A 57671-nucleotide genomic window follows, 5' to 3' on the forward strand; every position below is an offset into this window, starting at 1 on the left:
CGACGACGCGGAGACGGGCGGGGTGCCAGGTCGGCGGGCCGGTGCGCACCCGCTCGACGAGCGCCGGGAAGGGGGTCGTCGTCGCCAGGCGCCGTGTGGCCCGCTCGGTCCGGCCGGCGAGGGCGGGCACGACGATGCCGAGCATGTCGAGCGGTCGGGACTCCCGCACGACGAGATGCGCGGCCAGGTGGGCCGCGTCCCAGTCACCGGAGAGTGTCGGTGCGTCGCCCCCCACCCGGTCGAGGGTCTCGCACAGGGCGCGGCGTTCGGCGGCAGCGGTCGTCATGGGTCGAGCATGCCCCTGCGTGCGCGTCGGGGCAAAGTGTGAGACTGCGCGGTGCACGTCCGACCGACCCCATGCCGAGGAGCCCCCGTGGCCGAACGCCCCACCATCGCCGCGGGCGCGCGCATCATCGCCCGTGGTGTGCGGCACCGGCCGTGGCCCTTCGCCGTGTCCGTGCTCGGCAGCGTCGTCTACGGCGTCGCGACGGCGCTCATGGCGTGGGTCATCGGACGGGTCGTCGAGCACGAGGTGCAGCCGGCCGTCTCCGCGGGGTCCATCGGCGCCGCCGGGGTCGCCCGGATCGTCGGGACCGTCCTCGCCGTCGTCGTCGTGACCACCGTCGGCGTCCTCGCCCGGCGGATCGCGGGGTCGATGACGACCTTCGGGGTCGCTGCCGACTACCGACGCAAGGTCACCCGCCAGTACCAGCGGCTGCCGCTGTCATGGCACCACCGCCACCCCTCCGGCCAGCTGCTGTCGAACGCCAATGCCGACGTCGAGTCGACGTGGCAGATCTTCATGCCGCTGCCGATGGCCCTCGGGGTCGTCGTCATGCTCGTCACGGGCGTCGTCCAGATGTTCCTCGTCGACGCGACCATGGCCGCCATCGGGCTGGTCGTCTTCCCGGGGCTGCTCGCCGCGAACGCCGTCTTCCAGCGGTTCATGTCCCCCCGGGCGACCCTCGCCCAGGAGCGGCGCGCCGCCGTGAGCGAGGTGGCCCACGAGTCCTTCGAGGCCGGGATGGTCGTCAAGACGCTCGGGGCCGAGGACGAGGAGGGCGCGCGGTTCGGCCGCTCCGCGGACGCGCTGCGCGAGGCGAACATCGCCGTCGGTCGGACCCGCGGGATCTTCGACCCGGTCATCGAGGCCATCCCGACCGTCGGGACGCTCCTCGTGCTCGCCGTCGGCACCCAGCGCGTCGCGTCCGGGTCGATCGGCCCGGCGGAGGTCGTCCAGGTCGCCTACCTCGTGTCGGTGCTCGCCTTCCCCGTCCGGGCGCTCGGCTGGGTGCTGGGCGAGCTGCCGCGCTCGGTCGTCGGGTGGAACCGGGTCGCCGCCGTGCTCGACGCGACGGGGGAGATGACCTACGGCAGCGCCGTGCTTCCGGGTGAGGGACCGGTCGCGGTCCGCCTGACGGGGGTGAGCTTCCGCCACGTCGACACCGGTCGCGACGACCTCGGGACGGCACCCGAGCACGCCGCCGTGGTGCCGACGTCCGGCGGCACGTCGAGCGTGGGGGAGGACGGTGCGGACGGGGCGTCGGCGCCGACTCGCCGCGAGGCCCTGACCGACGTCACCCTCGACGTGCCGGCCGGGACGACCCTCGCCGTCGTCGGGCCCACCGGCGCGGGGAAGTCGACCCTGGCGACGCTGGTCGTCCGGCTCATGGACCCGACCGCCGGCGAGGTCGCGTGGGACGGCGTCGACGTGCGTGCCCTCGAACGGGGGGTGACCTCGTCGGTGGGTGCCCTCGTGCCGCAGCAGGCGTTCCTCTTCGACGACACCGTCCGCGAGAACGTCACGCTCGGTGAGGACGTGTCCGACGACGCCGTCCTGGCGGCGCTCCGGCTCGCCCGGGCGGACGGCTTCGTCGCCGCCCTGCCCGCCGGCCTCGACACGGTCGTCGGCGAGAAGGGTGCGACCCTCTCCGGGGGCCAGCGGCAGCGCATCGCCCTCGCCCGCGCGCTCGTCCGGAAGCCGCGGCTGCTCGTCCTCGACGACGCGACGAGCGCGATCGACCCCGCCGTCGAGCAGGAGATCCTCCGCGGGCTCGCCGCCGACACCCACCGGTCGACGGTCGTGCTCGTCGCCTACCGGATGGCGACGATCGCGCTCGCCGACGAGATCGTCTACCTCGAGGAGGGTCGGGTGCGCGACCGAGGGACCCACGTCGAGCTCATGGCCCGCTGCGCGGGCTACCGGGACCTCGTCACCGCCTACGCACGAGCAGCGCAGGAGGCCCGATGAGCGCCACGCCCGCCACGCACGACCTCCCCGAGGGGGCGCGCCCCGCGCCGCAGCGGTCGACCCTCGACATCCTCCGCCGGGGTCTGGCGCTCTCGCCCGAGCTGCGCCACGGCCTGCCCGTGACCCTCCTGCTCGCCGCCGTGATGACGGTCGGTCGGGTCGTCATCCCCGTCGCCGTCCAGCAGACGACCGACCGTGGCCTGGCCGGGGCCGGGGGACCCGACCCGGCGTTCGTGTGGCGGATGATCCTCGTCGCCGGGCTCGTCGTCGCCATCACCGGCCTGTGCGCGTACCTCGTCAACGTCCGGCTCTTCACGGCCTCGGAGTCGGGGCTGTCCACGCTGCGCCGGAAGGCCTTCCGGCACGTCCACGACCTCTCGGTCCTCACCCAGGACTCCCAGCGGCGCGGGTCGATGGTCTCCCGGGTGACCTCGGACGTCGACACGATCAGCCAGTTCGTCCAGTTCGGCGGGATCATCCTCATCGTCAGCCTCGGGCAGATCCTCGTCTCGACGGTCCTCATGCTCGTCTACAGCCCCACCCTCACCGCGGTGGTCTGGGTGTGCTTCGTCCCGCTCGCGCTCGTCGTCCGCCGGATGCAGGTCCGGCTGGGGTCGGCCTACACGGCCGTCCGGGAGCGGGTGGGGGACATGCTCGGGGCCATCGGGGAGTCGGTCCTCGGCGCGAGCACGATCCGGGCCCACGGTGTGGAGGAGCGGACGGCCCGGCGCATCGACGCCGCCGTCGAGGAGCACCGCCGCGCCGCGGTCTCCGCGCACGTCCGCTCGTCGGTCGCCTTCAGCTCCGGCCAGCTCGTCACGGGTGCGACGCTCGCGCTCGTGCTCGGCGTCGGCACGTGGCTCGCCGCGAACGGTCGGATGACCCTCGGCGAGCTGCTCGCCTTCCTCTTCCTCGTCAACCTCTTCACGATGCCCGTGCAGCAGGCGACGGAGATCCTCAACGAGCTGCAGAACGCCGTCGCCGGGTGGCGACGGGTGATCGAGATCATCGACACCCCCGCCGACGTCGCCGACCCCGGGCCGGCCGGCCGGGAGCTCGCGCGCGGCCCGGTGGACGTGCGCCTGGAACGGGTCCGCTTCGCCTACCCGGGCGGTCCCGACGTCATCCACGACGTCGACCTGACGATCCCGGCGCGGCACAGCATCGCCATCGTCGGTGAGACGGGCTCGGGCAAGAGCACGATCGCCAAGCTCGTCACCCGGCTCATGGACCCGACGCAGGGGCGGGTGCTGCTCGACGGGGTCGACCTGCGCGACATCCGGTTCTCCTCGCTGCGCGAACGGGTCGTCCTCGTCCCCCAGGAGGGCTTCCTCCTCGACGTAACCCTCGCCGCGAACGTCCGGCTCGGGACACCCGAGGCGTCCGACGCGCAGATCCGCGCGACGGTCGACGACCTGGGCCTGGGGGACTGGCTCGCGAGCCTCCCGGCGGGCCTGGCGACCCGGGTCGGCCCCCGGGGCGAGGCGCTCTCGGCGGGGGAGCGCCAGCTCGTCGCCATCGTCCGCGCCGCCGTCGCGGACCCCGACCTCCTCGTCCTCGACGAGGCGACCTCGGCGGTCGACCCCGGGACCGAGCTGCGGATCGCTCGCGCCCTGCGCTCCCTGACCCGCGGGCGCACCTCGATCGCCATCGCCCACCGGCTGTCGACGGCGGAGGCGGCCGACACCGTCGTCGTCATGGACGGGGGCGTCGTGGTCGAGCAGGGCCCGCACGCCGACCTCGTCGGGCGCGGGGGTCGCTACTCGGCGCTGCACGCGTCGTGGGCGTCCCAGCAGCGCCACACCTGAGCAGGGCACAATGGGCCGGTGCCCGACCGACCCGTTCCCAGCTCCCCCCTCGACCCCGAGATCGCCGCTCGTCTCAAGCGCGACGACGCGGGACTGGTCGCCGCGATCGTCCAGCAGCACGACACCGGTGACGTCCTCATGCTCGGGTGGATGGACGACGAGGCCCTCCACCGCACCCTGACCAGCGGCCGGGTGACGTTCTGGTCCCGCAGCCGCCAGGAGTACTGGCGCAAGGGGGACACCTCGGGCCACGTCCAGCACGTGCGCTCCGTGGCCCTCGACTGCGACGGCGACGCGCTGCTCGTCCGGGTCGAGCAGGTTGGCGCGGCCTGCCACACCGGGGCGCGGACGTGCTTCGACGCCGGTGCGCTGCCGGTGTCGGCGCCCGTGGCCGGGTCGAGCGAGGTCCGCGCATGACCGCCGTCCCCGCCCTGCCGCTCGGCACGACCTGGCCGACGCGGGACACCTTCGAGGTCCTCGCCGCGGGTCGTCGTGTGATCCCCGTCGTCCGCCGTCTCATGGCCGACGGGGAGACCGCGGTGTCCCTGTACCGCAAGCTCGCCCAGGGACGCCCCGGGACGTTCCTGCTCGAGTCCGCCGAGCACGACGGGATGTGGGGCCGGTACTCGATCATCGGCGCCGCGTCGTCCGCGACGCTCACCGAGCGCGACGGCCAGGCGGTGTGGCTCGGCCGCCCGCCGGCCTCGGTGCCGACCGAGGGAGAGCCGACGGAGGTCCTGCGCGGCACGCTCGAGGCGCTCGCGACGGACCGGATCGAGGGACTGCCCCCGTTCACCGCCGGGCTGGTCGGGGCGATCACCTACGACGTGGTCCGGCGCTGGGAGAGCGTGCCGGCCGACCTGCCGCCCGTGCTCGACGTCCCCGAGCTCGGCCTCGTCCTCGCGACCGACGTCGCCGTGCTCGACCACGCGAGCGGCACCGTCCTGCTCGTCGCCAACGCGATCAACACCGACGACGCCCCGACGGGGGTCGAGCGGGCCCACGCCGACGCCTGCCGCCGCCTCGACGCGATGGTCGAGCGGCTCGCGCAGCCCGCGCCGAGCACGGTCGCCGTCGTCGACCCCGACCAGCTCGCGGCCGCGGAGGCGGAGATCGTCGGGGACACGACCCCGGAGGAGTTCCACGCGGTCGTCGAGGCGGCCAAGGAGGACATCCGCGCCGGCGAGGTCTTCCAGGTCGTCCTGTCCCAGCGGTTCTCGCTGCCGTGCCCCGTCGACGGGCTCGAGGTCTACCGGGCGCTGCGGGTGAGCAACCCCAGCCCATACATGTACTTCGTCCGGCTCGAGCACCCCGACGGCTCGACGTACGACGTCGTCGGCTCCTCCCCGGAGGCCTTGGTCACCGTCTCGGAGCGCCGGGCGACGACCCACCCCATCGCCGGGACGCGGCCACGCGGGAAGACCCCCGGGCACGACCAGCAGCTGGCCGACGAGCTCCTCGCCGACCCCAAGGAGCGCAGCGAGCACGTCATGCTCGTCGACCTGGGCCGCAACGACCTGCAACGGGTGTGCGAGGCCGGCACGGTCGAGGTCGTCGAGCTCATGCGGACCCGCTCCTACAGCCACGTCATCCACCTGGAGTCCACCGTCGTCGGCACGATGCGGCCCGAGGTCACTGCCTACGACGTGCTCGCCGCGACCTTCCCCGCAGGCACGCTGTCGGGGGCGCCGAAGCCGCGGGCGCTCGCCCTCATCGAGCGGTACGAGAAGAGCCGCCGCGGGCTGTACGGCGGCGTCGTCGGTTACTTCGACGTCCACGGCGACATGGACGTGGCGATCGCCATCCGGACGGCCCTCGTCGTCGGCGGCGTCGCCCACGTCCAGGCCGGCGCGGGGATCGTCGCCGACTCGGTGCCCGTCCTCGAGGAGCAGGAGTGCCGGAACAAGGCCCGGGCGGCGCTCCGGGCGGTCGCGACGGCCCGGGCGATCGTCCCTGCGCACGGGGCCCCAGGATGAGGCGTCGACTGACCTCCCGCGGCAGCGTCGTCATGGCCGCGGCCGTGTCCGCCTTGGCCGTCCTCGCCCTCGCCCGTCAGCCGTGGGCGACCGGGACCATCGGCGCCACCGCCGGGGTCCCCGGCGGTGGCGCCGTCGAGGTGACGGGGTCCGAGGCTGCGCCGGGCCTCGTCGGTCTCGCGCTGCTCCTCGCGGCCGGGGCGCTCGCCGCCGCGACGACCGGGCGGATCGGCCGGATCCTCGGCGTCCTCGCGATGTGGGCCGGCGCCCTGGGCCTGGTCGCCCTCGTCGCCGACGTCGTCCTCGACCCCGGATCGGCCCTGTCCGTCCGCGCCGCGGCGCTCAGCGGCATCACGGGCGAGGTGGGGACGACCGGCCACCGGCTGACGTGGACCCCGTGGGCCGCGCTCGCCGTCGGCGCGCTCGCTCTCCTCGCGGCTGCGGCTGCCACCCTGGGGCTGCAGTCGTGGTCGGGGCTCTCCTCTCGCTACGACTCCCCGACCACCGTGACCGCAGGCGCGCGCGGCGAGCGGGTGGGCACCGACTGGGACCGGTTGAGCGCCGGTGAGGATCCGACCCTCGGTCCCGACGACGCGCCGCACGAGCCTCGCTCCTAGATGTACCTGGCAGAGACGTTCATGACAGACGGCTGGTCGGTGGGAGGCCTGCGAGGGCTGAGTGGCGTCGGCGAGTGTTGTAGTAGGTCAGCCAGGGGTCAAGGGCGAGGGTTCGGGCGGTGTTGCTGGGGTAGGCCCAGGCCGGTCACCGCGTCGGCGAACGCACGGCTGTGCCGGTAGGCGAACGCGTTGTCGGTGATGACCTGTGGCAGGACCCCGTGGATCGGTCGGGGTCGTGTGAGAGTCCGATCAATGGGTGCAGACCGCAGCGTAGGCCACCGGGCTGAGGTAGCCCAGGGATGAGTGCGGACGGTCGTGGTTGTACTCGGTCTTCCAGTCGCCGATGACGACCTGGGCGTGGGTCATCGACCAGAACAGATTGATGTTCAGGCACTCGTCGCGCAGCCTGCTGTTGAACGATTGGGGCCTGACCCCGGTTCTTGGACACGCTGAATCCAGCACGTGGTGCTGGGGAAGCGAGACGATCCGAGAATCATGGCTAGGAAGAACTATTCCGAGGAGTTCCGTCGCCAGGCCGTCGACTTGTACGAGTCCACCCCGGGTGCCACGGTCCGCGGCATCGCCGAGGACCTCGGCATCGTGCGTGGCACGCTGCGGGGTTGGCTCGAGGTCTATGGGACCGGCAAGAAGACCGCTGCTGACGGGACGTTGACCTCCAGCCCACTGCAGTCCAGGCCGTCGAAGAAGAACTCCTCGGCGCCCGAAGGTGAGACGCCGGAGCAGAAGATCGACCGACTGGAGGCCGAGAACGCGGCGCTGCGGGCCGAGACCACCAAGCTCACCACCGAGCGGGAGATCCTGCAGCGGGCGGCCAAGTATTTCGCCGGGGAGACGCGCTGGTCAGTCGCTTCCAGTTCTTCGCCGACAACTCCGCCACCTTCGAGGTGAAGCGACTGTGCGAGCTCGTCGAGATCGAGCGCTCCTCCTACTACGCCTGGCTCAAGGCAGCCCCGGCACGCGAAGAGCGAGCTCGGGCCGATGCCGAGCTCGCGGAGCGGATCAGGGCCGTCCACGCCGAGGACAACACTTGCGGTGCGCCGCGGATCACCGCCGAGCTCAACGACAACACCCCTGCCGGTGAGCGGGTCAACCACAAGCGCGTCGCGCGGGTGATGCGGGCCGAGGGCATCCGTGGCTATGTGAAGAGGCGGCGGGTGCGGACCACGATCCCCGGAGCCGTCGGGGCAGAAGTACCCCGACCTGCTCCAGCGCGACTTCACCGCCGAGCGCCCCAACCGGCGCTACGTCGGCGACATCACCTACCTCCCGCTCGCGGACGGGACGAACCTGTATCTGGCGACCGTGATCGACTGCTACTCCCGACGGCTCGCCGGCTGGGCGATCGCCGACCACATGCGCACCGAACTCGTCGAGGAAGCGTTGAACGTCGCGGCCGCGACCCGAGACAGCCTCAAGGGCGCGATCTTCCACAGCGACCACGGGTCGGTCTACTGCTCCAAGGCCTACGCCCAGCTCTGCAAGAAGTTGGGCCTTACCCCCGGATCTTGGACACGGGGGTAAGGCCCGTCATTTCCCTCATCGCGATTCCCAAGCCGCCCAAGGCCACATGAACCGGCGGCAGATCCTCACCGATTGATTCATACCCCTAGGGGGTGACGGGAACCGAGGGAGTCTGCGCGGGCGGGGTGTGGCGTTGGGTGGATCGGTGCTGCCCGACCAGCCGACACGCACGCCGTTCGCTGACGTCGAAGACTCGACGCAGGTGAACAACGGCCGCGCGTCGGCGGGCCGGGCTCATAATTCCCCTTGGCGACCTCGCGGAGCATGTCTTTGTCCAGCTCGGCACCAGCAAGCAGACGCTTGAGCCGCTGATTCTCGGCACGCAACTTCTTCAGCTCCTCGGCGTCCTCGGCTTTCAGCCCGCCGAACTGGTTATGCCACCGAAAGTAGGTCTGCTCGGAGACACCGAGCTGCCGGGCAACCTCGGCCGTGTCAGCGCCCCCGGCCAGCAGCCGGTCGGCCTCGACCAACTTGCGCACGACCTACTCAGGCGTGTGTCGCTTCCTCGTTGTCATGGTGATGGAGCCTTCCTGCCCACCCTCGTGGGCCGCAAGGACTCTCACACCACCCGGACCAACCAACGGGGGTCACGCCACCTGCTCGATCCGTGTGATGCCGTGCGCGGCGAAGTACTGGCCGGCGCGGGCCAGGAACGCCGCGCAGGTCGTGCCCTTCTCGTCGGGGTGGATCTCGCTGTAGGCCAGGCGGGAATGGTCATCGACGGCTGAGTGCACGTAGTCGTAACCGATCCGGGCCCGACGGTTCTTGGCGGCNCCGCCGCGGCCGCGCGATCCTCCCCCTCTCTTTGCGTGGGCAGCATCAGATGTGAATAAGAGGCAGCCAGCTCCCCCGCACGGGAGCGCTCGTAGCGCACCGCGGTGCTCTTGGACGAGCGGAACACCTGCCCGGTCACCGGGTCACGGTCACGCAGGTAGGGCACGCGGTGCCGGCGCAGGACCGCGCTGACCGTGCGGGCCGGGATCCCCAGCTCCGCACCGATCCAGTCGGGTCCCGGACGCTGGGCCGCGCGCAGCGCCAGCACCCGTTCCTCCACCACCGCCGGGGTGCGCCGCGGGCACGACCGCGGCCGGGAGGACCGATCCACCAGACCCGCAGGCCCCTGGGACCGGTACCGCGCCACCCACCGGTGAGCGCACTGCCGGGAGATCCCCAGCTCTCTCTGGCCACGTGCGCCACCGGCCGGCCATGGTCGATGACCCGCTCGATCAGCAACCGGTGGCCGTGGACGTTCAGACGAGCATTAGCGTGGGCCACGAGGGCCTCCTTCGGTTTCGTGAAGACGTCAGACATCTCCACCCAACCGGGGAGGCTCCTCCCATTCCCCACCGGGGCCAGTGTCACCAACCTCTCTGCCGGGTACACCTAGACTCCGGACCATGCCCACAGTCCTCGACGACATCATCGTCGGCGTCCGGGAGGACCTCGAGCGGCGCCGTGCCGCCGCCCCCCGAGCCGATCTCGAGGCGCGCTGCGCACAGCAGCCGCCCGCCCGGCCCGTGTTGGACGCCCTCGCGGGCCCCGGGATCGGGTTGATCGCCGAGGTGAAGCGCCGCAGCCCGAGCAAGGGCGACATCGCGGACATCCCCGACCCCGCGGCCCTCGCGGCGACCTATGCGGCAGCGGGCGCGACGGTCGTGAGCGTCCTCACCGAGGAGCGCCGGTTCGGCGGCAGCCTCGCCGATCTCGACGCCGTCCGTGCCGCGGTCGAAACCCCGGTGCTGCGCAAGGACTTCGTCGTCGAGGACGACCAGGTCATCGAGGCGCGCGCCCACGGTGCCGACATCGTCCTGCTCATCGTCGCGGCCCTGGCCGACGTGGACCTCGATCGGCTCCTGCGGCTGACGGAGGAGCTGGGCATGACCGCCCTCGTCGAGGTGCACGACGAGGAGGAGACCCGCCGGGCGGTCGACGCCGGCGCCCGCGCCATCGGCGTCAACGCCCGGGACCTCAAGACCCTCGAGGTCCACCCGGCGACCTTCGCCCGGCTCCGACCCCTCGTGCCGGACGGCATCGTCACCGTCGCCGAGTCGGGCATCCGGGGGGCCGCGGACGCCGCCCGGTTCGCCGCGGAGGGCGCCGATGCGCTGCTCGTCGGTGAGGCCCTCGTCACCGACGGCGACCCGGCGACCGCGGTCCGGGCGATCATGGCGGCGGGTGGGCGCGCGTGAGCGAGCAGATCCCCGGCCGGTTCGGCCGGTTCGGCGGCAGGTACGTGCCCGAGGCACTCATCCCGGCGCTCGAGGAGCTCGACGAGGCCCGCCTCAAGGCCGCGGTCGACCCCGAGTTCACCGCGGAGCTCGCCGAGCTCCAGCGCTCCTACATCGGGCGCCCGAGCATCATCACCGAGGTACCGCGGTTCGCCGCGCACTGCGGCGGCGCCCGCGTCGTCCTCAAGCGCGAGGACCTCAACCACACCGGCTCGCACAAGATCAACAACGTCATCGCCCAGGCCCTCCTCACCCGCCGGATGGGCAAGCGGCGGGTCATCGCGGAGACCGGGGCCGGTCAGCACGGGGTCGCGACCGCGACGGCGGCCGCGCTCTTCGGGCTCGAGTGCACGATCTACATGGGCAAGGTCGACACCGAGCGTCAGGCGCTCAACGTCGCCCGGATGCGGATGCTCGGCGCCGAGGTCGTCGCCGTCGAGCACGGCAGCGCGACCCTCAAGGACGCGATCAACGAGGCCCTCCGGGACTGGGTGACGAACGTCGACCACACCCACTACGTGCTCGGGACGGTGACGGGGCCGCACCCGTTCCCCGAGATGGTGCGCGACTTCCACAAGGTTATCGGCGAGGAAGCAGCCGACCAGGTCCGCGCGCTCGCCGGACGGCTGCCGGACGCCGTCGTCGCGTGCGTCGGCGGGGGCTCGAACGCGATGGGGATCTTCCATCGGTTCGTCCCCGAGGAGTCCGTCCGGCTCATCGGCGTAGAGGCCGGCGGAGCAGGGGTCGGGACCGGACGGCACGCCGCGCGCTTCGCGACGGCGGAGCCGGGCGTCCTCCACGGGGCGATGAGCTACCTCATGCAGGACCGGGACGGCCAGACCCTCGAGACCCACTCGGTGAGCGCCGGCCTGGACTACCCGAGCGTCGGACCCGAGCACAGCCACCTGCGGGACACCGGCCGGGCCGAGTACCGGTACGCGACGGACGAGCAGGCGATGGAGGCCTTCCGCCTGCTGTGCCGCACCGAGGGCATCATCCCGGCGATCGAGTCGGCCCACGCGCTCGTCGGGGCCATGGAGGTCGGTCGCGAGCTCGGGCCCGAGGGGCTCGTCCTGGTCAACCTCTCCGGGCGCGGCGACAAGGACATGCACACGGCCGCGGAGTGGTTCGGGCTCGTCGAGCCGGGGGACCCGGACCGGCCTGCCGCCGGGACGACCGTCGACGGGGGAGCGGAGGACGCCGCCGTCGACGGTCCGGCGGCGGACGAGGGGGTCCAGGCATGACGACGGTCGCGCAGACCCTCCAGCGGTGCCACGAGGAGGACCGCGCCGCGCTCATCGGGTACCTGCCGGTCGGCTATCCCGACGTCGAGACCTCGATCGCGGCGATGGTCGCGCTCGCGGAGGCCGGCTGCGACATCGTCGAGATCGGTGTGCCCTACAGCGACCCCCTCATGGACGGTGCCGTCATCCAGCGCGCCGTCACGGAGGCGCTCGCCCGGGGCGTGCGGGTCGACGACGTCTTCGCCGCGACGCGAGCGGTCCGTGACGCCGGCGCGCCGCCCCTGGTGATGTCCTACTGGAACCTCGTCCTGCGCCGCGGGGTCGACCGCTTCGCGGCGGACCTCTCCGCGCACGGGGGGGCCGGTCTCATCACGCCCGACCTCGTGCCCGACGAGGCGGGGGAGTGGATCGCCGCGTCCGACACCCACGACCTCGAGCGGATCTTCCTCGTCGCCCCGAGCTCCACCCCGGAACGGCTGGCGAAGGTCACCGACGCCTGCCGTGGGTTCGTCTACGTCGCCTCGACGATGGGCGTCACCGGGGCCCGGGCCGAGGTCGGCACCGCGGCTCCCGAGCTCGTCGGGCGGGTGCGCGAGGTCACCGACCTCCCGCTGTGCGTCGGGCTCGGCGTGTCGACCCGGGAGCAGGCGGCGGAGGTCGCCTCCTTCGCGGACGGGGTCATCGTCGGCTCGGCGCTCGTGTCCTGCCTCGTCGACGTGGAACCCCAGGCGGGTCTCGAGGCGTTGAGGGAGCTGACGAGGGAGCTGGCCGCCGGGGTCCGCTCCGGACGAGGCGCAGGAGCGACGTGATGACGACCGAACGCCGGGAGCGGGTGCTCGACCTCGTCGGGCTGCTTGCGCGACTCGTCCTCGGCGGTGTCCTCATCGTCGCCGGGGCGCTCAAGGTCGGCAACCCCCTCGGGTCCGCCCGCGCGGTCCAGGCCTACCGGCTCCTGCCGTTCGAGGTCGCCGAGGTCGTCGGCTACGCGCTGCCGTACGTCGAGATCGTCCTCGGCGTGCTGCTCGTGCTGGGGCTGTTCACCCGGGCGAGCGCGCTCCTCGGCGCGCTGCTCATGATCGCCTTCATCATCGGCATCGGTTCCGCGTGGGCGCGGGGCCTGTCGATCGACTGCGGCTGCTTCGGCGGGGGCGGGGCCGTCGCCGAGGGCGAGACGAAGTACGGCTCCGAGATCGCCCGGGACGTCGTCTTCGCCCTGTGCGGGCTGTGGCTCGTCTGGCGGCCCCGCGCTCTTCTCAGCCTCGAGCGCCGGGTGTTCGGCGCAGCCTGAACCCATCGACCACGACCCGTCACGAGACGCAGGAGAACCACATGTCTTCGACCCCGAACGACCGCAAGGCGAAGGCCCAGGCCGCCGCGAAGGTCGACCACGGCGGCGGCCCGAACAGGATCCTCGTCGCCGGCCTCGTCGCCGTCGTCGCGCTCGCTGCGATCATCGCCGGGACGATCTTCGCCACCCGCTCCGGCAGCGGGGGTGGTGGCGGGGGTGCCCAGGCGCTGCCCACCGGCACCGAGCGCGGCGAGGGCATCGTCGTCAACGCCGACGAGGTCAAGGGCAAGGACGTGCCGACCGTCGACGTGTACGAGGACTTCCGCTGCCCGGTCTGCAAGGTGTACGAGGTGGGCCTGGGCAAGACGACGCAGGAGCTCGCGGAGGAGGGGAAGATCAAGCTCGTCGTCCACCTGAAGACCGTCATCGACTCCAGCCTCGGTGGCGATGCCTCGAAGGTGGCAGCGAGCACGGCGGTCTGCGCGGCCGAGCAGGGCAAGTGGTTCGAGTACCACGAAGCACTCTTCGCCAAGCAGGACCCGCAGGAGGGTCCGTTCGCCGACGGGGCTTTCGGCGAGGCCGCGCAGGAGGCAGGCATCACCGGCGCCGACCGCGTCGCCTTCGACCAGTGCGTGGCGGACCAGCGCTACACCGACTACGTCGAGTCCGTCGACGACGCGTCCTCGAAGCGCGGGATCAACGCCACGCCGGTCATCGTCGTCAACGGCACGCCGTACAACTGGGCGAGCACCGTCAACGGCGGGGACCAGCAGAACCCGCAGTTCGACACCGAGAAGTACGCGAAGGTCCTCACGAGCGGCAAGGTTGCTCCGGAGGAGGTCAACGACCAGATGCAGAAGGACATGGCCGCGGCCCAGGGCTGAGGCCGCCCCACCCGCCGCACGGCGTCACCCGTAGGGTGGCGCCGTGCTGCTGCCCCCGGCCTCCATCCCCAGCCCCACCGCGGGCGTGTACTTCCTCGGACCGGTCCCCCTGCGGGGCTACGCGTTGTGCATCGTCGCCGGGATCGTCCTCGCCGTCTGGATCACCGACCGCCGCCTCGTCGCCCGCGGTGCCCACCCGGGCGGCGCGGTCGATCTTGCGTTCTGGGCCGTCCCCTTCGGCATCCTCGGCGGGCGCCTCTACCACCTCATCACCACACCGGAGCCCTACTTCGGGGCAGGTGGCAATCCGCTCGACGCGGTGAAGCTGTGGAACGGCGGGCTCGGCATCTGGGGCGCGGTGGCGCTCGGTGCGCTCGGGGTCTGGCTCGGGTGCCGGCGCTCGGGCGTCCGGTTCCTCGACGCCGCGGATGCCGCCGCGCCGGGCGTCGCGCTCGCCCAGGGCATCGGCCGGTGGGGCAACTGGTTCAACAACGAGCTCTACGGCGAGCGGACGGACCTGCCGTGGGGGCTCGTCATCCACCAGTGGGACTCGCGACTGGGGCGGGCGGTCATCGACGCGAACGGCGAGCCGGTCGTCCTCGGCACCTTCCACCCGACATTCCTCTACGAGTCGGTGTTCTGCATCCTCCTCGGGCTCGGCCTCCTCCTGCTCGACCGCCGAGCTGCGCTGCCGCGCGGCGCGATGACCGGGCTCTATGTCGCCGGGTACCCCGTCGGCCGGATCGTCGTCGAGGCGATGCGGACCGACGAGGCGAACACGATCCTCGGCCTGCGGGTGAACATCTGGACCTCGGTGATCGTGTTCGCGCTCGGGTGCTGGATCATCTGGTGGGCCCACCGCCGTGCCAGTCGGACCGAGGTCGACCATCGTCCAGATGGTGAGATTTCGACGTTCACATCGTAAAACGGCCCTCTGCTACCCTTCGCTCATCGCGGCCACCGGTGTCCGCGCCTGCCGCTGACCCGCGGCGTCCGCAGTACCCCCACGACCGCAGCACGGACCTCCGTCGACCCCTGACGGCGGTGCGGCACGCACGAGCAAGGACGGTGATCGAGATGACCACCCGGTTCTCCGCACTCCCCGCCGATCACGGCCTCTACCGGCGCGAGAACGAGCACGACGCGTGCGGTGTCGCCATGGTCGCGACGATGCGCGGGCACGCCGGTCACGACATCGTCGACCACGCGCTCACCGCCCTGCTCAACCTCGACCACCGGGGCGCCACCGGCGCAGACCCGCTCGTCGGTGACGGCGCGGGCATCCTCACCCAGGTGCCCGACCGCTTCCTGCGCGAGGTGTTCGCCGAGCTCGGCACGCAGCTGCCGGAGGCCGGTGCGTACGTCGTCGGCAACGGGTACCTGCCCCAGGACGGCGACGAGCGCTGGATCGCCTGCGAGCGGTTCGCCTCCATCGCGCAGGAGGAGGGCCTGAACGTCCTCGCGTGGCGCGACCTGGCGGTGGAGGACGGCATCGTCGGGCAGGCCGCCCGGGACTGCATGCCCCACTTCGCCCAGGTCGTCCTCGTGCCCCGGGACGACGCGGTCCGCGGGCTGGAGCTCGAGCGGCTGGCGTTCGTCACCCGCAAGCGGGCCGAGCGGGAGTGCGAGCTCTACTTCCCCTCGATGTCGAGCCGGACGATCGTCTACAAGGGCATGCTCACCCCGGGCCAGCTCGAGCACTTCTACGCCGACCTGCAGGACGAGCGGTTCGAGACCTCGTTGGCGCTCGTGCACTCGCGCTTCTCGACGAACACCTTCCCGAGCTGGCCGCTGAGCCACCCGTACCGGCTCATCGCGCACAACGGCGAGATCAACACCGTCAAGGGCAACCGGAACTGGATGCACGCCCGCGAGTCCCAGCTCGCCAGCGACGCCATCCCCGGTGACCTCTCGCGGCTCTCGCCGATCTGCACGCCGGGCGCGAGCGACTCGGCCTCCTTCGACGAGGTCCTTGAGCTGCTCCACCTCGGCGGACGGTCGCTGCCGCACTCGGTCCTCATGATGATCCCGGAGGCGTGGGAGAACCACGCCACCATGGACGCCGACCGGCGCGCCTTCTACGAGTTCCACTCGATGTTCATGGAGCCGTGGGACGGACCGGCCTGCGTCACGTTCACCGACGGCTCCCTCGTCGGCGCGGTGCTCGACCGCAACGGCCTCCGTCCCGGCCGGTACTGGGTCACCCAGGACGGTCTCGTGGTCCTCGCCTCCGAGGCCGGGGTCCTCGACCTGGAGCCGACGGACGTCGTCGAGAAGGGTCGGCTCGCGCCCGGCCGGATGTTCCTCGTCGACACCGTCGAGGGGCGGATCGTGCCGGACGAGGAGGTCAAGGGAGAGCTCGCCGAGCAGCAGCCCTACGGGGAGTGGCTCGAGAAGGGCCTCACGCACCTGGACGCCCTGCCGGACCGGGAGCACATCCTCCACACCGCGAAGTCCGTCGCCCGTCGCCAGCAGACCTTCGGCTACACCGAGGAGGAGCTCAAGGTCATCATCGCGCCGATGGCGCAGACCGGGGGAGAGGCCCTCGGGTCGATGGGGACCGACACGCCGCTCGCCGTCCTGTCCGACAAGCCGCGTCTCGTCTTCGACTACTTCACGCAGCTGTTCGCGCAGGTGACCAACCCTCCCCTCGACGCGATCCGCGAGGAGCTCGTCACCTCGCTCGGCACCGTCATCGGCCCGGAGGGCAACCTCCTGGGGGCCGGCCCCGAGCACTGCCGGCAGATCGTCCTGCCCTTCCCGGTCATCGACAACGACGACCTGGCCAAGATCGTCCACATCAACGCAGACGGTGACCAGCCGGGGTACGCGACGACGGTCGTGCGAGGGACCTACCTCGTCGACGGCGGCGAAGCCTCCCTGCGCGCTCGCCTGAACGAGATCTTCGCGGAGGTCGACGCCGCGATCGCCGACGGGACCCGGTTCGTCGTCCTGTCCGACCGGGACTCCGACCGCGAGCACGCGCCGATCCCCTCGCTGCTCCTGACGAGCGCGGTGCACCACCACCTCATCCGGCAGAAGACCCGCACCCAGGTCGGACTCCTCGTGGAGGCCGGCGACGTGCGCGAGGTCCACCACGTCGCCCTCCTCGTCGGCTACGGCGCTGCGGCGGTCAACCCCTACCTGGCGATGGAGTCGGCCGAGGACCTCGTCCGTTCCGGCCTCATCAAGGACATCACGGGCGACCAGGCGGTCCGCAACGTCATCAAGGCCCTCGGCAAGGGCGTGCTCAAGGTCATGTCGAAGATGGGCATCTCCACCGTGGCCTCGTACCGCGGCGCCCAGGTCTTCGAGGCGATCGGCCTCTCCCAGGCGCTCGTCGACGAGTTCTTCACGGGCACGGTCTCGCAGCTGGGCGGTATCGGGCTGGACGTCATCGCGGCCGAGACCGAGGCGCGCCACCGGGCCGCGTACCCCATCGACGGTCAGCAGCTCTCGCACCGAAAGCTCGCGATCGGCGGCGAGTACAAGTGGCGCCGCGAGGGCGAGCCGCACCTGTTCGACCCGGAGACGGTCTTCCGGCTCCAGCACAGCACGCGCAACCGTCGCTACGACATCTTCAAGCAGTACACCCGCCGGGTCGACGAGCAGTCCGAGCGCCTGATGACGCTGCGGGGTCTCTTCGAGCTCGTCGGCGACGGTCGCGAGCCGATCAGCGTCGACGAGGTCGAGCCCGTCTCCGAGATCGTCAAGCGGTTCAACACCGGTGCGATGAGCTACGGCTCGATCAGCCGCGAGGCCCACGAGACGCTCGCCGTCGCGATGAACCGGCTCGGTGGCCGGTCGAACACCGGCGAGGGCGGCGAGGACCTCGAGCGGCTCATGGACCCGACCCGCCGCAGCGCGATCAAGCAGGTCGCCTCGGGCCGCTTCGGCGTGACCTCGGTGTACCTGACGAACGCCGACGACATCCAGATCAAGATGGCCCAGGGCGCCAAGCCCGGCGAGGGCGGCCAGCTGCCCGGGCACAAGGTGTACCCGTGGGTGGCGCGCACCCGGCACAGCACGCCGGGCGTGGGGCTCATCTCGCCCCCGCCGCACCACGACATCTACTCGATCGAGGACCTCGCCCAGCTCATCCACGACCTGAAGAACGCCAACCCCTCGGCGCGGGTCCACGTCAAGCTCGTGTCCGAGATCGGGGTCGGGACGGTCGCCGCCGGCGTGAGCAAGGCGCACGCCGACGTCGTCCTCGTCTCGGGCCACGACGGTGGGACGGGCGCCTCGCCGCTCACCTCGCTCAAGCACGCAGGTGGCCCGTGGGAGCTCGGCCTGGCCGAGACCCAGCAGACGCTCGTCCTCAACGGGCTGCGCGACCGGATCGTCGTCCAGGTCGACGGGCAGATCAAGACCGGCCGCGACGTCGTGGTCGCCGCCCTTCTGGGCGCCGAGGAGTTCGGCTTCGCGACCGCCCCGCTCGTCGTCAGCGGCTGCATCATGATGCGCGTCTGCCACCTCGACACCTGTCCCGTCGGCGTCGCCACGCAGAACCCGGAGCTGCGCGCCCGGTACTCGGGCAAGCCCGAATTCGTCGAGACGTACTTCGAGTACATCGCCGAAGAGGTCCGCGAGCACCTGGCGGCGCTCGGCTTCCGGTCGATCGAGGAGGCGGTCGGTCAGGTCGCGGCCCTCGACATCGCCAAGGCGGTCTCGCACTGGAAGGCCTCCGGCCTCGACCTCGCGCCGATCCTTGCCGAGGCGACCCCGGCGGAGGGCCAGGACCGGTACTGCACCCAGCCGCAGGACCACGGCCTCGAGCGGGCGCTCGACCACGAGCTCATCGCCCTGGCCCGCCCCGCCCTCGACGACGGCGCTCCGGTGACGGGGACCCTCGCGGTCCGCAACGTCAACCGGACCGTCGGCACGATGCTCGGCCACGAGGTGACCAAGCGCTACCCCGAGGGCCTGCCCGACGGGACGATCGACCTCACGCTCACGGGCACCGCGGGCCAGTCGTTCGGCGCATTCCTGCCCAAGGGCGTCACGCTGCGCCTCGTCGGCGACGCGAACGACTACGTCGGCAAGGGCCTGTGCGGCGGTCGCGTCATCGTCCGCCCGCAGGACGACGGTCGGCTCGTGGCCGAGGAGAACGTCGTCGCCGGCAACGTCATCGGCTACGGCGCGACGACCGGTGAGATCTTCCTGCGCGGCATCGCCGGCGAGCGCTTCTGCGTCCGCAACTCGGGCGCGACCGCGGTCGTCGAGGGCATCGGCGACCACGGCTGCGAGTACATGACCGGGGGCGAGGTCGTCATCCTCGGCCGGACCGGGCGGAACTTCGCAGCCGGCATGTCCGGGGGCGTGGCCTACGTCCTCGACCTCGACGCGGACCTGGTCAACCCTGAGCTCGTCGACATCCAGGGCCTGCGCCCGTCCGACGTCGAGCGGGCCCGCGAGCTGCTCGAGGCGCACGTGGAGCACACCGGTTCGAGCCTGGCGCAGTCCCTGCTGGCCGACTGGCCCACCGCGGCCGCGCGCTTCTCGCTCGTGCTCCCGCGCGACTACCAGCGGGTCCTCGACGTCCGCGCCGCGGCGCAGGCAGAGGGGCTCGACATCGATGGAACCGAGGTCTGGGACCGGATCATGGAGGCTTCCCGTGGCTGACCCGCACGGCTTTCTCAAGCACCGCGAGCGCGAGCTCCCGGCCCGGCGCCCCGTCCCGGTGCGCCTCATGGACTGGAAGGAGGTCTACGAGAACCGCGACCTCGACCAGCTCCGGCGGCAGGCGAGCCGGTGCATGGACTGCGGCATCCCGTTCTGCCACTCCGGCTGCCCGCTGGGCAACCTCATCCCGGAGTGGAACGACCTCGCGTGGCGCGGCGACTGGCGCGAGGCGATCGAGCGCCTGCACGCGACGAACAACTTCCCCGAGTTCACCGGCCGCCTGTGCCCGGCCCCCTGCGAGACCGCCTGCGTCCTGGGGATCAACCAGCCCGCGGTGACGATCAAGGAGATCGAGGTCTCGACGATCGAGGTCGCGTTCGGCTTCGGCGGGGTGCAGCCCCAGCCGCCGGACCGCCTCACGGGCAAGACGGTGGGGGTCATCGGCTCCGGTCCGGCGGGCCTCGCGGCCGCGCAGCAGCTGACGCGGGCCGGTCACACCGTCGCCGTCATCGAGCGTGCCGACCGCGCGGGCGGCCTGCTGCGCTACGGCATCCCCGAGTTCAAGATGGAGAAGTCGGTCGTCGACCGGCGCCTGGCCCAGATGACCGCGGAGGGCACCCGCTTCCGTACGGGCGTCGACGTCGGGGTCGACATCACCGGTGATGAGCTGCGCGCACGGTACGACGCGATCGTCCTGGCCATCGGCTCGACCCGGCCGCGGGACCTGCCGGTTCCCGGTCGCGAGCTCGACGGCATCGTCCAGGCGATGGACTACCTCCCGCAGGCCAACCGGGTCGCGGTCGGCGACGAGGTGACCGGGCAGATCACCGCCGAGGGCAAGGACGTCGTCGTCATCGGCGGCGGGGACACCGGCGCCGACTGCATCGGCACCGCGCTGCGGCAGGGCGCCCGCTCGGTGACGAGCCTGGAGATCATGCCGCGCCCGTCCGAGGACCGGCCCGAGACCCAGCCCTGGCCGACCTACCCGATGATCTACCGGGTCGCCTCGGCCCACGAGGAGGGCGGGGAGCGCGAGTACGCGGTCTCCACCTCCGAGATCCTCGGCGAGGACGGCCGGGTGACCGGTGTTCGGGTGACCGAGGTGCGCCGCACCGAGGGCGGGTTCGAGCCGGCGGAGGGGACGGAGCGGGTCATCCCGGCCCAGCTCGTGCTCCTCGCGATGGGCTTCGTCGGTCCGGAGACGGACGGCGTCGTCGAGCAGCTCGGGCTCGAGCTCGACGAGCGGGGCAACATCCGTCGCGACCGGTCGTACATGACGAACGTCCCCGGTGTCTTCGTCGCCGGTGACGCGGGCCGCGGTCAGTCGCTCATCGTGTGGGCGATCGCCGAGGGCCGCTCCGCGGCGCAGGGGGTCGACGCGTGGCTCACCGGGTCCTCGGCGCTGCCGCGCCCGGTGAACCCGACGGACCGGCCGCTCGTCGTCTGACGGGCGACGCCCGGCGGACGCGGGCGTGAACGGCGATCGACGGGGTCGTGACGCGTGGAGTGCCGCGTCACGACCCCGCGGTCGTTCCTCCTAGGGTGGGTGACATGCGCCGCGCCAAGATCGTCTGCACCCTCGGCCCTGCCACCAGCGCACCCGACCGACTCGTCGCGCTCGTCGAGGCGGGCATGGACGTCGCCCGGCTCAACCTCTCCCACGGCACCCACGCAGACCACGCCCGCGTGTACGCGGACGTGCGCGCGGCGAGCGACCAGGTCGGCCACGCGGTCGGCGTGCTCGCCGACCTGCAGGGGCCGAAGATCCGCACGGGCCGGTTCGTCGACGGCGGCGTGGAGCTCGTCGCGGGCGAGCAGTTCACCATCACGACGCGGGACGTGCCCGGGGGCCTGCACGAGGTCTCGACGACGTACCCGGGCCTGCCGCTGGACGTCTCGCCCGGTGACCGGATCCTCGTCGACGACGGGAAGATCTCCCTCGTCGCGATCGCCGTGACGGACACCGACGTCGTGACGACCGTCGTCGAGGGCGGCCGGATCTCGAACAACAAGGGCATCAACCTCCCCGGCGTCGCCGTCTCCGTGCCCGCTCTCAGCGAGAAGGACGAGGACGACCTGCGTTGGGCGCTCCGGACGGGCGTCGACATGGTCGCCCTGTCCTTCGTCCGCGAGGCCTCCGACGTCACCCGGGTGCACGCGATCATGGACGAGGTCGGTCGGCGCGTGCCCGTCATCGCCAAGATCGAGAAGCCGCAGGCGGTGGACAACCTCGCCGCGATCATCGAGGCCTTCGACGGCGTCATGGTCGCCCGCGGTGACCTGGGCGTCGAGCTGCCCCTGGAGGAGGTCCCGCTCGTCCAGAAGCACGCGGTCGAGATGTGCCGCCGGCAGGCCAAGCCGGTCATCGTCGCCACACAGGTCCTCGAGTCGATGATCGAGGCACCCAGGCCGACGCGCGCCGAGGCCTCCGACGCGGCCAACGCGGTGCTCGACGGGGCCGACGCGCTCATGCTCTCGGGGGAGACGAGTGTCGGCGCCTACCCCATCGAGGCCGTGCGGACGATGGCGCGGATCATCGAGACGACGGAGGAGGACGGCATGCACCGGCTCGCGCTGACGACGAAGCCGACGACGAAGGGCGGCGCCGTCACCGCAGCGGCCTCCGAGATCGGCGACATCATCGGCGCCCGCTACCTCGTCGTCTTCACGACGTCCGGGGACGCCGCGCGACGCCTGGCCCGGACCCGGTCGAAGATCCCGATGCTCGCCTTCACCCCCTTGGGGGAGACGCGCTCGAGGCTCGCCCTCACGTGGGGCATCGAGACCTTCCTCGTCCCACCGGTCGAGCACACCGACGAGTTCGCGTACCAGACCGACTCGATCCTCCTGTCCCTCGGGCGGGCCGTCGAGGGCGACCAGGTGATCATCGTCGCGGGCTCGCCGCCCGGGATCCCGGGATCGACCAACGCCCTGCGGGTCCACCGGATCGGTGACGCCCGGCAGGGGAACGCCCCCGCGTACGCAGCCCTCCACTGACGGCTCGCCCCGTCTGCCGACCCCGTGCGCGTCGTACCGCTCGCTAGACTGCCCTCGGTCCGGGCCGGGATGGTGGAACGGCAGACACGGGGCACTCAAAATGCTCTGCCCGCAAGGGCGTGCGGGTTCGAATCCCGCTCCCGGCACGCCCGTCCCCCGGACGGGCGGCACGACAGCCCGGCACGACCTGACACCGCGTCGAGACAGCGAGGTCCACGATGACGCAGCCCCCGACCGCCCCCTCCGCCTCCGGCTCGGAGCGCGAGCCGGACGACAGCCGCGCGCGACGGATCGTGCTCGCCGACGACGAGGCGCTCATCCGCCTTGATCTCGCGGAGATGCTCGAGGACGCCGGGTACGAGATCGTCGGTCAGGCGCCCGACGGTCAGCAGGCGGTCGAGCTCGTGCGCTCGCTCACCCCGGACCTCGCCGTCCTCGACGTGAAGATGCCGGTGATGGACGGCCTCAGCGCGGCGGAGGAGATCGGCCGGGAGCGGATCTGCCCCGTCGTCATGCTCACCGCGTTCAGCCAGAAGGAGCTCGTCGAGCGGGCCCGCGACGCTGGTGTCATGGCGTACGTCGTCAAGCCGTTCACCGCCGGGGACATCGCCCCCGCGATCGACATCGCGCTGTCCCGGTGGTCCGAGATCAGCGCGCTCGAGGCCGAGGTCGCCGACCTCGGCGAGCGGCTGGAGACCCGCAAGGCGGTGGACCGGGCCAAGGGCATCCTCATGCGGCGGCTCGACCTCAGCGAGCCAGACGCGTTCCGCTGGATCCAGAAGACGGCGATGGACCGGCGGCTCGGGATGCGCGAGGTCGCCGACGCGGTCGTCGCGGGGATGGACACCGACTGACCCCGGTCAGCGCAGGAGCACGACCGCCTGGGTGAGCAGCGGCGCGAGGACGAGCGCCGGCAGCAGGTCGCCGACGGGGATCTCGCGCACGCGCATCAGACGGAGCCCGATGCCGACGAGCATGAGGCCCCCGGTCGCGGTGAGCGCCGCGATGTGCGGCTCGGGCAGGACCGACCCGAGGACGAGGCCGAGCAGCGTGAGGCTGCCCTGGACGACGGCGACGGACACGGCGGAGAAGAGGACCCCGACGCCGAAGGAGCTGGCGAAGGCGAGCGAGGCGAAGCCGTCGAGGACCGACTTGAGGACGAGCTGGTCGATGCCGCGGCCGAGCCCGTCGTTGAGCGAGCCGAGGATCGTCAGCGGCCCGACGCAGAACAGCAGCGAGGCGGTGAGCCAGCCCTCGACGAAGCGCTCACGGCCGGCATGGGTGTCGCCGGCGTCCGGGCCGTCGGCGAGGGCCGGGGAGCGCCGGGCGACGAGCCGCTGGACGGTGCCGGCGAGCCCTTCGAGCCGGTCGTCGATCCGCCACCCCGACCCGAGCATCCCGCCGACGACGAGGGAGAAGAGGACGACGAGCACCGGGACACCGGACCCGAGGGCGGCGGTGAGGCTCGGGGAGGTGATCTCGAGCGCGGACAGACCCGCCATGAGGAGGGTGACGAGCCCGAGCCCGTCCGTGCCGACCGACCGGGTGCGCTCGGGGATGCGGTGACCGACGACCATCCCCAGCAGGCTGCCGATGACGACCGTGGCGACGTTGATCGCCGTCCCGGCCCCGACGAACCCGCCGTCCATCAGGCGCCCGGGGCGGCGTCGCGCAGCAGGCAGGTGATCCGGGCCGTGCAGATCCGCCGGTCGTCCTCGTCGGTGACGACGACCTCGTAGCAGGCGAGGGTCGACCCGAGCTGGACCGGCGTCGCGACGCCGGTGACGACGCCGCCACGGGCCGCCCGGTGGTGCGTGGCGTTGATGTCGACCCCGACGGCGATCCGCCCGGGGCCGGCGTGGATCGCGGAACCGATGGAGCCGAGCGTCTCGGCGAGGACGACCGATGCGCCGCCGTGGAGCAGGCCGTAGGGCTGGGTGTTGCCCTCGACCGGCATCCGCGCGACGACCCGGGCCGAGCTGCACAGGACGAGCTCGATCTCCATCCGCTGCGCCAGGCCGCCGGCGCCGCCCGCGAGGACCTGCTCCGTCATGTCCGTCGGGTCGCCCAACCGGGGTTGCTCGTCCACTGCCGCTCCATCTGCTCGGGTCGCGGTCCGGCGGGGTGCCGTCCGTCGACGCTGTCGGTGCACCGGCCTAGGGTGGCATGCCGTGACCCGCCTGCTGCTCCTCGACGGCCATTCCCTCGCGTACCGGGCGTTCTTCGCCCTGCCGGCGGAGAACTTCTCGACCTCGACGGGGCAGCACACCAACGCGGTGTACGGCTTTGTCTCGATGCTCATCAACGTCCTGCGGGACGAGGAGCCGACCCACGTCGGGGTCGCCTTCGACCGCTCCCGCCAGACGTTCCGGGCCGCGGAGTACGAGGAGTACAAGGCCGGCCGGTCGGCGACCCCGACGGAGTTCTCCGGCCAGCTGCCGCTGCTGCGCGAGGTGCTCGACGCCCTGCACATCCGCCACCTCGACGTCGAGGGGTACGAGGCCGACGACGTCATCGCGACGTGGGCGACGCAGGCCCGGACCGCGGGGATGGAGGTCCTCGTCTGCACCGGTGACCGGGACGCGCTCCAGCTCGTCGACGCGGGCACGACCGTGCTGTACCCGCGCAAGGGCGTCTCCGACCTCGCGCGGATGACGCCGGAGGCGGTCCTCGAGAAGTACGGCGTGCCGCCGGAGCGCTATCCCGACCTCGCCGCGCTCGTTGGGGAGTCGAGCGACAACCTCCCGGGGGTGCCCGGGGTCGGTCCGAAGACCGCGGCGAAGTGGATCACGGCCCACGGCGACCTCGCTGGCATCGTCGCCGCCGTCGACACGATCGGCGGCAAGGCCGGGCAGTCGCTGCGCGACCACCTCGACCAGGTGCTGCGCAACCGGCGCCTCAACGAGCTCGTCCGCGACCTCGACCTCGAGGTCGGGGTCGAGGACCTCGAGCGCCGACCGTGGGACCGGGAGGCCGTCCACACGCTCTTCGACGGCCTCGAGTTCCGGGTCCTGCGCGACCGCCTGTTCCAGACCTTCCCCGCCGAGGAGGATGAGGTGGCCGGCGGTGAGCTCGACGTCGACCCGGTGACGCTGACGGGTGACGCGGTCGGGGCGTGGCTCGCAGCGGCCGGGTCCGAGCCGGCCGCCCTCGACGTCGTCGGGACATGGGCGCTCGGCACCGGTGACGCGAGCACGATCGCGCTCGCCGACGGCGCGGGGCGCGCCGCCTGGGTCGACCTCACGGCACTCGATCCCGACGCCGAGACCGCGCTGACGGACTGGCTCGCCGACCCGGGGCGGCCGAAGGTTCTCCACGACGCCAAACCCGCACTGCAGCGGCTCGCGGCCCGCGGCATGGCGCTCGACGGGCTCGCGTGGGACACGGCCCTCGCGGCGTATCTCGTCAAGCCCGACCAGCGCTCGTACGACCTCGACGACCTGCTCGTCCGGCTCACCGGGCAGACCCTCCAGCCGAGGGTCGAGACGGGTCAGGGGATGCTCGCCCTCGACGATGACGTGGACGAGCAGGCCCGGGAGGCGGCCGCCCGCGCGGCCGCGACGGGCCTCGTGCGCGCCGCCCAGGTCACCCCGCTCGAGGAGGCCGGGGGGACGAGCCTGCTGCGGGACGTCGAGCTGCCGCTCGTGCCGGTGCTCGCGCGGATGGAGCGCACGGGCATCGCCGTGGACCTCGACGCGCTCACCGCGCTGGAGAAGGACTTCGCCGACAAGGTGGCCCAGGCCCAGCAGGACGCCTGGGACGCCAATGACGGGGAGGAGGTGAACCTCGGGTCGCCGAAGCAGCTCCAGGTCGTCCTCTTCGAGAAGAAGAACCTCCCGAAGACGCGGAAGACGAAGACCGGCTGGACGACCGACGCCGACGCCCTCACCGACCTCTACGCCAAGACCGAGGACCCCTTCCTCGAGGCGCTCCTGCGGCATCGGGACGCGACGCGGCTGCGGGTCACGGTCGAGGGGCTCATCAAGTCCGTCGGTGATGACGGGCGGATCCACACGACGTACCAGCAGACGATCGCTGCCACCGGCCGGCTGTCGTCGACCGAGCCGAACCTGCAGAACATCCCCATCCGCACCGAGGAGGGTCGGCGGATCCGAGAGGTCTTCGTCGTCGGCGCCGACGAGCAGGGGCCCATGGAGTGCCTCATGTCCGCCGACTACAGCCAGATCGAGATGCGGATCATGGCCCACCTCAGCGAGGACGCCGGGCTCATCGAGGCGTTCCGGACGGGGGAGGACCTGCACCGGTACGTCGGTGCGCGGGTCTTCGACGTCGCCCCCCAGGACGTGACGCCGGAGATGCGATCGAAGGTCAAGGCGATGAGCTACGGCCTCGCGTACGGCTTGTCCGCGTTCGGGCTGTCGAAGCAGCTGTCGATCAGCACCGGCGAGGCCCAGGCGCTCATGGACGACTACTTCGAGCGGTTCGGCGGGGTGCGGGACTACCTGGCCGACGTCGTCCAGGACGCGCGGGCCACGGGGTGGACGGAGACGATGCTCGGGCGGCGCCGCTACCTGCCCGACCTGGGGAGCAGCAACCGGCAGCGGCGAGAGATGGCCGAGCGGATGGCGCTCAACGCCCCGATCCAGGGGTCGGCGGCCGATGTCGTCAAGCTCGCGATGCTCCACACGGACGCCGCGCTGCGGGGCGAGGGGCTCCGCTCGCGCATCCTCCTCCAGGTCCACGACGAGCTGGTGCTCGAGGTCGCGCCGGGGGAGCGGGAGCGGGTCGAGGCCGTCGTCCGGGAGCGGATGGGCGGCGCCCTCGAGCTGAGGGTGCCGCTCGACGTGAGCGTCGGCGCCGGCCGCAGCTGGCACGACGCCGCGCACTGAGCCCGGTCAGGGCGCGACGACGACCCCGGCGAGGACCGCCCCCGGGGCCACCCGGGCGCCCTCGAGGACGAGGACACCCTCGAGGCGGGCTCCGGCCCCGACGGTCGCGCCCGCGAGCACGGACGTCCCACCCGTGAGGACCGCGTCGGGTGCGACCCGGGCGGCGTGGTGGCACCACGACTCCCGCACCGGGGTCGGCGCGGGCGTCGGCGGAAAGCCGAACCGGACGACGTCGGCCGACGTCGCCGCGAGCGCGGCGGGGGTGCCGACGTCGGCGAAGTAGGCGCTCTCGCGGTGGGCGACGACACCCCCGTCGGCGACGAGGGCGGGGTAGACGTCCCGCTCGAGCGAGACGACGCCCTCGACCGGGACACGCGCGACGGCACGACCGGAGAGGACCACGGTCCCGGCGTTGACCGTCCGGGCCGGTGGGTCCGGCGACTTCTCGAGGAACGCGGTGACCCGGTCGGCATCGGCGCCCCTGCCCCCGCGCACGACGACGCAGCCGTACGGACGGGCGTCATCCACCTCCCGGACGTGCACCACGGCCTGCGGGGCGTCCGGTGCGGCGAAGCGAGCCAGCTGGGTGCGCAGGTCGTGCCCCGTGACGAGGTCCCCGTTGACGACGACGACCCCCTCGTCGGCCTCCAGCTCCGGGCAGGCGTGCCGGAGGCCGCCGCCGGTGCCGCGCGGTTCACCCTCGTCGAGCGCGCGGACCGCGAGCCCCAGCTCGGCACGGGCCGTCTCGACGACCGCGTCGAAGTCGGCGGCCCGGTACGCCGCGGCGAGCGTGACGTCCGCGATCCCGGCCGCTGCCAGCCACCGCAGCTGGTGCAGGACGATCGGCTCGCCGGCCAGTGGCAGGAGCGGCTTCGGCGTCCGGTCGGTCAGCGACCCCATCCGGGTGCCCCGGCCGCCAGCGAGGATGACGGCGTGGCGACTGGCGCGCACCGGTCAGTCCCCCGCCGGGTCCCGGCCGGCCGCGAGCGCCTGGAGCTGGGGTGCCAGCCAGGACCACACGACGGGGGCGGACTGCGCCGTGAAGTGGTACGTGTCCCCGTAGAGCGGCTGACCGTTGATGGTGTCGCTGTAGCCGTCCCGGCACAGGAACGCGTGCTGATCGATGACCGTGACGTCGTTCTTCTCCGCCCAGGCGGCGACGGTGTCGTTGAGCCACCCGACGGCCCGCGGGTCGTTCGCGCGCTCGACCTCGTCGTTCCCGCCGAAGTCGGGGTGCTGGTGGCAGGCGAGGTTGACGATCGCGAACCGGCGGGCGCCGGCGTCCTTCGCCTGCTCGTGGGTCTCGTCGAGCCTCTCGCCCAGCCAGCTCGCGTACTCCTTCGTCGCGAACGAGACCCGGCGGTCCCCGTCGAGGTGGTCGCTGAGCATCGACTCGGCGAGCCAGAGCACGACGGCGCCCGGCTTGGCCTCGCGCATCCGGGTCGGCAGGTCCCTGTGCCACTGCGCGCAGGCCGGCGTCACCCGCTCCTCCTGGCCGTTGAGCAGCTTCGTCGCGTTCAGCGTGTCGCAGCCGACGTTGGTGCTCGCCGCCATCCACAGGTCGGGGTAGTCGCTGCCGGGGTACTTGTCGTACAGGCCCTCGGGCACGGAGTTGCCGACGAAGAAGGCCGTGACGGTCTCGGTGAGCGGGACGTACTCGGGGGCCGTGTACGTCAGCTCGCTGCCGGTCGGCTGCGCGGTGGCGCGACCCACGCGGGGCAGCGCGATCGACCACGCGACGAGCACGGGGACCGCCAGGCCCGCGACCACGGTCCCCACCCGCGGGAACCGGGGGACGAGCGCGCGTGGTCCCCTGCGGCGCACGGGGTTCTCCACGAAGCGGTAGGACAGGTAGGCCGCGGCAGCGGTGAGCAGGAGCTGGAGCGCGATGAGTGCGGCTGGGGGTGCGTCGAGCACCGACCGGTTGAGGAACACCATGATCGGCCAGTGCCAGAGGTAGAGGCCGTAGGACACGAGACCGACGCGGCGCAGCGGCTCCCACGCCAGGACCCGCTGCGCCGGCGAGGACGATCGGGATGCGGCAGCCACGAGCACGAGGGAGAGCGCGGCGCACAGCAGGAGCAGCCCGCCGCGGAACAACCACGCGTCCTGCTCGCCGGCGGTGACGAAGAGCAGCAGCGTCACGAGGAGGATGGGCAGGGCTGCCGGCCGCGCGACCCGGTCGATGCGCTGCCGGGCCATGGCCGGGAGCGAGCCGGGGCCGGGCGAGATGAGGGCTGCCATCGTCGATCCGGCGAGGAGCTCAAAGGCCCGGGTGTCGGTCCCGTAGTACACCCGGCTCGGGTCGCTCGTCGGGTCGTGCAGGAGGGCCATCCACGCGGCAGAGGCGAGGGTGAGGGTCCCGAGCGCGCCGGCGAGCGCGGTCCGCCGATGGCGCAGCCAGGCCAGGAGCGCGGTGACGAGCAGGGGGTAGAAGAGGTAGTACTGCTCCTCCACCGCGAGGGACCACATGTGCCGCAGGGGTGACGGCGCGAGGATCGACCCGAAGTACGCGTCGTCACCGAGGAGGAAGCGCCAGTTGGCGACGTAGAACAGGGCGGCGAGGACGTCGCCGCCGAGGGCTCCCCGGCGCTCGGGCATGGTGAGGACCATCCCGAGGGTGAGCACGGCCGTGAGGACGAGGAAGAGGGCGGGAAGCAGCCTCTTGGCCCGGGCGATCCAGAACCCCAGGAGGTTGATCGACCCCCATCGCCGGTGCTCGCTCAGCAGCAACGAGGTGATGAGGAAGCCCGAGATGACGAAGAAGACGTCGACCCCTAGCCACCCACCCGGTGCGAACCGGGCCAGGCCCTGCCGCTCGAGGGCGTGGTAGGCGATGACCGCGACGACCGCGATCGCCCGCAGCCCGTCGATGGCCGGGCGGTACGCGAGCGAGACATGGGCCGGGCGGCGCGGCCGTGGCTGTGCTGCCCGGCCACCGCCGGCTGGTCGGGGGGAGGTCATTCCGCTCCGTTCCTGTGGTCCTGAGTGACTCGTGGGTAGCATGCCACCCATGCCTGACGACCTCCCCGAGACGCGCACCCTTCTCAGCCTGCGACCCGGCAGCAAGGCCGCGCTCGTGCTCGGCGTCCTCCTCCTGCTGCTCGCCGTGTATTTCTACGCCACCCCGACCTACGTCCTGCAGAGCAAGGGCGGCATCTTCGTCTGCGGGTCGCCGATGAGCCCGAACGACGACGAGGTCGCGACGTCCACGTGCGAGATCCCCGAGCGGATCCAGCGCAACCGTGCGTTCCTGGCGGGCGCGAGCGGCCTGGCGACCATTGGCCTCGGCCTCGCGCTCTTCGGGGCCGACCGACGCCGGGAGGCCCGGCCGGTGTGGGACGAGAACGAGGACCCGCGTCCGTACGCCGTCCGGCGCGAGGGCCGCGACCCCCGCCGCGCGGGCGACGGGCGTCCTGCGCGCCGCGTCGCCCCCGATGACATCGACCGTGTCGACGAGCCCGCCCGCACCCGGCGTGGGGCGGTCGACGCGGAGCGCCGCACGAGTCGGCGTGCCGACGACGCCGTGGACGACGACTGGACGCTCGGCACCGATCGCTGATGGACATCAGCGCCTTCCTCGACGCGTCCGACGACCTGTTCACGGGAGACCCCGGCAGGACCGGCCCCCGGGACCCCGCTCATGCCGCGCTGTGCGAGCGCGTTGCCGGGATGACGACCGCCAACGAGGTCGCCGTCCTCAACCTCGCGGCGTCCCTGCTGCCCGAGGGTGAGTGCTATCTCGAGGTCGGCACCTTCCGCGGACGGTCGATCTGCGGCGCCGTCCGCGGGGTCGACGGTGGGCGCTACTACGCCATGGAGAACTTCGTCGAGTTCGGCATGCTCGGGCAGGAGGCCCGCGCCGAGCTGCTGCGCAACCTCGACGAGCACACCGGTCACGCCGACGTCACCCTCCTCGAGGGCGACGCCTTCACGCTGCTGACGCGGCCGGGAGTCGTCGACCGCCCGATCGGGGTGTACTTCTACGACGGGGAGCACACGACGCTCTCGCACTACGTGGCCCTCGGGGTCATCGAGCCGCTCCTGGCGGACGAGGCCCTCGTCCTCGTCGACGACGCCACCTGGCCCGTGGTCGAGCGGGCGCACCGGGCCTACCTCGCCCGGCATCCCGGGTGGAGCGTCGTCCGACGCTGGGATGCCCGGACCAACGACGACCCGCTGTGGGCCAACGGGCTGCACGCCCTGCGCTGGGTCCGGCCGGCGGGTGCCCGACGCGGGCTCGCGCCCGACGTGCGCGCGGCGCTCACGCTCCAACGCCGCGTGGTCGGCCCCGCCCGCGGTCTCGTGTGGCGGGCGGGGCACCGGTTCCCGGCGGTCGTCCCGCTGCTCAAGCGGATCAACCCGACCGGGGGCACGAGCGTGCGCTCGGACGACGAGGCCTGACCCTCACTCCCGTGCGTCCGCGGTGACGGCCTCGACGACCTCGGGGGAGCCCGGGGCCGGCACGGGCTCCCCGCGCGGGACGAGGACGGCTCCGACGAGGGCCACCGCGGCGGCGCTGAGTGCGGCCGCTCCGAGGACCTCCATGGGCGTGTCGTGCAGCCACAGGGTGACGAGCGCGACCTCCGCCGCGACCGCACCCCACGTGACGAGGCTCAGGGTGTGGCGGTCGCGTCCCATCTCGGCGAAGAGCCACACCTGGATCACGGCCCACAGGGTGCCGAGGGTGGCAGACCAGACGAGGAGGTCCTCGGCCCCGACGTAGGTCGGCCCGCCGGTGACGGACACGAGGAGGTGGGGGACGGCCGAGCAGATCCCGGCCACGGCGGCGCCCAGGGCGAGGACGAGCAGGCCGGCCCGGTGGAGGGTCCGGCGCCCGGCCCCCTCGCCGACCGCCGGGACGATGCTCAGCGCGACGAACTGCGTGCCCCAGAACACGAGGCGTCCGAAGAGGGCCGCCAGCGCGTAGTCGCCCGACTCCTGCCGGCTCAGGTGGTGGCGGGCGAGGACGACGTCGATGCTCGAGAGGGTGATGAGGGCCGCGAGCGTGAGGTTGCTGCGCATGAGTTCCCGCAGCACGGCGAACCGCTGGCCCGACGGGTCCGGCCGCCCGACGAGCCCACGGCACAGCCAGGCCCCCACGAGGCAGGTGACGCCCGCCGCGACGAACATCGCGGCGAAGACCTCCGCCAGACCGAGGTCGAGGACGACGGTCACGGCGGCGGCCGCGAGCCGGGTGGCCGCGGTCGTGAGGTAGAGGAGGGAGAGGGCACCGAGCCGCTCACGGCCCAGCAGCACGCCCTGGAAGGTGCCGGTGACCGTCATCGCCGGGACGAGGAGGCCCAGCCACACGGCCGCCCACACCGACGGCAGGTGCAGGCCCGCGGTGATGGCCGGGGCGAGCGCGATCGTCGCCGCCCCGATGAGCCCGCCGACGGAGGCCGCCGTCGTCAGGGCACCGTGGCCCGGGCCGGTCGCGCCCGCGCTGTGCCGGCGTGCGACGACGATCTGGAAGGCCCCGGCGGGGATGGACAGGATCACGCCGTAGGAGTTGAGTGCCGCGAAGCCGCCGTAGACCTCGGCCCGCAGCGTCGTGCTCAGGAGCATCATGAACGCGTAGCTCATGACGTTCGCCACACCCATGGCGATGCCCAGGAGCAGACCTGCGGTGAGGCGATGGCGATGGCCTCCGGCGCGCTCGCCCGTCATGCCGCGTCCTCCGTCCCTCCCGGCTCCCCGGCGGGGTGCCCGGTGCAGGTTACTCGGGCGTTAGGATCGGTGATCGCTCGTCCGCGCCCGGGCGAGGACGCCGACCCGCCCGCCACCCGACTGGAGATCCGATCGTGCGACCGCCGAGGACGCTCCGTCGCCCGGGTGGTGATGTCGTCCACCGGGTGACCGTGGCCCTCTCGGTCCTCCTCCTCGCGGCCGTCGTCTTCCTCAACGGTCTGGGCACCTTCAACACCGACATCAAGCCCGAGGTCTACCTCGCTCCCGACCGGATGCTCGCGCGGTACCTCAGTGCCTGGCTCGACTCGCCGTACCTCGGCTCGCCGAACTTCAACGTCGGTCTGGTGCCCGTGCTCGTGGTCACCGCCCTCCTGCGTGCCGTCGGGCTCGGGCCGGAGATGGCGTTCAAGGCGTATCACCTCGCCCTCTGGCTGATCGCCGCGTGGGGCGCATCGCGGCTGCTGCGCACCCTCATGCCTCGCGCCGGGCGGTGGGCCGGGTTCGTCGCCGGTGCGGCCTACCTCGCGAACCCCTATGCCGTCACGGCCGGGGCGACGCTGGCGATCGCGCTTCCTTTCGCCCTCCTGCCGTGGCTGCTCCTGTGCCTGGTGCGGGCGCTCCGCGCACCCTCGTCGTGGGCGTGGCCGGCCGCCTTCGGGCTCGTGTTCGCCGGGATGAGCGGCATGAACGTCGCGGTGGTCCCCGTGCTCCAGCTGCTGGCGGTCGTTCCCGTGGCGTGGATGATCCAGCGCGAGCAGGGGCACTCCCTGCGAACGGTCGTCCGGGTGGTGGCCCGGTGCGCACTCTTCGTCGTCGGCCTGTCGCTGTACTGGTTGCTCCCGGCCATCTCCGCGGTGACGACCGGGTCCCAGATCGTCGAGGGGAGCGAGACGCTCGACGGGATCGCGAAGGTGTCCTCCTTCGTCGAGGTCCTGCGCGGGCTCGGGATGTGGTCCCTCTACGGCCACTCGGACAGCGGCCCGTGGATCCCGCAGCACGCGGTCTACCTGACCAGCCCGATCGTCATCATCATCACGGTGCTGTGGCCGGTGCTCGCGCTGCTCGCGCTGCGCGTCGTCCCGGCGCGGCTGGCCCACCTCGTCGCGGCGACCGCCGGCATGGCCGCCGTCGTCATGGTCGGGCTCTTCCCCGGCGGGGCAGGCAGCTCGCCGTTCGGCCGGGCGCTCGCCCTGGGCTTCGCGCACATCGGCCCGATGCTGGCGTTCCGGACGACGAACAAGATCGGCGCCGTGCTCGTGCTCGCGTTCGCGCTCGCGCTGGGCGCCGCGGCCGTCCGGGTCCTGCCACGGATGATGCGCACCGCGGGCGTCGCGCCCGTCGCGCTGAGCGCCCTCCTCGTCCTCCTCGTCGGCTGGACGGCCCCTGCGCTCACCGGCGGCCTGTACATCTCCGAGCTCGACGTGCCGGACTACTGGCACGAGGCCGCCGAGGCGGTCGACGCGGGGGACCCCGCTGCGCGCGTCCTTCTTCTGCCCGGGCAGACGAGGTCGTCCTACCGGTGGTCGCAGGAGCGTCCCGACGACCTGCCCAACAGCCTCTTGGCGCGTGACGCGGTGATCCCGGAGACGACGCCGAACACCTCCCCCTGGGGCGGGAACTACCTCGCCGCGCTCGACGACACCCTTCAGAGCGGGTCCGCCTCGGACAGCGAGATCTCGACCTACGCGCGCTACCTCGGCGCCGACCAGGTCCTCCTGCGTCATGACATCGCGTGGGAGCCGGCCGGCGGGGCGCGGCCGGCGATCACCGCCGCCGCGCTCGCCGACGACCCGGGGCTCGTCGCCATCCGCAACTTCGGCCGGCCCGGCCAGAACACGCAGTCGCCGTCGAGCCCTCCGACCTCGAGCGAGGAGCTCCTGCTGCCGCCCGTGCAGCTGTACGGGGTCTCTCGTCCGCAGCGGGTCGTCCGCGCCCAGTCGGCCGCGGGATCGGTGGTCGTGTCCGGCGACGGCTGGGCCCTCGCTCCGATGGCCCGCGCGGGAATGCTCGAGGACTCGCCCGCCTTCCGGTACGCGGCCGACCTCACATCGGACCAGCTCGCCGCGAGCCTGGGGCCGCGGTCGCGCATGGTCCTCACGGACACCAACCAACGCCGGGCGGCGATCACCAACCGCCTCACCGCGAACGAAGGGGCCGCCCTCGCCGAGGACGAGGAGCTCGGGGTGACCCGGACCCTCGGGACGAACCCCGACGACCAGACCGTCCTGGAGCGCCGCGGGGTCCGGGTGCGCGCGAGCGACCAGGGCGGGGCCTTCTTCGACACGCCCTACGGCGTCCCCGAGAACGTGATGGACGGTGATCCGGCCACCTCCTGGCTGTTCGGGGACTTCGGCCGGGCCGTCGGGCAGGAGCTGACGATCGACCTGCCGACCGCGCGCAGGGTGGACGCGCTCCGCCTCACCCAGGCGCAGGTGGGTGCGGTGACGATCGACGAGGTGCGCGTCCGGGCGGGGTCGGTCGAGCGGACCGTCCGGCTCCGGAGCACGCCGACGACGGTCGACCTCGGCGGTGTCTCCACCGACCGCATCACGGTTCAGGTCGTGTCCACCGCGGGGGAGGGGTTCAACCTCGTCGGGCTCTCCGAGGTCGAGGTCCGACCCCGCGGCGCGACGACCGCCGGGCGCCAGGCGGACCGGGCCGAGCGCACCCTCCGCGCCCCGCTCACGCTCGATCAGCGGTACGGCGATCTCGGCGCGAGCGATCGGCAGCGATTCGCCCAGACCCCGCTCGACGTCCTGCTCACCCGCGTGCGGAACACGGCCGACCCGGGCGACGACACCGAGACGACGCTGCGCCGGTCGTTCCGGCTGCCCGACGACCGGCGGTTCCGCGCGGCGGCGGACGTCCGCGTCGTCGGCGACGTCGAGGGCGTCCAGGACCAGCTCGCCGGCTACGACCGGACCTTCCGGGTGCGCTCGAGCCGGGTCTGGTTCGACGACAACGACGCCCGGGCGTCCCAGGCCGCTGACGGCTCGTCCCGGACCGCCTGGGTCCCTGGCGGCACCATGCGCGGTGCGTGGTGGGAGATGACCGGACCACGGCGGCCCATCGAGAAGATCGTCGTCGAGCAGCGCCCCGGCTACGGGTCGGCGCGGGTGGGGACCCTGCGGGCCGCGCGCCTGACCGTCCACGTCGACGGCACGCGCGTCGCGTCGGTCGAGTCCGGCCTCGGGCGCACCGCGATCCCCATCCCGGCCAAGGACGGCCGGCCGCTGCGCGGTCGCACCGTCCGGGTCGTCATCGATGCGGTCGCCGGCGACGAGGAGACCTCCGTCCCCGCGCGCTTCGTCACCATCGACACCGGTGTCACCGTCCGGCGGGTGCGACCGCAGGCCAGCAGCTGTGTCACCGTCGCCCGGATCGACGGCGGGCCTCTGCGGATGCGCCCCGAGCAGGGGGAGGTTGCGCGCGCGACGCAGCCGGGGACCCGGTGGCGGGCGTGCCGCCCGCTCGCGCTCGACTCGGGCGATCACGACGTCGAGCCCGTCGACGGCCTCGTCCTCGACGGCCTCGACCTGCGAGACACGATCGGCACCACCGAGGTGGCACCCGCTCCTCCGCCGACCGTGCGCACGACAGACGGATTCGCCTCGAGCAAGCGCATCGACGTCGGGCGGGCCAGCGGTCCCTACGTCCTGTCGATCGGGCAGGGGTACGACCCCCGCTGGCGCGCGACCGCGAACGGCAAGGACCTCGGTACCCCCGTCGTCGTCAACGGGTACGCGACGGGCTGGCTCGTCGAGGACACCGACGCGCAGCAGATCGTCGTGCGGTACGCGCCGCAGGACCGGGCGAACGTCGCGATGATCGCGAGCCTGCTCGTCATGCTCGCCGCCCTCGTCCTCGTCCTCCACGCCGCCGGTCGACGGCACGGAACGTGGACGCGTCTGCGTGCGTGGTGGCGCGAGCAGCGGGCCGGGCTGCGCCCCGCGGAGGACGAGGAGGACGTCACACCGGAGGACGTCGCGCCGCTCGTGGAGCCGGCCGCTCCCGTCGTGACTGCGCCGGCGTCGGTGTCCGGCGTGGCCGTATCGGGGGCGACCAGGGCCGGGGCGACCGGGGCCGAGCAGGACCCGGTCGAGGTGCGCGTCAGCCCGTTCCCCGGCCTGCCGCGGCCGGTCCTCGAGGTGCTCGTCCTCGCGGTGAGCGGGATCGCTGCGGGCTGGGCCGGCCTGGCGGCCGCCGCCCTGGCCGTCCTGCTCCTGCGGACCGGCAGGGTCGGCCCGCGCCGCCTCGTCGATCTCGGCGCGCTCCTCGTCCTGCTCGCGGGCGTCGCCTACGTCGTCGTCCACCGCTCCACGATCAACGACGTGAGCGCCGACCTGATCTCGCAGAACCTGTGGCCCCACCGGATCGCCGGCGCCGGCCTCGTCCTCGCCGTCATCGGCGGCCTCCTGCGCGGTGGCCCCCTCGACGGAGGCCCGGTCCCCGCCGGGCCGTCCGGACCCCGATCCCCACGTCCGCGCCGGAGTTGGCGCCCTGCCCTCCGACGTATCCCCCGAGAGGACCCGCGATGAGCACCGCGCTGCCCGTGATCAGCGTCATCGTCCCGACCCGCAACAACGTCCGGACGATCGAGGCGTGCCTGGCCTCCGTCCGCGCCCAGACCCACGAGGCGGTCGAGCTCGTCGTCGTCGACAACCACTCGGACGACGGGACGCCGGAGATCGCCCGCCGGTTCGCCGACACCGTGCTCACCGCCGGCCCCGAGCGTTCGGCGCAGCGGAACGCGGGGATCGAGGCGGCGACGGGGGAGTGGGTCGTCTGGCTCGACAGCGACATGATCCTCCCGCCGACGACGCTCGCGGTCGCTCTCGCCACCGCGATCGAGGAGGACGCCGTCGGTGTCGCCCTCCCCGAGCGCACCATCGGCGACGGCTTCTGGACGGCGTGCCGGGCCCTCGAGCGCTCCTGCTACCTCGACGACCCGTGGCTGCACAACCCGCGCCTGGTCCGGCGCGCCTACCTCGTCGACGGCGGCGGTTTCCACCTGGCGATGTCCGGGCCGGAGGACGCCGACCTGCGGCTGCGGATGCACGCCGACGGCTCCCGCATCGCGCTCGCCCCGATCCTCGTCGACCACGACGAGGGGCGGCTGACCGTGGCCGACGTCCTGCGCAAGCGCTACTACTACGGCCGGTCCATCCCGGCGTTCGCCGAGCGTCACGACGGCGCCGTCGCCGCACAGGGGAAGGCCGTCCTGGCCTCGTACGTCCGCAACCGCGGGACGCTCCTGCGCGACCCCCTCCACGCGGTCGGGATGGTCGCCCTGCGCGGCCTCGAGGCGGCCGGGTACGCCCTCGGTGCCCGGCGGGGCCGCCGGGACGCGCGGAGGACGGGCGCCTGATGGAGCCCGATGCCCGGCCGACCCTCGGTGCCCCCACCGCGCCGCGGCGGATGCTGTGGGTCTCGCTGCCCGACCAGCGACCGCGCCGCGAGCTGTACTGGATGTCCCGGATGCCCGACACCCGGGTGCGTGCGCTCGCGCGGCAGGAGCCCGTCGGAGACATCGACTGGGTGCCGAGCACGTACGTCCGGCCGATCCGGCGGTTCGTCGAGGCCGGCGCGCTCGCCTGGGTGCGCGGCCTCGACGAGCAGGACCCTGCGGACCACGACTGGGTGACCTCGCTCGAGCTGTGCTCGCTCGTCACCGGCCAGGCCTCCCGCTGGCGGGCTCGCGCGCGCCGCCGGGGGACCGCTGTCCGGCAGGCGGTCATCACGTGGGAGAACCTGCCCGACCAGCCGCTGTACCGGGTGCCGCCGTACCGGCAGGCCCTCGAGTCCTGCCGCGACGCCGACCTTCTTCTGTGCATGGTCGACGCCGCCCGCGACCACCTCCTGGCCAACGGTTTCGACGACGAGCGGATCCGGGTCGTCAAGCCGGGGATCGACGTCGACGTCTTCACTCCCGCCCAGACACCCGTGCAGGAGCCGGTCGTCGCGTTCGTCTCGCCGCTCGCGCCGAACAAGGGCATCGACCGGGTCATGGACGCGATGCGGATCGTCCGCCGTCACCAGCCGGACGCGCGCTTGGTCGTCGCCGGCCGCGGCCCGATGCTCGAGGACGTCCTGCGCGAGCAGGAGCGCACGGGCGGCGCCGTCCGGCACGCCGGCTCGCTCGACGCCCACGGGGTCGCCGACCTGCTCCGGTCCGCCGCCGTGTTCACCACCGCCCCGCGGCCGACGTGGAAGTGGACCGAGCAGCTGGGTCTGGCCTACCTCGAGGCGCTCGCGTGCGGGCTGCCGATCACGTCGGTGCGGTGCGGGACGAACGACGAGGCCGTCCACGCCCCGAACCTCCTCGTCGACGACGACGCCGAGGCGCTGGCCGACGGCCTGCTGCGCTGGCTGCGCGACCCCGCCGGCCGGGCCGAGGTGGGAGCGCTCAACCGCGCCCGTGCCGTCGCCGAGCACGACGTCGACACCCAGTGCGCGGCGATGGGCGCGGCCTTCGCCGACATCGAGCGGCGCTGACGTGCCGGGGGCGCGCTGGCGGGGCACGCTCGGTGCGGTCGTCGGCCTCGTCCTCGGTGTCCTCGTCCTCGGTCCGGCGCTGGCGCCGGGGTACCTCCTGCGCTACGACTTGGTCCACGTCCCACGGCTGCCGATCGGCGACCGGGTGCTCGGCATCGACGGGTCCGTCCCGCGTGCCGTCCCGAACGACCTCGTCGTCGCGCTGCTCTCCACCGTCGTCCCGGGCTGGGCCGTCCAGAAGGCGTGGCTGCTGGGCTCGCTCGTCCTCGGCGCGGCCGGGGCCGCGCGGCTGCTGCCGAGCCGGACCGGGGCGCTGGCTGCCGCCGTCGCCTTCACGTGGAACCCGTGGGTGGGCGAGCGGATCGGGATCGGTCACTGGGGCTTCCTGCTCGGGTACGCGACCCTGCCGTGGGTCGCCGCCGCGGCGCTGCGGACCGCGCGGGGCGAGACGGGGGCCCGCGCGGCGCTGCTGGTCTGGCTCGTCGTCGCCTCCCTCGGGGGGTCGACGGCCGGTCTCCTGTCGGCCGGCCCGGCCGTCCTCGTGCTCGTCGTCGGTGAGGGCGGCCGCGCTCTCCGCTCGCGCGCCGTCGACGTCGGACTCGTCCTGACCACCGGGATCGGCTCGGCGGCCGTGTGGTGGTGGCCCTTCCTGCTCGCCGTCCCTTCGGTCGCCGACCCGGCCGGCGTGCGCGTCTTCGCGCTGACCTCCGACACCGTCCTCGGACCGGCCGGTTCCGCGCTGCTGGGCGGCGGTATCTGGAACGACGCGGTCGTCCTCGCCGACCGCCGCTCGTGGATCGTCGCGGTCGTCGCGCTCCTGGCGGTCCTCGGGGCGCTCGGCGCGGCCGCGAGGTGGCCGGGCCCGCTCCGTGCGCGGTCCTGGCTCGGGGTCGTCGCGGCCGGGCTGCTCGGGCTCGTCGTCGCACTCGTGACCCATCTGCCGGGCGGCGTGGACGCCCTCACGTGGATCGTCACCCATGTGCCCGGAGGTGGCCTGCTGCGCGACGGCCAGAAGTTCCTCGCGTGGTGGGTGCTCGTCCTCGCGCTCGCCGCGGGCCGGGCCGCAGAGGTGGCGCGGGGCCTGCCCACCGCTCGGCACGCCGCCCGACCGATGGTGCTCGGCGTCGTCGTGGCGGCACTGCCCGTGGTGACGCTGCCCTCGCTCGGGTGGGGGCACCTGGGGGCGTGGCGCGCGCATCCTTACCCGCCCGAGGTCACCCGGACTGCGGCCTCCCTCTCCGCAGCCCCGCCCGGGGCCGTGGCCGTGCTTCCGTGGCAGACCTACCGCCGCTATCGGTGGAACGATGGGACTGTCGTCCTCGACCCGTGGAACCGCCTCGTCGACCGTGAGGTGATCTCGAGCGACGGGCTGCCCGTCGACGGGGTCGTCGTCGCCGGCGAGGACGCCCGCGCGGCCGCGATCGGCAGGGCGCTGCAGAACGGTGAGGGGATCGACGCCATGCGAGCCGCCGGGGTGCGGTGGGTCCTCGTCCAGGAGGACCAGCCAGCACCGGTCGGCACGACGCCCGACCGGCGGGAGCTCGACGCCCTCCCGGTCGTCCACCGCGCGGGGCCATTCGCCGTCCACGACCTGGGCGAGCCGGCGCAGATTCGCGAGGGCCGCTGGCCGGAGCGATTGTTCGGCCTGGGAGTGAGTCTCGTCACGGCTCTTGCCGTCCTGGGTTACCGGCTGGGAACATGGGCGTGGCATACGGTCCGTTCCCGCCCCCGACGGGGTACGATCCCCGGGAGCCCACCAGGAGGAGCAGGAACATGAACGACGAGCGCACCCAGAAGATCGCCTTCAACGTCGCCGGCACGATCATCGGCGCGCTGCTGGCGGGCCTGGCGATCTTCGGCATCGTGGCGAGCCAGCAGACCGACAGCCCGCAGAAGTACACCGAGACGATCAACTACAACAGCTGATCCTCGACCTGACGTCGCGAGGGCCGGAACCCACGGGGTTCCGGCCCTCGGCGTGTCCGCACCGGGATCGCCTCAGCCGGCCGCGAGCTGTCCGGCGGGCAGGGCTCGGGTCGCCTCGGGGTCGGTGAGGGCGTCGAGGTCGAGCTGGTCCTCGGCGGGGCGCGGGCCGGCTCCCGTGACGGACAGCAGCGTCTGCTCCAGCCTCCGCCCCGAGATCCGCCAGTCGAACGTCGAGGCGTAGCGCCGGGCGTTCTCCCCGAGGACGGATCGGAGGTGGGCGTCGTCGACGAGCCGGAGGACCTGCTCCTCGAACGCCGTCTGGCCGTCGGCGGACAGCAGGCCCGTCCGTCCGTCGACGATCGACTCGCTCGGGCCTCCCGCGCTCGCGAAGGCCACCGCCGGGGTCCCGTGCAGGCCGCCCTCGACGATCGACAGGCACCAGCCCTCCTTGTGGGAGGGCACGACGACGACCCACGACTGCGCGAGCAGCCGGTGCTTCGTCGGCTCGTCGACGAAGCCGTGCATGATCACCCGGTCGGCGACGCCGCGGTGCTCGGCGTGCGCCCGCACCTGCTCGCCCCACTGGCCGCCCCCGACGACGTGGAGGACGAGGTCGGGGTGGGTGCCGGCGCGGTCGGCGAGCAGGTCGACCGCCGACTCGACGTGCTTGTGGGGGACGAGCCGACCGACGCAGATCAGCGTCGGGTGGGGCGTCCGGGGAAGCGTCGCGTAGCCGGCGAGGTCCTCGGGGTGGTCGTTGCCGGAGTAGACGAGGTCCACCCGCGCCGGGTCGATACCGATGTCCTCCATCTCGGCGCGGGTCGCCCGGGAGACGGTGACGTACCGAGCGCGGCGGTACACCCAGGGGGCGAGCCGCGACTCGAGCCACCACCCGAGGCGCGCCATCCCGGGTCCGAAGAAGGAGTCCCACTGCCCGTGGTGGACGTGGTGGACGATGTTGACCACGGGCAGGCGGGTGACGAGCGGGCTCCAGAAGGGAACCCCGTTCTGCACGTCGACGACGACGTCGTACCGCCGCGGGTGCAGCAGCAGGTGGAGCATCCCCGCGAGGTAGACCGAGAACCGTCCGCCGCGGCGGAGGATGCGTACGTCGCCGTGGCGGTCCCGGCGTCGGGCACCGGGGAAGCGTGCCGTGAAGAGGGTGACGTCGTGGCCGAGCTCGGTGAGGACCTCGCAGGTGCGCTCGGTGAACGTCTCGGCGCCCCCGGCCTCCGGGTTCTCCCTGTCGCGCCACGAGAGGTAGAGGACGCGCAGCCTCGTCGGGCGCGCCCTGGCGTCGTGGACCACGTCGACCACGGATGTCCTCCTCGGTTGCCCGCGGGTCGGTGCGCTCGCGGGTGCCCGTAGGGTAACCCCGTGGGTTACCCCGGGGTAGGAGCTGGTCGACGCGCGCGCGCCTGCGAGGTGTGCGGGGCATCCATGCGCCCTCGGCCGATCGGCGGCGGGACCCTCGACGAGTGCCCCCGGTGCGGGCACCTCTTCCGCGACCTGGCCAGCTGCCCGGCGCGCCACCGCGACCTCGCGTACGGCGGGGATGCCGCGCTGGACCGGGTCCGCCTCGCCCTCACCCACCGCCAGATCCGTCGCGGGTACGGCGCTCCCGGACCGGCGTCGGTCTTCGAGATCGGGTTCGGGGCGGGAGCGCTGCTGCGCCGCTTCCTCGACGACGGTGCGGCGGTTGCCGGGTGCGACCCCGACCAGCTGGGGATCGATGTCGACCCGGTGGTCCGCGACCGGGGTCACCTCGTCGCGGGCAGGATCGAGTCCCTGCCCCGGACGGAGGGTGAGCACGACCTCGTCTACGGGGTCCACGTCCTCGAGCACGTCGACGACGTCGGGACGACGCTGGCCGCCGCACGCGGGCTGCTGCGGCCGGGCGGGCAGGTCCAGATGCTCACGCCGGCCGGCGACTCCGACGGGCTCCGGTTCCACGGCGAGTCCTGGTGGATGCTCGAGGACCCGACCCACGTCCGCTTCTTCTCCGAGCACTCCCTGCGGCGGGCCGCGGAGGCCGCCGGCCTCGTCGACATCGAGATCCGCCGGCCGGTGCTCGACAGCCTGAGCGCCGACGCCGCGAGCCTCGTGCGACGGGTCCGCCCGGCGCCGAGACCCGGGGGTGTCCTGGGCTCGCGCCCCGCGCTCGCACTTGCGGCAGCGAGCGCCCCCGCCGTCGCGCTCGCCCGGACCGTCCGCCCTGGCCTGCGCACGACCCTCCACCTGCTCGCGCGGGCCCCGCAGGGACGGTGAGCGCGGTGCGCCTGCCTGCCGCGCCGCCACCCCCGGGGCGCCCCCGCCAGCGCCGCGACGTGCTGCGGTCGGTGCGTCTGTTCCGTTCCTTCCTGCGCGAGCAGAGCGACCCGGGCGACTTCTACGGGACCCTGGCGGTCGACTCGATCGACACCCTGCGGGAGTGGGTCGACCTGCGCGGGCGCGTCGTGCTCGACGTCGGCGCGGGCCCGGGGGAGTTCGCGGCCGCCTTCCGCGCCGAGGGGGCCAGGTACGTGCCCGTCGACCACGACCGGACGGTCGTCTCGGTGCGCGCGGGCGGTGTGGTCGCGTCGGCAGCCGCCCTGCCGCTGGCCGAGGGCAGCGCCGACATCGTGTTCGCGAGCAACCTGTGGGAGCACGTGGAGGATCCGCGGGCGGTCGGTGACGAGATGGTGCGGGTGCTGCGCCCCGGTGGCCTGCTCTACCTGTCGTACACGAACTGGCTCTCCCCGTGGGGTGGCCACGAGACCTCCCCGCGGCACTGGCTCGGCGGCGGGCGCGCCGTCGCGTCGTACACCCGCCGCCACGGCCACCCGCCCAAGAACCGGGTCGGCGAGACGCTCTTCCGCGTCAGCGTCACGGAGGGACTCGACTGGGCCCTGACCCACCCGGACGTCGAGGTCCTCGTCGCTCGACCTCGCTACCTTCCCGATGCCGCGCGGCACGTCCTGCGCCTGCCGGGGGTCCGAGAGATCCTCACGTGGAACCTGCTGCTGATCCTCCGCCGCCGGTGAGGGCGCAGCGGGTCGAGCGGGTCGCGGCGGCGATCGTCGTCGGGTGCCTGGCGTGGCTCGTCGCGCCCGGGAGGATCCAGCCCGACACGAAGCTCGACCTCACGGTCTCGCCATGGCGGTACGTCGCCCGTTCGCTCGACGCCTGGAACGGGCACGCGGGCCTCGGAGAGCTGCAGAACCAAGCCTACGGCTACCTGTGGCCCATGGGGCCGTTCTTCGGGGTCGCGCACTCGCTCGGGGTGCCGGCGTGGGCGACGCAGCGGCTGTGGTGGACCCTCCTGCTCGTCGTCGCGTACGTCGGTGCGGAGCGCCTCCTGCGGCGGCTCGGGTGCTCCCCGCGAGCCGCGCTCGTCGCTGCGCTCGCCTACGCGCTCGCGCCGCGGGTGCTCACGGTGCTCGCCGAGATCAGCGTCGAGGCCTGGCCGGGGGCGCTGGCGCCCTGGCTCGTCCTCGTCGCGGCTGGCGCGGTCGAGGGGGACCGGCGGGCGCTGCTCGCGCTCGCCGGGCGCACCGGTGTCCTCGCGGCCTGCCTCGGCGGGGTCAACGCGACGGCGAGCCTCGTCGCGCTCGCACCCGCCGCCCTCTACCTCCTCGTCGTCCCGACGCGACGGCGCCCGGCGCTCGTCGGCGCATGGGCGGTCGGCGCCGCGCTGGGTGCGGGGTGGTGGCTCGCGCCCCTGCTCGTCCTCGGTCGGCACGCCTACCCGTTCCTGGACCACATCGAGACGGCCGCGACGACGACCGCAGTGGCGTCGGTGACGAACGTGCTGCGCGGCGCGTCGCACTGGGTGGCCTACATCCTCACTCCCGACGACCACCCCACGTGGCAGGGCGGGTGGGTACTGGCCCAGGGCGTCGCGGGCATCCTCGCGACGACGGCGGTGGCCGCGGTCGGTGTCTTCGGCCTCGCACGACGGGACCCGGCGCCCCGGTCCCCGAGCGGCGCGCACGCCGAGCCCAGCCGGGTGCGCGCGTGGGCGGCGACCCTGCTCGTGCTGGCCGTCGTCGCCGAGGCGGCCGGCCGCGGGGGCAGCGCCCACGGCCTGCTGGCCCCCCAGGTCCGGGAGGCGCTCGACGGCCCGCTCGCGGCGTTCCGCAACGTCCACAAGGCGGACCCGCTCGTCCGGCTGCCGGTCGCGCTGGGTCTGGGGTGGGTCCTCACCTCCGCCGCCCGTCCGACCGCGGCTCGGGCCCTCCGGTCCGGCGCGGTCCTCGCTCTTGCGGTGACCCTGCTTCCGCTGTGGAACGGCCGGGCCGCGGACGCGTGGGGGTACCCGGCTCTCCCGCCGCGGTGGGTGGCGGTGGCGCAGGAGGTCGACGCGATGGCCGCCCGGGACGGCGGGAGCACGATGGTCCTGCCCTCGGCCCGGTTCGCCGACCAGACGTGGGGTCGCACGAACGACGAGCCACTGAGCGCCCTCGCGTCGTCGCCCGTGATCGCGCGTGGCTCCGCGCCGCTGGGCCCACCCGCGGGCACGCGCTGGCTCGACGCCATCGACGCCACGGCCGCCTCCGCGAGTGCGCAGCCGCACCTGGCCGAGGCGCTGGCCCGGACGGGAGTGCGTCGGGTCGTCGTCCGGCACGACCTCACCGCGAGGGCCCAGGCGCGCCCCGCGGCGGACGTCGAGACGACTCTCGCGCGCTCGCCGGGGTTCGTCCGGGTCGGCGGCGGCGCGGGCGTCACGGTGTGGCGGGTGACCGCCGCCGCCGAGGCCGATGCCGTGGCACCGGTCACCGTCGCCGCCGCCCCGGAGACGTGGTTCGCCCTACGCGGTGCCGACGCCATCGCCTCCGGGGTGCCGGTCATCCTTGCGGAGGACCCTGGGGCCGCGGATGACGCGGCCGTCGTCACCGATGGCCTGCGATGGCGCACCCACGTCGTCTCGAAGCCGACCGCGGAGGCCGCCTCGCCCACGCTCGCGGCGTCGGACCCGCGGCCCACCCGGGTCGGGACGAAGGACCTCGCCCCCGGCGGGGACCCGGCACGGGCCGTCGTGCGGCGCTGGACCGGTCCCGCGGTCGGCGGGGTCGACGCGACGTCGACGGCCGCCGACCCCTCGTCACGGCACCCCGGCCCCGCGGCCGCGGGCGTCGCGGCCGCGGTCGACGGCGACCCGGGCACGTCGTGGTTCCCGGGCGGGGACGAGCCCCGACCGGCGATCACCCTGCGGTGGTCGACCGAGCGCGAGCTGGACCGGGTGGTCGTCACGGTGCCCCGCGAGGTCCCCTCCCGCCCCGCGGCGGTCGAGGTGGACGCCGGTGGCCGGACCGTCCGGGCCCGGGTCCCGACCGACGCCACCACGGTCGTGCTCCGTCTGGGCGGGGTCCGCACCGACCGGCTGACCGTCGCGCCGGTGGCCGTCGGGCCCTGGCAGGTCCCGGGGATCGTCCAGGTCGACGTCGAGGGGTCGCCCGTCGGCTCGGCGCTCGTCCTGCCCGCCTCGGTGGCGCGGGACGCCCGTCTGCTCCTCACGCGCGACTTGCGCTCCGTCCTGCCCACCTCGGGCTCCGGCGAGGATCCCGCGGACCTCGTGAGGGTCGTCGACGCGCCCGCGGGGCGGGTCGCCCCGGTCCGGGTGACGGGCAGGCCACGAGCGACGGCCGCGGCGGCCGACCTTCTCGACGCGCCGCTGCGTGTGCGGACGTCCCGCCCGGACGCGCTCGTCGACCACCGGCCGGGTGCGGCCCTCGACGGGGATCCCCGGACCCGTGCCCGGGTACGCACCTCCGGGCCCGTCGTCCTCGAGCTCGACCTGGGCCGCCCGCGCACGGTGTCGGGCGTGCGGGTCGGTGAGGGCCAGGATCGGGGGTTCACCGGGGTGCGCGTCGAGACGGCGATCCGGGCCCGGTCGACCGGGCCCGAGGGTGGTCGCTTCGCCCCGCTGCGCGCCCGGCGGGTCACCATCACCCTGAGCCGGCCGCCGGGCACCACTGCCGCACCGGCGACGCTGCCCGAGCTGTCGTTGCTCGGGGCGCCCCACGCGGGCTCGGCCCGGCTCACCCTCGGCTGTGGTGACGCGGGGGAGGTCCGTGCCTCGGCCGGCTCCGCGCGCTCGGTGGTCGAGCTCGGGGGAAGCGTCGTGGGGTCGGGTGCGTCACGGCGCGTCCTCGTCCGACCGTGCGGGAGCGGCACGCTGCGGCTGCCGGCGGGCGGCAGCACCGTCGTCGCGCGGGCGAGCGCCACGGTGGAGCCGGTCACGGTGCTGCTCGGCGCCCCAGCGGGAGCGACCGCCGGGGCCGTCCGACGGGTCACCCGCGAGGACGACGGCCGCGACCCCGAGCACGCCCGCCACACCGTCGAGCCCGGGCCCGGCGCCGTCCTGGCGACCACCCACGCGGCCGAGTCGGGATGGCGCGCGACGGACGCGGACGGCCGGGTGCTCGAGAGGGTGACCGTCGACGGCTGGCGCCAGGGGTATGTCCTGCCCCCGTCCGGGTCCGCGACGACGGTGCTCGAGGAGTACCGCCCCGGCCGCAGCCACCGCCTCGGGTTGCTCGGCGGCGCGGGCGCGGCGGTTCTCGCAGCTCTGCTCGCGGCGCTCGGCCTCCGGCGACGCCCGATGGTGCCGCCTCCGTCGGCCGCGGCGATCCCGGCGGACCCCGGTGCCGCGGGCGCGGGCCGGCGCACGACGCTCGCCTTCGCCGGTGTCGGGGTCGCCGTCGTCGTGGCCGTGCTCGTCGCCGGGTGGACGGGCGGCCTCGCCGCGGTCGTCTCGGGCCTCGTCCCGCCGCGACGCCGGGCGGCGGCCGCGGGCCTCGCGCTCGCGCTCGCCGGGGCGGCCACCGCGGTCCTCGGCCTGGCCGACCAGCGGTCGCTCGGGGCGTGGGTCGGTCAGCTGCTCGGGACGGCAGCGGTCGTGGTCCTCGTCCTCGCCGTCACGGACGCGCCCCGGCCCGGTCGTCGCGATGCGTCGCCCGGATCGCGGGCGCCTCGACGAAGCGCCAGCTGAGGCTCGCCACCGCGACGGTGGCGGTGGTGACGAGCACGAGCACCCACCCGAACGGCGCGCCGAACAGGGGCAGCCGTAGACCCGCGAAGACGACCTGCAGCACGACGAGGTGCCACAGGAAGACCCCGTACGACACCCGCCCGAGATGGCGTACGAGCGGCGCCGCGACCCATGCGGGTGAGCGACCCGGGACGGTGGCGGCGAGCAGGAGTGCGCCCGCGACGAGCGCGAAGAGGGCCTCCTTGGCCATGGCCTGGCCGGGATGTGGTGCCGCCAACCCCCCGGGACCCGTGCCGGGGCTGGCGAGCGGGGTGCAGGAGAGTGCGAACGCGGCGGCCGCGACGAGGATCCACGTCCCCCCGTCGTCGGGGACGGGCAGCCTCCGACCCCCGCGGCGGAGCCCGAGCACCGCGATCCCGACCGCGAACCACGCCGCGTGACCCAGGAGGGACATCCCGAGCGCGGCCCCGACCCGCCCGTGCCCGAGCCCTGCCGCCACCAGGCCTTGGACCGCGATCCCCAGGACGGCCGCCGCGGCGAGGACGGTCGCCGCCCGTCGGCGGGCAAGGACCGCGCCGAGGGCCGGGACGATCGCGTAGAAGCAGAGCTCCGTCGTCAGCGACCACGTCTGGGTGAACGTCTGGGGCGTCACCTGGGTGAACCCCTGGAGGAGGAGCGCGTCGCCGATGAGATGGACGCCCGGGAGCGGCCGTGCGCCGGTGCGTCCGCCGACGGCCGCGCCGACCGCGAGCACACCGATGAACGCCACCCAGTAGGCCGGTAGGAGCCGCCCGGCTCGGCGCAGCGCATACCTGCCCGCGCCGGGTCGCGTGCGGGGGGCGACGGGGTCCGGCCACCAGGGGCTGACGAGGAGGAAGGCGGACAGGGCGAAGAACACCGCCACCCCTACATCGCCGCGGGCGGCGATGATCCCGACCCCGCTCCACCCGGCCTCGCCGGTCCAGAAGGCGACGTGGGAGGCCAGGACGAGGAAGGCGGCCAGCGCGCGCAGGGCGTCGAGGGCGGCGATCCGCCGCTCGGACCCCGTCTGCATATCTGCTCCCACGGTGCCTACTATTCAGTAGCCTCGGCGCCGAGACCGGTCCGGGGCGTCCCGGCAGCGTCGCCGGGTGCCCACGACGACGAGGAGCCGCATCCCTGATGGCAGAGCCCGTGCGAGGAGTCCTGCGTGCCCGCGCCCCCCTGCGGGTGAGCTTCGCCGGCGGCGGCACCGACGTTCAGCCCTTCCCGCGACGCGAAGGTGGGGCCGTCCTGTCGGCGACGATCTCGCAGTACGCGTTCTCGACGCTGCGACCGCGCACGGACGGACGGATCTCCGTCGAGTCGCACGACTACGGCTACTCCATCGGGTTCGGCGTCGACGACGACATCGAGTACGACGGGAGGCTCGATCTGCCCAAGGCCGCGATCTCGCGGATCATGGGCTTCGAGCACGCGATGCCCACCCAGGGGTTCGACCTGTTCCTGCGGACCAACGCCCCGCCCGGGTCGGGCCTGGGGTCCTCGAGCGCCGTCGTGGTCGCGACCATCGGCCTCGTCGCCGCCCACTGCGGCATCGACCTCACCCCGTACGAGGTGGCCGAGCTCGCCTACCGGCTCGAGCGGGACGACCTGGGGATCCCCGGCGGCTCCCAGGACCAGTACGCGGCGGCCTTCGGTGGGTTCAACTTCATGGAGTTCGCGGGTGACGACGTCATCGTCAGCCCGCTGCGGGTGCGCGAGGCGACGGTCCACGAGCTCGAGCACAACATGCTCCTGGCGTACACCGGCCGGACTCGGGTCAGCGACCACATCATCGAGGACCAGCGGTCGCGGTACGAGACGGGCCACGTCGACGCCGTCGCGGGCCTGCGGGCCCAGCGCGACCTCGCGATCGAGATGCGCACCGCGCTGCTCAAGGGCGAGGTCGACACGCTCGGGCGCCTGCTCGGTCAGGCGTGGCAGGAGAAGCAGAAGATGTCCGAGCGGATCAGCACGCCGCTCATCGACGACGCGATCGAGGCGGCCCTGGCCAAGGGCGCGCTCGGCGGCAAGGTGACAGGAGCCGGCGGTGGTGGCCACATGATCTTCATCTGCGAGTTCGAGAAGCGGCACCTCGTCGCCGAGGAGCTCATCCGGCTCGGGCTGAGCGTCACCGAGTTCACCTTCACGCAGCACGGCGTGACGACCTGGCGGGGCCAGGCGTGAGCGCGCCGGTGCGGCCGGACGCGACCGCGCGGGGCGCGCGGCTGGTGGACGAGCGCCTGGAGACCGGGATCGCGGGCTGGGCTCGGCTGGCGGCCGCGATCGCCGAGCCGAGCCTCGCGGCGGAGGTCGCGGCGGCCGGGCGCGCCGCCGTCGGGGCGATCCTCTCGGGCGGGACGATCCTCGTCGCGGGCAACGGCGGGAGCGCGGCGATCGCGAGCCACGTCGCCGCCGAGTTCCTCGGGCGGTGCATCGCCGACCGCAACCCGCTGCCCGCCGTGTGCCTCGCCGACTCCTCGGCCTCCCTCACCGCGATCGGGAACGACTACGGCTTCGAGGAGGTCTTCTCCCGGGGGGTCCGCGCGTTCGGCCGGCCCGGTGACGTGCTCCTGGCGATGTCGACGTCCGGAGGGTCACCGAACGTCCTGGCAGCACTCGACGCGGCACGCGGCCTGGGGCTGACGACGATCCTCATGACGGGGGAGCGGGGCGCCGGTCGGGGTGAGGCCGCGGACCACCTGCTCGTCGTCCCCTCCGACGAGACGCCGCGCATCCAGGAGGTCCACATGCTGTGGGCGCACGCGTGGTGCGAGGCCGTGGACCTCGCGGTCCAGGGCGACTGAGGCGTGCCCGCCGAACCCCGAGCGCAGATCCCCCCGGCGGACCCGGCGGCGCCCTACGACATCGTCTTCCTCGACCGGGACGGCACGATCAACGTGCGGGTCGAGGACGGCTACGTCACCCGCCCGGAGGAGCTGGTCCTGCTGCCGGGCGCCCTCGGGGCGATCGTGGCCCTCACGCGGGCCGGCTGCCGGGTGGTCGTCGTGACGAACCAGCGGGGCGTCAGTCGCGGCCTCATGTCCCTCGCAGACGTCGACGCGGTCCACGATCGGCTACGGGCGAGGGTGGCGGAAGCCGGAGGTCGGATCGACGCCGTCCTCGTCTGTCCCCATGCGGCCGGCACGTGCGAGTGCCGCAAGCCGGCCCCCGGCCTCTTCCTCCGCGCGCTGTCGGCAGCGCCCTGGGCGGAGGCGACCCGGTGCGCGGTCGTCGGGGACATGCCGACCGACGTCGCGCCGGGGCGCGAGCTGGGCATGCGAACCCGTCTCGTGGGGCGAGACGCGCCCGACCTCGCCGGCGCGGTGCGCGCGCTCCTGGACGGCCTTTGTGAGAGCGTGTGAGCCACATCATGATCGTCCACCGGCGCAGCGCCGGACGACCTGCTACCGTCCGGTAAGTTCCGGTGTGACCAAGGAGGTTCACGTGCGCAAAGTGCTGCCGGCCATCATCCTCGCTGCAGGAGCGTTCTTCCTGACGATGGGCCTGCTGTTCCGTTTCTACGCCTACCCCAAGCTGGCCGTCGTCCCGGTGGACCAGAACAGCCAGCAGGTGGCCTACGACCCCAACGCGAAGTACGCCGACGTCAAGGCGATCAAGAAGAAGGGGCCCTTCGAGACGTCGGGCCCGATCACCACGACCGCCACGGTCATCGGCAACAAGGAGGCCTCCGAGAACGCCTCCGAGCAGACCGGCAAGGACCTGGCGGTCTGGCAGACCGGCCAGTACACCGTCAACGACGACCCGGAGCCGCCGCCCATGGACGGCAAGAAGGCGATCATCGTCTTCGACCGCCACACCGGCGAGGCCGTGAACTGCTGCGGTGAGAGCCAGGATGACCAGGACGTCGCGCACAAGGGCCAGCTCGTCAAGTGGCCGTTCCGGACGGAGCAGAAGACGTACGAGTACTGGGACGCCACGACGGAGAAGGCGTACCCGGCGACGTACAAGGGCACGGAGTCCATCGACGGGCTGACCGTCTACCGCTTCGAGCAGGACGTCCCCAAGACGAAGTTCATGACCCAGGAGGTCCCGAGGTTCATCTACAAGCCCGGTGACAAGGGCGGGCCGGTGCAGACCGATCGGTACTACTCGAACCACCGGACCTTCTGGATCGAGCCGGAGACCGGCGTCATGATCAAGCTCCAGGAGGAGCAGATGCAGACGCTCGAGGCCACGGGCTACCGCACGATCACGGCCCTGGAAACGACCTCGACCTTCACCGAGGACACCGTGAAGAAGAACGTCGACGAGTACAAGAGCAAGGCGACCGCGCTCAAGGCCGTGCGTCTCTGGGCCCCGCTGGCGCTCTCCCTCCTCGGCGCGCTCCTCCTCCTCGGTGGCCTGCTCATGGCGGTGCTGTCGGGCCGACGCGGACAGGCGGTGGACGACCCGGGGTACGTGATCCCGCCGCGGGCGACCGCCGAGGAGACGCAGACCTTCACCCCCTACAACGGCTGAGCGGAGCCAGCAGCGGATGCGTGCCGTCGTCACCGGCGGGGCCGGGTTCCTCGGGTCCCACCTGTGCGAGCGACTGATCGCCCGTGGTGACGAGGTCCTCGCCCTCGACAACCTCTCCACGGGGTCGGTCGACAACCTCGCCCACCTCATCGGGCACGACCGCTTCCGCTTCGTCCGGGTTGACGTCACCGACTACGTCCACGTGGTCGGTGACGTCGACCTGGTCCTGCACTTCGCGAGCCCGGCGAGCCCGATCGACTACCTCGCGCTGCCGATCCAGACCCTCAAGGTCGGCTCCATCGGCACCTTCCACGCCCTCGGCCTGGCCAAGGAGAAGAAGGCCCGCTTCCTGCTCGCCTCGACCTCCGAGGTGTACGGCGACCCCGAGGTCCACCCGCAGCCGGAGTCGTACTGGGGACACGTCAATCCCGTGGGACCGCGGGGCGTGTACGACGAGGCGAAGCGGTTCGCCGAGGCCGCGACCCTCGCCTACCGCCAGACCCACGGCGTGGACACGGGCATCGTGCGGATCTTCAACACCTTCGGGCCACGGATGCGGCCGAACGACGGCCGGGCCATCCCGAACTTCATCCGGCAGGCCCTCGCCGGGGAGCCGGTGACCGTCGCGGGCGACGGCACCCAGACCCGGTCCATCTGCTACGTCGACGACCTGGTCACGGGCATCCTCGCCCTCGCCGACTCCGAGCACGCCGGGCCGGTCAACGTCGGCAACCCGCACGAGATCTCGATGGATGCCCTCGCCCGGTGGATCATCGAGCTCACGGGGTCGAGCTCGCGTGTGGAGTACATCGCGCGGCCGGTCGACGACCCGACCGTCCGGCAGCCCGACACGACGCTCGCCCGGGAGCTTCTCGGCTGGAGCCCGCAGGTCGAGATCGAGGACGCCCTCCGGCGGACGATCGCCTGGTTCCGGGAGCAGCGCGACGCGCGGTTCGACGCCCCGCCGCTCAGCCCGGACGCGACCGCCCACATCCTCGCCGGCAGCTGAGCGCGGTCACGACCGCTCGAGCACCAGGACGAGTGTCCCGGGCAGCAGCCGGCCGCGCAGGGGGGACCACCCGCCCCAGGTCTGGTCGTTGCGTGCCGGCCACTCCGGCTCGACGAGGTCGACGACCCGCAGACCGGCGGCCACGGCATCGCGGACGCGGTCCCCGATGGTGCGGTGGTGCTCCGTGTACCGCACCGACCCGTCGGGCTCGCGCTCGACGTAGGGCGTCCGGTCGAAGTACGACGTCGTCGCCGTCAGTCCCGCCTCGCCCGGCACGTCGGGGAACGCCCAGCGGATCGGGTGGGTCGTCGACAGCACGGCGCGTCCGCCGGGGCGCAGCACCCGCGCGACCTCGGTCAGGAGGCGCGCGGAGTCGGCGACGAAGGGGATCGCGCCGTACGCGGTGAGGACGATGTCGAACGCCGCCTCGGCGAAGGGGAGGACGCACGCGTCGCACTGCGCGAGCTCGACGTCGACGCCGCTGCGGCGCGAGACGGTGCGGGCGGCGGCAAGCATCCCCCCGGAGAGATCGGTCGAGACCACGCGTGCGCCCTGCGCCGCGACCCACCGTCCGCCCTGCGCGGCACCGCCCCCGATCTCCAGGACGGTCGCGCCGGAGAGTGCGGACCGGTCGCCGAGCAGGCCGAGCTCTGCCTCGGCCCACCCCTCCGGCCCCCACACGAGCTCCACGTCGCCGAGGAAGGCCCCGTGCTCGGCGAGGTAGTCCTCGGCCTCGGCGTCCCACCACCGGCGGTTGGCGTCGGCGGTCTCCCGGGCGCCCACGGGTGCCCGCTCGGCGATCGGTGCGTCCGCCCATGTGTCGTCGCCGCTCATCCGCCACCTCCCTTTGACCCGTGAACGGGCCGTCACTAGAATCGACCAGCGCTTGCGTGCGCCCACCGCGGATCCTCTTGTACCGGAACCGAGCGGTCGGCACCCGTCGGGCGCGATCCAGCACATTGTCCGCACGATTCCACCTGTCCGCATCGGAGCTCCTCCTACATGACTGCAACCACGGTCGACCAGACCGACTCCTCCCAGATCGCCGTCAACGACATCGGCACCGCGGAGGACCTGCTCGCCGCCATCGACGCGACGATCAAGAACTTCAACGACGGCGACATCGTCGACGGCCGCATCGTCAAGGTCGACCGCGACGAGGTCCTCCTCGACATCGGCTACAAGACCGAGGGCGTCATCCCCTCGCGCGAGCTGTCGATCAAGCACGACGTCGACCCCTCCGAGATCGTCTCGGTCGGTGACGAGGTCGAGGCCCTCGTCCTCCAGAAGGAGGACAAGGAGGGGCGCTTGATCCTGTCGAAGAAGCGGGCGCAGTACGAGCGGGCCTGGGGAACGATCGAGAAGATCAAGGAGGAGGACGGGGTCGTCACCGGCACCGTCATCGAGGTCGTCAAGGGCGGTCTCATCATGGACATCGGTCTCCGCGGCTTCCTCCCGGCCTCGCTCGTCGAGATGCGCCGCGTGCGCGACCTCCAGCCGTACGTCGGCAAGGAGATCGAGGCCAAGATCATCGAGCTCGACAAGAACCGCAACAACGTCGTCCTCTCGCGGCGCGCGTGGCTCGAGCAGACCCAGTCCGAGGTCCGCAGCACCTTCCTGCGCGAGCTCCAGAAGGGCCAGGTCCGCTCCGGCGTCGTCAGCTCGATCGTCAACTTCGGTGCGTTCGTCGACCTCGGCGGGGTCGACGGCCTCGTCCACGTCTCGGAGCTGTCCTGGAAGCACATCGACCACCCCTCCGAGGTCGTCGAGGTCGGCGACGAGGTCACGGTCGAGGTGCTCGACGTCGACATGGACCGCGAGCGGGTCTCGCTGTCGCTCAAGGCGACGCAGGAGGACCCGTGGCAGCACTTCGCCCGGACCCACGCGATCGGTCAGGTCGTCCCGGGCAAGGTCACCAAGCTCGTCCCGTTCGGTGCGTTCGTCCGCGTCGAGGACGGCATCGAGGGCCTCGTGCACATCTCGGAGCTCGCCGAGCGCCACGTCGAGCTGCCCGAGCAGGTCGTCACCGTCGGCACCGAGATCTTCGTCAAGGTCATCGACATCGACCTCGAGCGTCGCCGGATCTCGCTCTCGCTCAAGCAGGCGAACGAGGACGGCGCGCAGAACACCGAGTTCGACCCGACGCTCTACGGCATGGCGGCCGAGTACGACGAGCAGGGCAACTACAAGTACCCCGAGGGCTTCGACCCCGAGACGAACGAGTGGCTCGAGGGCTACGAGAAGCAGCGCGAGCAGTGGGAGAAGGAGTACGCCGAGGCGCACGCCCGCTGGGAGGCGCACCGCGCCCAGGTCGAGGCCGCGGCCAAGGCCGACGCCGAGGCCGGTGAGGACGGTGGCGACGTCGCGTCGTACTCGTCCGACTCGGCCTCGAGCCAGTCCGCCTCGTCGTCCTCGAGCAGCACGCCGTCCGCGCCCGAGCAGGGTGGGACGCTCGCCTCGGACGAGGCGCTCGCCGCGCTGCGCGAGAAGCTCACCGGCGGCTGACCGACCGGTCACCCCTGAGCGAGGGGCCGTCCCGTACCCGGGGCGGCCCCTCGTCGCGTCCTCGGGGTTCGCCAGCCCTCGTCGGATCGTGCGACCGCGGCCGTCGTAGGGTCGCGGGGTGTTGCGAGTCGGGTTGAGCGGTGGCATCGGATCGGGCAAGTCCACGGTCTCGGCGCGTCTGACGGAGCTCGGTGCGCACGTCGTCGACGCCGACCGGGTCGCCCGGGAGGTCGTCGAACCGGGCACGCCCGCGCTGGCGGCCATCCGCGACCGCTTCGGGGCCGACGTGATCACCGACGGGGCGCTGGACCGCCCGGCGCTCGGCCGGATCGTCTTCGCCGACCAGCAGGCCCGACGCGACCTGGAGGCGATCACCCACCCGGCGATCGCGGCTCGCACCGCGAACCTCATGGCCGCGGTGCAGGCCACCGATCCGGCCGGGGTCCTCGTGCACGACGTCCCCCTCCTCGTCGAGCTCGGGACCAGCGCGGAGTACCACCTCGTGCTCGGGGTCCACGCGCCCGTCGAGGAGCGGGTGCGCCGACTGGTGGCGGATCGCGGGATGGCCGAGGCCGACGCCCGCGCCCGGATCGCCGCCCAGGCCGACGACGACGCCCGGCGGAGGGCCAGCGACGTCATCCTCGACAACACGGGGACGCGGGAGGAGCTGGTCGACGCGATCGACCGGCTCTGGCGCGAGCGTCTGGTGCCGTTCGCGAGGAACCTGGCGACGGGGCAGCGCGCACCGCGTCCGGCGTCGGTCCGGCTCGTCGACCCCGATCCCACGTGGCCGGAGGAGGCAGAGCGGCTGCTCGGGCGGATCGGGGGTGCGCTGGGGGCGGCCGCCGCGACTCTCGATCACATCGGCTCGACCGCGGTGCCGGTCGCCGCCACGGACGTCATCGACCTCCAGCTCGGTGTCGAGGAGCTCGCGGTGGCGGACGATCCCGCGGTGATCGCCGCCCTCGCGGCGGCCGGGTTCCCGCGGGTCCCCGGGGTCGACCGGGACAACCCGAAGGACGGGGCCCCCTGGCCCAAGCGGTTCCACGGCTCGAGCGACCCCGGACGGGTCGTCCATCTCCACGTCCGCGAGGTCGGCTCGCCCGGGTGGCGCCGGGCGTTGCTCTTCCGGGACGCCCTCCGCGCGGACGCCGGGACACGCGAGGAGTACGTCGCGCTCAAGCGGTCGATCCTTGCGGCGGACGCCGGGTGGGACTCCTGCCTGACGGCGAAGGAGCCGCGGTTCGACGCCGTGCACG

Annotated in this window: 43 protein-coding genes, 1 tRNA gene and 6 pseudogenes (2 of these 50 running past the window's edge); 35 read left to right on the forward strand and 15 right to left on the reverse strand. The window is 73.2% G+C overall.

Annotated features, from left to right (window positions below):
* On the reverse strand, positions 1-286 hold the 5' end (the start) of the coding sequence (locus DAA34_RS08475; protein WP_106818476.1) for a TIGR03085 family metal-binding protein. The gene continues 350 nt to the left of window position 1, outside the view; the window shows 286 of its 636 coding nt (coding positions 1-286); its start codon is at positions 284-286; its stop codon lies beyond the left edge, outside the window.
* 87 nt (positions 287-373) lie between these two features.
* On the opposite strand from DAA34_RS08475, the gene DAA34_RS08480 reads away from it, so the two are divergent.
* From DAA34_RS08480 to DAA34_RS08500, 5 genes are read left to right on the forward strand one after another with little or no spacing between them, the layout of a single operon-like run.
* On the forward strand, positions 374-2251 hold the full coding sequence (locus DAA34_RS08480; protein WP_234354174.1) for an ABC transporter ATP-binding protein: 1878 nt from the start codon (positions 374-376) through the stop codon (positions 2249-2251).
* Positions 2248-4059, forward strand: a complete 1812-nt coding sequence (locus DAA34_RS08485; RefSeq protein WP_106818478.1) for an ABC transporter ATP-binding protein — start codon at positions 2248-2250, stop codon at positions 4057-4059. Before DAA34_RS08480 ends, DAA34_RS08485 begins: the two co-directional genes overlap by 4 nt.
* An 18-nt stretch (positions 4060-4077) precedes the next feature.
* Positions 4078-4476 carry a phosphoribosyl-AMP cyclohydrolase gene (gene hisI, locus DAA34_RS08490; protein WP_106818480.1) on the forward strand — a complete coding sequence of 133 codons (399 nt, stop codon included), beginning with the start codon at positions 4078-4080 and terminating at the stop codon, positions 4474-4476.
* Positions 4473-6035: an anthranilate synthase component I gene (locus DAA34_RS08495; protein ID WP_106818482.1), complete on the forward strand. Its 1563-nt coding sequence runs from the start codon at positions 4473-4475 to the stop codon at positions 6033-6035. Before hisI ends, DAA34_RS08495 begins: the two co-directional genes overlap by 4 nt.
* Positions 6032-6652, forward strand: coding sequence for a Trp biosynthesis-associated membrane protein (locus tag DAA34_RS08500; protein ID WP_106818484.1), 621 nt, complete (start codon positions 6032-6034; stop codon positions 6650-6652). The genes DAA34_RS08495 and DAA34_RS08500 overlap by 4 nt, the downstream gene beginning before the upstream one ends.
* A gap of 19 nt (positions 6653-6671) precedes the next feature.
* On the opposite strand, the pseudogene DAA34_RS12740 reads toward DAA34_RS08500, so the two are convergent.
* The 3 pseudogenes from DAA34_RS12740 to DAA34_RS08510 all read right to left on the reverse strand — a co-directional run.
* A pseudogene (locus DAA34_RS12740) lies at positions 6672-6779 on the reverse strand (integrase core domain-containing protein); the annotation flags it as partial.
* Positions 6775-6873 (reverse strand): annotated as a pseudogene (locus tag DAA34_RS12800) (IS481 family transposase); the annotation flags it as partial. The pseudogenes DAA34_RS12740 and DAA34_RS12800, both read right to left, overlap by 5 nt.
* Before the next feature lie 28 nt (positions 6874-6901).
* A pseudogene (locus DAA34_RS08510) lies at positions 6902-7075 on the reverse strand (integrase core domain-containing protein); the annotation flags it as partial.
* A gap of 72 nt (positions 7076-7147) precedes the next feature.
* Between DAA34_RS08510 and DAA34_RS08515 the strand changes: the two are divergent.
* Positions 7148-8170: pseudogene (locus DAA34_RS08515) on the forward strand (IS3-like element ISTesp3 family transposase); the annotation flags it as partial.
* A 121-nt stretch (positions 8171-8291) separates the two neighbouring features.
* On the opposite strand, the pseudogene DAA34_RS08520 reads toward DAA34_RS08515, so the two are convergent.
* The 3 genes and pseudogenes from DAA34_RS08520 to DAA34_RS12745 form a co-directional block, all read right to left on the reverse strand.
* A pseudogene (locus DAA34_RS08520) lies at positions 8292-8673 on the reverse strand (transposase); the annotation flags it as partial.
* Between the two features lie 108 nt (positions 8674-8781).
* The gene (locus DAA34_RS12300; RefSeq protein WP_199847514.1) at positions 8782-8928 is read right to left on the reverse strand and encodes a hypothetical protein; all 147 of its coding nucleotides are present in this window, start codon (positions 8926-8928) and stop codon (positions 8782-8784) included.
* Between the two features lie 284 nt (positions 8929-9212).
* Positions 9213-9335, reverse strand: a pseudogene (locus DAA34_RS12745) (leucine zipper domain-containing protein); the annotation flags it as partial.
* A 256-nt stretch (positions 9336-9591) separates the two neighbouring features.
* Between DAA34_RS12745 and trpC the strand changes: the two are divergent.
* The 11 genes from trpC to DAA34_RS08585 all read left to right on the forward strand — a co-directional run bounded on the left by trpC (position 9592) and on the right by DAA34_RS08585 (position 23314).
* Positions 9592-10383, forward strand: coding sequence for an indole-3-glycerol phosphate synthase TrpC (trpC, locus tag DAA34_RS08535; protein ID WP_106818492.1), 792 nt, complete (start codon positions 9592-9594; stop codon positions 10381-10383).
* Complete coding sequence (gene trpB / locus DAA34_RS08540; RefSeq protein ID WP_106818494.1) at positions 10380-11666, forward strand: tryptophan synthase subunit beta; 1287 nt, start codon at positions 10380-10382, stop codon at positions 11664-11666. Before trpC ends, trpB begins: the two co-directional genes overlap by 4 nt.
* A complete protein-coding gene (gene trpA, locus DAA34_RS08545; RefSeq protein WP_106818496.1) occupies positions 11663-12475 on the forward strand; it encodes a tryptophan synthase subunit alpha in 813 nt (270 codons plus the stop codon). The genes trpB and trpA overlap by 4 nt, the downstream gene beginning before the upstream one ends.
* Positions 12475-12954: a MauE/DoxX family redox-associated membrane protein gene (locus DAA34_RS08550; protein ID WP_106818499.1), complete on the forward strand. Its 480-nt coding sequence runs from the start codon at positions 12475-12477 to the stop codon at positions 12952-12954. The genes trpA and DAA34_RS08550 overlap by 1 nt, the downstream gene beginning before the upstream one ends.
* A 41-nt stretch (positions 12955-12995) precedes the next feature.
* Complete coding sequence (locus DAA34_RS08555) at positions 12996-13838, forward strand: DsbA family protein (RefSeq protein ID WP_106818501.1); 843 nt, start codon at positions 12996-12998, stop codon at positions 13836-13838.
* A 49-nt stretch (positions 13839-13887) separates the two neighbouring features.
* Positions 13888-14763 carry a prolipoprotein diacylglyceryl transferase gene (gene lgt / locus DAA34_RS08560; protein WP_106819992.1) on the forward strand — a complete coding sequence of 292 codons (876 nt, stop codon included), beginning with the start codon at positions 13888-13890 and terminating at the stop codon, positions 14761-14763.
* A 152-nt stretch (positions 14764-14915) separates the two neighbouring features.
* Entirely contained in the window at positions 14916-19463 is a 4548-nt protein-coding gene (gene gltB / locus DAA34_RS08565) for a glutamate synthase large subunit (protein ID WP_106819994.1), read from the forward strand.
* Positions 19456-20910: a glutamate synthase subunit beta gene (locus tag DAA34_RS08570; RefSeq protein WP_106818503.1), complete on the forward strand. Its 1455-nt coding sequence runs from the start codon at positions 19456-19458 to the stop codon at positions 20908-20910. The genes gltB and DAA34_RS08570 overlap by 8 nt, the downstream gene beginning before the upstream one ends.
* Positions 20911-21014: 104 nt before the next feature.
* Entirely contained in the window at positions 21015-22460 is a 1446-nt protein-coding gene (pyk, locus tag DAA34_RS08575) for a pyruvate kinase (RefSeq protein ID WP_106818505.1), read from the forward strand.
* 63 nt (positions 22461-22523) lie between these two features.
* A tRNA-Leu gene (locus DAA34_RS08580) sits at positions 22524-22606 on the forward strand.
* A gap of 72 nt (positions 22607-22678) precedes the next feature.
* Entirely contained in the window at positions 22679-23314 is a 636-nt protein-coding gene (locus DAA34_RS08585; protein ID WP_106818507.1) for an ANTAR domain-containing response regulator, read from the forward strand.
* Between the two features lie 6 nt (positions 23315-23320).
* Here DAA34_RS08585 and DAA34_RS08590 read toward each other — a convergent pair whose 3' ends face one another.
* Both DAA34_RS08590 and DAA34_RS08595 read right to left on the reverse strand, forming a co-directional pair.
* A complete protein-coding gene (locus DAA34_RS08590) occupies positions 23321-24109 on the reverse strand; it encodes a DUF554 domain-containing protein (RefSeq protein WP_106818508.1) in 789 nt (262 codons plus the stop codon).
* Positions 24109-24513, reverse strand: coding sequence for a PaaI family thioesterase (locus tag DAA34_RS08595; RefSeq protein ID WP_106819996.1), 405 nt, complete (start codon positions 24511-24513; stop codon positions 24109-24111). Before DAA34_RS08595 ends, DAA34_RS08590 begins: the two co-directional genes overlap by 1 nt.
* A gap of 118 nt (positions 24514-24631) precedes the next feature.
* Between DAA34_RS08595 and polA the strand changes: the two genes are divergently transcribed.
* Positions 24632-27310: a DNA polymerase I gene (polA, locus tag DAA34_RS08600; protein WP_106818511.1), complete on the forward strand. Its 2679-nt coding sequence runs from the start codon at positions 24632-24634 to the stop codon at positions 27308-27310.
* A 6-nt stretch (positions 27311-27316) separates the two neighbouring features.
* Here polA and DAA34_RS08605 read toward each other — a convergent pair whose 3' ends face one another.
* Positions 27317-28261: a nucleotidyltransferase family protein gene (locus DAA34_RS08605; protein WP_106818513.1), complete on the reverse strand. Its 945-nt coding sequence runs from the start codon at positions 28259-28261 to the stop codon at positions 27317-27319.
* A gap of 3 nt (positions 28262-28264) precedes the next feature.
* Positions 28265-30274 (reverse strand): acyltransferase family protein, encoded by a 2010-nt coding sequence (locus DAA34_RS08610; protein ID WP_158707684.1) that lies wholly within the window; start codon positions 30272-30274, stop codon positions 28265-28267.
* A gap of 49 nt (positions 30275-30323) precedes the next feature.
* On the opposite strand from DAA34_RS08610, the gene DAA34_RS08615 reads away from it, so the two are divergent.
* Positions 30324-30872, forward strand: coding sequence for a hypothetical protein (locus DAA34_RS08615; protein ID WP_106818517.1), 549 nt, complete (start codon positions 30324-30326; stop codon positions 30870-30872).
* Positions 30872-31714, forward strand: coding sequence for a class I SAM-dependent methyltransferase (locus DAA34_RS08620; protein WP_106818519.1), 843 nt, complete (start codon positions 30872-30874; stop codon positions 31712-31714). Before DAA34_RS08615 ends, DAA34_RS08620 begins: the two co-directional genes overlap by 1 nt.
* A gap of 3 nt (positions 31715-31717) precedes the next feature.
* Here the strand turns inward: DAA34_RS08620 and DAA34_RS08625 are convergent, their stop codons facing one another.
* Positions 31718-32980 (reverse strand): MATE family efflux transporter, encoded by a 1263-nt coding sequence (locus DAA34_RS08625; RefSeq protein WP_106818521.1) that lies wholly within the window; start codon positions 32978-32980, stop codon positions 31718-31720.
* 185 nt (positions 32981-33165) lie between these two features.
* Between DAA34_RS08625 and DAA34_RS08630 the strand changes: the two genes are divergently transcribed.
* Genes DAA34_RS08630 through DAA34_RS12145 form a run of 5 tightly spaced genes read left to right on the forward strand, consistent with a single transcriptional unit; the run spans position 33166 to position 41422 of the window.
* Positions 33166-37539: an alpha-(1->3)-arabinofuranosyltransferase domain-containing protein gene (locus DAA34_RS08630; RefSeq protein ID WP_158707685.1), complete on the forward strand. Its 4374-nt coding sequence runs from the start codon at positions 33166-33168 to the stop codon at positions 37537-37539.
* Positions 37536-38369, forward strand: coding sequence for a glycosyltransferase family 2 protein (locus DAA34_RS08635; RefSeq protein WP_106818525.1), 834 nt, complete (start codon positions 37536-37538; stop codon positions 38367-38369). The genes DAA34_RS08630 and DAA34_RS08635 overlap by 4 nt, the downstream gene beginning before the upstream one ends.
* Complete coding sequence (locus DAA34_RS08640; protein ID WP_234354175.1) at positions 38369-39496, forward strand: glycosyltransferase family 4 protein; 1128 nt, start codon at positions 38369-38371, stop codon at positions 39494-39496. Before DAA34_RS08635 ends, DAA34_RS08640 begins: the two co-directional genes overlap by 1 nt.
* Before the next feature lies 1 nt (position 39497).
* A complete protein-coding gene (locus DAA34_RS08645) occupies positions 39498-41273 on the forward strand; it encodes a hypothetical protein (RefSeq protein ID WP_106818527.1) in 1776 nt (591 codons plus the stop codon).
* On the forward strand, positions 41270-41422 hold the full coding sequence (locus DAA34_RS12145; protein WP_158707686.1) for a hypothetical protein: 153 nt from the start codon (positions 41270-41272) through the stop codon (positions 41420-41422). Before DAA34_RS08645 ends, DAA34_RS12145 begins: the two co-directional genes overlap by 4 nt.
* A 72-nt stretch (positions 41423-41494) precedes the next feature.
* On the opposite strand, the gene DAA34_RS08650 is transcribed toward DAA34_RS12145, so the two are convergent.
* A complete protein-coding gene (locus DAA34_RS08650) occupies positions 41495-42739 on the reverse strand; it encodes a glycosyltransferase family 4 protein (RefSeq protein ID WP_234354176.1) in 1245 nt (414 codons plus the stop codon).
* Positions 42740-42862: 123 nt separating this feature from the next.
* Between DAA34_RS08650 and DAA34_RS08655 the strand changes: the two genes are divergently transcribed.
* Genes DAA34_RS08655 through DAA34_RS08665 form a run of 3 tightly spaced genes read left to right on the forward strand, consistent with a single transcriptional unit; the run spans position 42863 to position 48395 of the window.
* Positions 42863-43690, forward strand: a complete 828-nt coding sequence (locus DAA34_RS08655) for a class I SAM-dependent methyltransferase (RefSeq protein WP_106818529.1) — start codon at positions 42863-42865, stop codon at positions 43688-43690.
* A 5-nt stretch (positions 43691-43695) separates the two neighbouring features.
* Positions 43696-44445: a class I SAM-dependent methyltransferase gene (locus DAA34_RS08660; protein ID WP_234354177.1), complete on the forward strand. Its 750-nt coding sequence runs from the start codon at positions 43696-43698 to the stop codon at positions 44443-44445.
* On the forward strand, positions 44442-48395 hold the full coding sequence (locus DAA34_RS08665; RefSeq protein ID WP_158707687.1) for an alpha-(1->3)-arabinofuranosyltransferase domain-containing protein: 3954 nt from the start codon (positions 44442-44444) through the stop codon (positions 48393-48395). The genes DAA34_RS08660 and DAA34_RS08665 overlap by 4 nt, the downstream gene beginning before the upstream one ends.
* On the opposite strand, the gene DAA34_RS08670 is transcribed toward DAA34_RS08665, so the two are convergent.
* The gene (locus tag DAA34_RS08670) at positions 48322-49461 is read right to left on the reverse strand and encodes an acyltransferase family protein (RefSeq protein ID WP_158707688.1); all 1140 of its coding nucleotides are present in this window, start codon (positions 49459-49461) and stop codon (positions 48322-48324) included. The genes DAA34_RS08665 and DAA34_RS08670 overlap by 74 nt on opposite strands.
* 95 nt (positions 49462-49556) lie before the next feature.
* Between DAA34_RS08670 and DAA34_RS08675 the strand changes: the two genes are divergently transcribed.
* The 5 genes from DAA34_RS08675 to DAA34_RS08695 all read left to right on the forward strand — a co-directional run bounded on the left by DAA34_RS08675 (position 49557) and on the right by DAA34_RS08695 (position 53907).
* On the forward strand, positions 49557-50603 hold the full coding sequence (locus DAA34_RS08675) for a GHMP family kinase ATP-binding protein (RefSeq protein WP_106818535.1): 1047 nt from the start codon (positions 49557-49559) through the stop codon (positions 50601-50603).
* Entirely contained in the window at positions 50600-51223 is a 624-nt protein-coding gene (locus DAA34_RS08680) for a D-sedoheptulose-7-phosphate isomerase (protein ID WP_234354178.1), read from the forward strand. Before DAA34_RS08675 ends, DAA34_RS08680 begins: the two co-directional genes overlap by 4 nt.
* A 3-nt stretch (positions 51224-51226) precedes the next feature.
* Entirely contained in the window at positions 51227-51781 is a 555-nt protein-coding gene (locus DAA34_RS08685; RefSeq protein WP_106818537.1) for a D-glycero-alpha-D-manno-heptose-1,7-bisphosphate 7-phosphatase, read from the forward strand.
* An 82-nt stretch (positions 51782-51863) separates the two neighbouring features.
* Entirely contained in the window at positions 51864-52898 is a 1035-nt protein-coding gene (locus DAA34_RS08690) for a DUF3068 domain-containing protein (protein ID WP_158707689.1), read from the forward strand.
* 16 nt (positions 52899-52914) lie between these two features.
* Complete coding sequence (locus tag DAA34_RS08695; protein ID WP_106818541.1) at positions 52915-53907, forward strand: UDP-glucuronic acid decarboxylase family protein; 993 nt, start codon at positions 52915-52917, stop codon at positions 53905-53907.
* Positions 53908-53913: 6 nt separating this feature from the next.
* Here the strand turns inward: DAA34_RS08695 and DAA34_RS08700 are convergent, their stop codons facing one another.
* Positions 53914-54741 carry a class I SAM-dependent methyltransferase gene (locus DAA34_RS08700; RefSeq protein WP_106818543.1) on the reverse strand — a complete coding sequence of 276 codons (828 nt, stop codon included), beginning with the start codon at positions 54739-54741 and terminating at the stop codon, positions 53914-53916.
* A gap of 168 nt (positions 54742-54909) precedes the next feature.
* Here DAA34_RS08700 and rpsA point away from each other — a divergent pair, with 168 nt between their 5' ends.
* Positions 54910-56412 (forward strand): 30S ribosomal protein S1, encoded by a 1503-nt coding sequence (rpsA, locus tag DAA34_RS08705; protein WP_106818545.1) that lies wholly within the window; start codon positions 54910-54912, stop codon positions 56410-56412.
* A 118-nt stretch (positions 56413-56530) separates the two neighbouring features.
* Positions 56531-57671, forward strand: the 5' portion of a protein-coding gene (coaE, locus tag DAA34_RS08710) for a dephospho-CoA kinase (RefSeq protein ID WP_106818547.1). The gene runs 68 nt beyond the window's last position; only the first 1141 of its 1209 coding nucleotides appear in the window; its start codon is at positions 56531-56533; its stop codon lies beyond the right edge, outside the window.

Origin of the sequence: Janibacter massiliensis (assembly GCF_900289115.1) — a bacterium.
In the GTDB taxonomy this organism is placed as follows: domain Bacteria; phylum Actinomycetota; class Actinomycetes; order Actinomycetales; family Dermatophilaceae; genus Janibacter_A; species Janibacter_A massiliensis.

Excerpts from the sequence above, each read along its gene's own strand:
- trpC (WP_106818492.1), top strand. The coding sequence starts at position 9,592 with ATGCCCACAGTCCTCGACGACATCATCGTCGGCGTCCGGGAGGACCTC.
- trpA (WP_106818496.1), top strand. The coding sequence starts at position 11,663 with ATGACGACGGTCGCGCAGACCCTCCAGCGGTGCCACGAGGAGGACCGC.
- DAA34_RS08500 (WP_106818484.1), top strand. The coding sequence starts at position 6,032 with ATGAGGCGTCGACTGACCTCCCGCGGCAGCGTCGTCATGGCCGCGGCC.
- DAA34_RS12145 (WP_158707686.1), top strand. The coding sequence starts at position 41,270 with ATGAACGACGAGCGCACCCAGAAGATCGCCTTCAACGTCGCCGGCACG.
- pyk (WP_106818505.1), top strand. The coding sequence starts at position 21,015 with ATGCGCCGCGCCAAGATCGTCTGCACCCTCGGCCCTGCCACCAGCGCA.
- DAA34_RS08590 (WP_106818508.1), bottom strand. The coding sequence starts at position 24,109 with ATGGACGGCGGGTTCGTCGGGGCCGGGACGGCGATCAACGTCGCCACG.
- DAA34_RS08555 (WP_106818501.1), top strand. The coding sequence starts at position 12,996 with ATGTCTTCGACCCCGAACGACCGCAAGGCGAAGGCCCAGGCCGCCGCG.
- DAA34_RS08610 (WP_158707684.1), bottom strand. The coding sequence starts at position 30,274 with ATGACCTCCCCCCGACCAGCCGGCGGTGGCCGGGCAGCACAGCCACGG.
- gltB (WP_106819994.1), top strand. The coding sequence starts at position 14,916 with ATGACCACCCGGTTCTCCGCACTCCCCGCCGATCACGGCCTCTACCGG.
- rpsA (WP_106818545.1), top strand. The coding sequence starts at position 54,910 with ATGACTGCAACCACGGTCGACCAGACCGACTCCTCCCAGATCGCCGTC.
- DAA34_RS08595 (WP_106819996.1), bottom strand. The coding sequence starts at position 24,513 with ATGACGGAGCAGGTCCTCGCGGGCGGCGCCGGCGGCCTGGCGCAGCGG.
- DAA34_RS08695 (WP_106818541.1), top strand. The coding sequence starts at position 52,915 with ATGCGTGCCGTCGTCACCGGCGGGGCCGGGTTCCTCGGGTCCCACCTG.
- DAA34_RS08655 (WP_106818529.1), top strand. The coding sequence starts at position 42,863 with ATGCGCCCTCGGCCGATCGGCGGCGGGACCCTCGACGAGTGCCCCCGG.
- DAA34_RS08700 (WP_106818543.1), bottom strand. The coding sequence starts at position 54,741 with ATGAGCGGCGACGACACATGGGCGGACGCACCGATCGCCGAGCGGGCA.
- DAA34_RS08625 (WP_106818521.1), bottom strand. The coding sequence starts at position 32,980 with ATGACGGGCGAGCGCGCCGGAGGCCATCGCCATCGCCTCACCGCAGGT.
- DAA34_RS08620 (WP_106818519.1), top strand. The coding sequence starts at position 30,872 with ATGGACATCAGCGCCTTCCTCGACGCGTCCGACGACCTGTTCACGGGA.
- DAA34_RS08635 (WP_106818525.1), top strand. The coding sequence starts at position 37,536 with ATGAGCACCGCGCTGCCCGTGATCAGCGTCATCGTCCCGACCCGCAAC.
- DAA34_RS08495 (WP_106818482.1), top strand. The coding sequence starts at position 4,473 with ATGACCGCCGTCCCCGCCCTGCCGCTCGGCACGACCTGGCCGACGCGG.
- DAA34_RS08485 (WP_106818478.1), top strand. The coding sequence starts at position 2,248 with ATGAGCGCCACGCCCGCCACGCACGACCTCCCCGAGGGGGCGCGCCCC.
- DAA34_RS08675 (WP_106818535.1), top strand. The coding sequence starts at position 49,557 with ATGGCAGAGCCCGTGCGAGGAGTCCTGCGTGCCCGCGCCCCCCTGCGG.
- DAA34_RS08585 (WP_106818507.1), top strand. The coding sequence starts at position 22,679 with ATGACGCAGCCCCCGACCGCCCCCTCCGCCTCCGGCTCGGAGCGCGAG.
- DAA34_RS08640 (WP_234354175.1), top strand. The coding sequence starts at position 38,369 with ATGGAGCCCGATGCCCGGCCGACCCTCGGTGCCCCCACCGCGCCGCGG.
- DAA34_RS08550 (WP_106818499.1), top strand. The coding sequence starts at position 12,475 with ATGACGACCGAACGCCGGGAGCGGGTGCTCGACCTCGTCGGGCTGCTT.
- DAA34_RS08615 (WP_106818517.1), top strand. The coding sequence starts at position 30,324 with ATGCCTGACGACCTCCCCGAGACGCGCACCCTTCTCAGCCTGCGACCC.